Here is a 57671-nt window from a genome sequence, read left to right on the forward strand (position 1 = left end):
ACCTCGCCGGCGATGGCGACGGCGGCCTCGCGACAGCCCGCCGCGTCCGGCCATTTGCTGAAACCGTTCACCAGGTTCGCCAGCGCCTGCGGGTCAAAACGGGTGAGCTGGGAAGGCACCTCACCGGCGATGGCGACGGTGGCCTCGCGACAGCCCGCCGCGTCCGGCCATTTGCTGAAACCGTTCACCAGGTTCGCCAGCGCCTGCGGGTCAAAACGGGTGAGCTGGGAAGGCACCACCTCACCGGCGATGGCGACGGCGGCCTCGCGACAGCCCGCCGCGTCCGGCCATTTGCTGAAACCGTTCACCAGGTTCGCCAGCTGCTGGGGCTTAAAACGGGTGAGCTGGGAAGGCACCTCACCGGCGATGGCGACGGCGGCCTCGCGACAGCCCGCCGCGTCCGGCCATTTGCTGAAACCGTTCACCAGGTTCGACAGCTCCTGGGGCTTAAAACGGGTGAGCTGGGAAGGCACCTCACCGGCGATGGCGACGGCGGCCTCGCGACAGCCCGCCGCGTCCGGCCATTTGCTGAAACCGTTCACCAGGTTCGACAGTTCCTGGGGCTTAAAACGGGTGAGCTGGGAAGGCACCTCACCGGCGATGGCGACGGCGGCCTCGCGACAGCCCGCCGCGTCCGGCCATTTGCTGAAACCGTTCACCAGGTTCGACAGTTCCTGGGGCTTAAAATTGGAGAGCTGGGAAGGCACCTCACCGGCGATGGCGACGGCGGCCTCGCAACAGCCCGCCGCGTCCGGCCATTTGCTGAAACCGTTCACCAGGTTCGACAGTTCCTGGGGCTTAAAATTGGAGAGCTGGGAAGGCACCTCACCGGCGATGGCGACGGCGGCCTCGCGACAGCCCGCCGCGTCCGGCCATTTGCTGAAACCGTTCACCAGGTTCGCCAGCCCCTGCGGAGTATCAGAGAGCCTGCCGGGCCAGCGAGCAACCTCACCGGCGATCGCGACGGCGGCCTTGCGACAGTCCGCCGCGTCCGGCCACTTGCTGAAGCCGTTCACCAGTAAGGACAGGCCTTGATTAGTCTGCCTCCAAAGTTCGCGGCTTTCATTGCAACAAACTTCCGCGATTCTGATCGCCCCGCTGCGGCATTCCGGCACCCGGGAGTGCCGACCGAATGATACGGCGAAGAGCGCAAGGGCTCGGTCCTCGACTTCGTTCATAAGCGCGTCGTCGAGCCTCGATACTCGAGCTGCTAAGGCCTTGCAAGCTTCCATGCCCTCCCGACCACCAGCCTCCCCGCTCACCGCGTTGCATGTCTTGGCGTAGCTCCATGATTCACCAGCGCGGATATTTTCCTCCAAGCGCGCGACAAATCTGTATCGGAAATCAGCGGCGGCCTTTTGCAGGAACGTTGCCTTGTCTGGCATCCGCAACTGCCTGGCATAGTTCACCACTGCACCTGAGAATGCATAGACGTTGCGAGCCCGATCAATGTCCTTTAGCGCCGTATTAAGTGAGCTCGAAGAGCTATAGGGGCGCTCTAAGCTTGCACCATGGACGCTCTGCGCGGCGACATCGTCGACAGGCCGCCTTCCTGATCCAGCCGCTCGGTCGGACGCGGAATATCTATGTGGCGGGAGCGCCTCTGTTCGCGAGCTTCCGGCTGCTCGATCGCTCCGCCAGTGCTCGCCGCCAGAACGCGACAAGCTTTCTGCCCGACTTGGTGCGCCACGATAAGATCTATACGGGATCTCGGAGCTTCCACCATGCCCGCGCTGCGCAGCCTTATCGTCGATAGGGACGCGAGCAGAACAAGTCTCTAAATCTTGCGGCTCAGAGCCCATCCGCCCAAGGACGGAACTGTTCGTTTGACCGCCCTCACCAGAAACGCCATCTGTGTGAGACTTGGCCGCGCCTTCAGCGCTGTCGTCCGCAGATTGCCAAATGCGATTCCCAAGTCCGCTGATGCGAGTCATAACGCGCCTCCAATACAAGCGAGAATGCGCTGGTTGTGATCTTCGCACAATGGCGGCCTTGAGCGTGCCACTACACCCATCGTCAATTCGCCAGATGCTTGAGCACAAACGATAACAAATCCTTTTCGATCACACTCCCAATGCTCGAAGAGCGATCGGCCATCCGTTGTATTCGAATCTGCTGTGCTCCTCTCCTACGACCAGGACAAATAGATGTTCATTATGAAGCGATATTCCACGCCTATTGCTCTGAGCCCCTCGTTTCATCCAGGGATCCAGGGATGGGACAGGGATGGGAACAGTGGGTACCGTCAAGTTAACGAATTGGAGCGGCCAAGGGGATAGACGAGCGGCATGCCGACCGCCCGGGACCCTCTTTATCGCCGCCATGGCGGGCTGTTCCAGCATGGCGTAGATTGACCCGCATGGCTACGATGCAGGAAAGAAGATCAAGGGCAAGAAGCGCCACATCCTAGTCGATACCCAAGGCTTGCTGCTCCACGCCCTCGTGCACTCGGCCGACATCCAGGATCGTGACGGCGGGGTGCTGGTGATGGCCACACTGTTTGGCCTGCATCCATTCCTGCTGAAGCTCTATGCCGACGGCGGCTATCAAGGACCGATCTTTCAGTCCGCCGTTCGCAAAATTCTCCGGCAAATCGACGTGGAGATCGTCAAGCGCTCCGATATCGCAAAGGGCTTTGCGGTCTTGCCCAAGCGATGGATCGTCGAACGTACCATCGCTTGGTTCAACCGCTGCCGCCGCTTGGCCAAGGATTGGGAGTGCCTCAACCGAAACGCCTTGGCGTTCTTGCGCCTCGCTTCAATCCGCATCATGCTGAGAAAGCTTTGTCAAAAAAGATCATGATCCCGGACAGACTCTGAGATGCGCGCGGACGCGCTTTCGCGTCCAAGGGCTTGAAGCGTACGTAGCGTTAGGTTGTACCACCTGAAAGCAGGCAAACGACGTTCTCCAGTTCTCCAAACGACGTTCTCCAAAAGATTCATGATCGGAAGTAAGCGTGCAATGTCTCAACTTATCTAAGCGCGCTTTGCAAGAGCCTGGTTACTTGCGGCGACGTTGGGAGCGCTAGGCTCTCGTGATCCCGTCGGCGAAGGGAGGTTCTTGCCTTATCCTCAAGTGAAATCGCTTCTTGTTCTTGGACCTGGAGCCATTGGTTGCTCGCCTGAAGACTTAAAGAGGCGACAGAGTTTGGCAAGTTTTCCATGTTGGTAAAGGCGTATCGAATGCGACTGCCGATTGATCTTGGAACATTGAGATGCGTCACCGAAGGGCGTTTGTTCTTGTTTGAGCGCGAGCATCTGATGAAATCCTGCGATGCCAGTAGAGGTGCGTTCGAGGACGTCTGTGATCAAAGATCTAGCCGGCGCATTCGCGCCTGCATTGGAGGTACGGTGTGACCGGCATCGGCGGACTTGGGAAGCACATCTTGCAATCTGCAGACGACGGCGCTGAAGGTGCGGCTAGACCTCACACAGCAGGCGTTGCTGGTGAATGCGGCCAAACGTTCAGTTCTATTCTTGCGCGGATGGGCTCTGCGCCTCAAGATTTAGAGACTTCCTCTGCTCGCGCCCCAGTCGACGATATGGCTAAGCAGCGCGCGCACGGTGCGAGCTCCGAGATCCCGTACAGATCCTATCGCGACGCGCTAAGTCGCGAAGAAAGCTCGTCGCGTTCTGACGCCGAATTTGGCGATCGAGCAGCCGGAAGCTCGCGAAGAGAGATGCTCGGTCCGCATGAACAATTTGTGTCGGACCCGGGGCCTGGATCGGGAAGGCCGCGCATCGACGATCTCGCCGCGCAGAGCGGCCACGTCAGTTCTCAACAACCGTACAGACCTTTTCGTCGCGCGCCATATCGCGAAGAGAGTTTGTGGCGTACTGGCGACGAATTTCGGCGAGGCGATGAAGGGCCCAGAAGCCCGCAAACAGGTCCGTTCCGACCCAATAGGCAATCCGTATCACAACCGAGTGGAAGACCAGAAGGGCCGCGCGTCAACGAGGTTGGCGCATACAGTCTGCAGGGTGCAAGGTCGGGGCGACATACAGGTGTGGACTTTGACCAAGCAAGACTTCATGACGCGCTCGACACCATTGATCGCGCTTGTCGCGCTCGCGATATTTGCGAATTCTCAATGGCTGTCGTCGCTCATGCAAAACAGCTAAAGCTGCGGGGGCTGACAAACTTTCTGCAGAGGGCCGCGGTTCATTTTGAAAGTGAATTTGTCCCACATTGGGAGGATGCCGTTCGTAGCAGGAAATCCTGGGGCTACGCCACGACATGCAACGCGGTGAGTAGGGAAGCCGGAGGTCAGGCAGGCATACAAGCTTGCAAGGCTATCGCAGCTCAAGTGGCATCGTCGAATGATGCGCTCATGAGCAAAGTCGAACCCAGGGCGTTTGCGCTCTTTGCTGCGTCATTCGGCCGGCACAGAGGATCGACGGCATGCCAGAATGGAACGATCAGAATCGCCAAATTTTGTCGCGACGAGAGCCGGGTACTCAAGCAGCTAAACAGTCACAATCTGGCATTGTTGGTGAACGGCTTCAGCAAGTGGCCTGAGCAGGAGAACGCTCGCAAAGCCACAGCCGCGATCGCCGGTGAGATCTGTAACGCCCGGCATCTGTCCGAATTTGATGCGCAGGCGCTGGCGAGCCTGGTGAACGGTTTCAGCAAATGGCCGGACGCGGCGGGCTGTCGCGAGGCCGCCGTCGCGATCGCCGGTAAGGTGCCTTCCCAGCTCTCCAATTTTGAGCCCCAGCAGCTGGCGGGCCTGGTGAACGGTTTCAGCAAATGGCCGGACGCGGCGGGCTGTCGCGAGGCGGCCGTCGCCATCGCCGGTGAGGTGCCTTCCCAGCTCTCCAATTTTGAGCCCCAGGCGCTGGCGGGCCTGGTGAACGGTTTCAGCAAATGGCCGGACGCGGCGGGCTGTCGCGAGGCCGCCGTCGCCATCGCCGGTGAGGTGCCTTCCCAGCTCTCCAATTTTGAGCCCCAGGCGCTGGCGAACCTGGTGAACGGTTTCAGCAAATGGCCGGGCGCGGCGGGCTGTCGCGAGGCCGCCGTCGCCATCGCCGGTGAGGTGCCTTCCCAGCTCTCCAATTTTAAGCCCCAGGGGCTGGCGAACCTGGTGAACGGTTTCAGCAAATGGCCGGAAGATGCGGCATGCCACCAGGCGGTAATGGGGCATCGTCAACTTAATCGACGGCCGAGCCGAAGGAGGCCATTCTCAAAGGTTCGAGATTCGGCGATAGCGCTTGTCGTGGAGATCTCGCGCCAAGTCGCGAAGGCTCGCTCGCGCGAAGCACGACGGAAGTCGGCGGTGACGGCTCCGGGATAGGGGATGTGGAAAAGGTTCGCGACCTGATCATGAACTGCCAAAAACCGTTGAGCCTGACGGGACGATTTGAAACGCTTCATGATCCGCTCGCGTCGCCGCGTCGGCTGATGAGAATTCTCGGCCCGATTGTTGAGAGCTTTGTGCTGGCGATGTTCGACGTGCAAGCCCATCTTCGCCCTCGCAGCGCCGTACGAACGGAGCTTGTCCGTGATCATCACGCGCGGCGGCGTGCCGGCGGATTTCAAGAGCCTCTTCATGAGCCGCTGCGCAGCGCGCGAGTCTCTTCGGCGCTGGATCAAGACGTCGAGAACGAAGCCATTCTGGTCGACAGCGCGCCAGAGCCAATGCTGTTCGCCCGCGATCGAGATAACGACCTCGTCCAGATGCCATTTGTCGCCGCGAGCGGGAGCGCGCTGGCGGATCCGATCGGAGAACGCCTTGCCGAATTTCCGTCCCCACTGGCGCACGGTTTCATAGGTCACGCCAATGCCACGCGCCGCCAGCATTTCCTCGACCATGCGCAAGCTTAAGGGAAACCGGAAATACAACCAAACGGCATAGCTGATCACTTCCGGTGGGAAGCGATGGCGGCGATAAAGAGGGTCACGGGCGGTCGGCATGCCGCTCGTCTACCCCCTCGGCCGCTCCAATTCGTTAACTTGACGGTACCTCGCAACGTTCTGACGAGCGTGAACATCGAGATCGTCAAGCGCTCCGATCAGCCCCAGCGCTTCGTCGTCCTGCCCAAACGCTGGATCGTTGAACGAACCTTCGCCTGGCTCGGCCGCTGCCGAAGGCTCGCCAAGGATTGGGAATGTCTCAATCGCAAGGCGCTCGCCTTCCTCAAGCTCGCCTCCATTCGCCTCATGCTCCGAAAGCTATGCAATCCAAGTTGATTTTCCCGGACAGACTCTAACTGCGTAAATAGGAGGATTATGGCCCCAGCGCCATCATGCTCTCGTTCCAGCTAAACCTCGCGCGCGTCGCTGGCTCGTTCTGTACCGACAACAACCGAGACAGCAACAGATCGAAGGAGGCTTGTATCGGCCCTCGCGTCAGGTTGTACATTGCGGCGGAAGACAACGTCCGCGAAAGCCCATCGGCAAATGAAGCACCCGTTTCTCACTTTGGGATTCTTAAGTGTGTTTCTCGAAAGCGGTTTTGGCTCGGTGATTGATGCGCTCCATCGATCTCTCGTTCGTAAGGGCACGCAATTGAAGAGTCTGCGTGCTCGCCGTTTGCGGATCCGATCCATTCAATCAGCTCTGTCAAATAAGACCAGGACAAGCGGCCGAGCCGGCGCGTGCTATCGCGCTCGTGAGGGCAGCCTGCACAGTTTCCGCTACATTGGAGATGGATTATGAGGCCCATTGACGAGCGCGGCAAATCGCCCATTTCAGAATTTGGCGCCAACGAAGGTCGTGAAGTGGACCCCGGATTTTGGACCAGCGGCTTAGGTGGTGCGGATGCCGTTCCGTTTTGATAAACGGAGCGGACCATGAAGAAGACGAGACGGAAAATCGACGCGGCGCTGAAGGCAAAGATCGCCTTGGAGGCGCTGCGAGAACAATCAACGGTGACGGATCTGGCGCAGCGCTACCAGGTGCATGTGAACCAGATTTACGCCTGGAAGAAGCAGCTTCAGGATCAAGCGGTTCGGGCGTTCGACGCGGGCGCTGGTCGGGATGGCGAGGCGGCCCACGAACTGGAGGTCGAGAAGCTCCACGCCAAGATCGGACAATTGACGGTCGAGCGAGATTTCTTAGCCAGGAGGTCCGGAAGATGAGCGCGCCGGATCGCCGAGGATTGCTTCAGCGCGATCATGAGAGTCTGTCGATCCGCCGGCAATGCCAACTGCTGAGCGTTGCGCGATCGAGCGTATATCGGCCGCCGCGGCCGGCCAATGACAACGACCTTGAGCTGATGCGGCGGATCGACCAGCTGTTCACGGCCTGGCCGTTCCTGGGCTCGCGGCGGCTGACGGCAATGCTCAATGGCGAAGGCTGTCGCATCAATCGCAAGCGTGTGCAGCGGTTGATGCGCAAGATGGGCATCGCAGCGCTGGGACCAAAGCCCAGAACCACAAAGCCGGCGCCGGGACACAAGATCTTCCCGTATCTCCTGCGCCATCTGGCGATCGACCGGCCGAATCAAGTGTGGGCGGCCGATATCACCTATGTGCCGATCGGCCAGGGCTTTCTGTATCTGGTGGCGATCATCGATTGGGCGAGCCGTGCGGTGCTGGCCTGGCGCCTGTCGAACACGATGGACACATCGTTCTGCGTGTCTGCGCTCGAAGAGGCCTTGGCACGCTTCGGCCGGCCTGAGATCTTCAATACCGACCAGGGCAGCCAGTTCACCAGCGCCACCTTCACCGGCACGCTGGCCGCCACCGGCGTCAGGATCTCGATGGACGGTCGCGGGCGCTGGATGGACAACGTGTTCATCGAGCGGCTGTGGCGCTCGCTCAAATACGAGGACATCTATCTCAAGGGTTATTCGGATGGCCACGAGGCCAAAGCCGGAATCGCCCGATGGATCGAGTTTTACAATTTCCAGCGCCCTCATCAGGCGCTGGAAAACCGCGCGCCGATGGCGGTCTGGCGGGCCGGTGTCACCGGCGCATTCGGCGAAGAGGCTGTGGATATGACGCTTCTCGCAAGCGAGAAGCTTGGACAACGCTGCGCGTTGCCCACATCCCCACAGCCACAACAGCAGCAAGCAAGAGTAGCGTAAAGTTATTGGCAAGAACGAACGGCAGCAGTTCCACTTAAGAAACCGGACCCAGTGGTCCTCAGCATAGGGTCCACTTCAGTCGAGGCGCTGAGGGGTCTAGTACTGGGCGGGCTTCTGGTCCGGGTGAAGAGGGCCGATCGTTCAATTCTGTTGTGGAGCGGATACGTTCTGAGCCTCAGGATTCAGATGCTGCATATTCTCGCGTCCCGCCGCGCGGAAGTGCAGGCCGGTTTGCCGGTCCTCTCGCCGGCCCACATCGACGCCTCGCGGCTGCGCTGCAAGGCGCAATCGGTGAGAACCGTCGTCGTTTCCGCTCCTTGCCGGAATCCGGCGTGTCGCGATCTGAGGGGGAAGCGCGGCGCGACGATCCAGAGGCTGAAAGCTCACGAGGACGCTCGCTCCTGTCGCACCCAGCGAGCGGACCAGAAGGTGGGCACGTCCATGATGTGCCCACCCAGGCGGTCCAAGGCCGAGGCCTGCAGCGACCTTATAGACGAGACAGTGGGGGACCAAGTCGAGACGCAGGCCCCTTGCGTGGCGAGGAGTTCTGGCGCGCTGATCGAGCGGCCGAACGCTCGCAAACAGGCGGGCTGGCCCCGTATAGCCAATCCGGCTCTGGCTTGAGTGGCGGACCAGGAAGGGCGCACATCGACCATGCAACCATGCAGAACGTCCAAGGTGCAATGCCGGAAAGGCATCCTAGACGATCGGATGAACTAAACGCTGCGCTAAGAGAAATCGCTAGCGCTCGCGACATCGGAATATTCTCACGTGCGGTGGTGCGTTACAGCAATCAGCTGCGGAGGCAGGATCTTTCAGAGTTTCTGCAAACCGCGGCTGCCCGTTTCGACGCTCGATTTGTTGTGCAGTTGGAAGAGAATATCCGCTCGTCATGGGGGTACGCCACGACATGCAACGCGGTGAGCCGGGAAGCCGGAGGCGAGGCCGGCATACAAGCTAGCCGCGCCTTGGCGGTTCGGGTGTCGCGTCTTGACAAGACGCTTATGAAGCAAATGAATCCCAGCGCCCTTTCTCTCTTCGCATCATCGTTCGGTCGGCATCCCTCGGCGGCGGAATGCTGCGCGGCAATCGTCAGCATCGCCGAATTTTGTTGCGATGAAAGCTTTGCGTTTCAGGAACTGCAAAATCAAAATTTGGCGTTGCTGGTCAACGGCTTCAGTAAATGTCCAGACGAGGAGAGTTGTGGCCTAGCCACAGAAGCGATCGCCAAGGAGATCGTCGCACGCGCCGACCAACTTCCTGATTTTACTTCACAGGGACTGGCGAACCTTGTGAACGGTTTCAGCAGATGGCCGGACCAGCAGAAGACGCGTGAAGCGACGGTTGCCATTGCCGGCGCGGTGGTTGCCCGCGCCGGCAATCTCGACGGATTCTCGGATCAAGAATTGGCCAATCTGGTGAACGGTTTCGGCAAGTGGCCGGAAGAAGAAAAAGCACGCAAGGCGATCGTTGCCATCGCCGGCGAGCTCGGTTCCAAGGGCCGTCGCTTCAGCACTTTCAGCACGCCCGCGCTAGTCAGGGTCGCCAACGGTCTGTCGCGGAGTATCGAGGAGGGAGAGACCGCCGGGGAGGTCGCCGAACCGGCCTTGCTGAAGGACCGGCTGCATCGGCTGGCGCACCACCTCCAATATGCCGAGGATCGGCTGCAGCAGGCCGATGTCCATGCCATCGCGAGTATATTCAAGGCGTTGGGCAAGGCGCAGTTGTTGGACGATCTCGGTGCGCTGGCACAGCCGGGGCTGGACAGGCTCGAGGTGTTACGTGCCGCTCCCGAGTTTAAGCGCGACAACAACCTCGAGACTATGGGCAATCTTTGCGCCTCCCTGCTGCCACTGGCTCGCAGCCCGAAGCCAGTGTTGCGCTGGCACCGCAGGTCGGCGCTGAACCTGCTCAACGCCATCCAGCCGGTGGTGGAACACAAGATCGATGCCTATCTCAAGCCAGGCCAGGCCGAGCGCACCAGCGGCGCCAATGCAAGCCGCTTCCCGGCGCTTTCGATCTATCAGGTGCTCAAGAGCCGGGCGGTGCTGGAGACGCTCTACCGGCGACCCTATGTCGACGGCGACGAGCTCGCCTTGCAGGCCAGGCAGCAAGAGCTGCACGGCAAGACCAGGCAGATCCTGGACAGTGTCCGCGCCCTCATCTACGCCGACCTTTCCTACAAGAGCTGGAACGTGATCGCCGAGATCGAGGCGAAGGAGCCGCTCGAAGCGCTCGACGCCTTCATGGCGCAGAACGCATCGATGATCCAGGCCCAGCATGCAGCCGCCAGCTTCGATGTCCATCGGGTCCTTCAGGCCATGGACCACGAGCCGAGACCGGCGCAAGGCGATGCCGGACTGATGCGGCTGCCGGTGGTTGACATGCAAGGCCGGCCGCTGGGCGGCGAAGCCGAGTTGCGCTATTCCATTTTCCACCGCTTGACCTCGGGCGCGGTGAAGGTGGTGGTGGTTCAGCTAAAGGGAGCTCCGACTGGCGCCATGCTGACACGTACGCTCACCGTGGAGGGCGTGCCCTACCGCATGGACCTGTTCGGCGGCAGCAAACTGAGGCCGCCGGAAAAGAGCCTGAACCAGCTTGCCTCTCAGCTGCCCTTCGCGGCCGAAGAGGTCCCAAGCGGCAAGCTTTTGGCGATCCCCTATGCCGAGACGGCTCCGGGGACGGCCTTTGAGCAGCTGTCGCGGGCCTGGGCGCCGTTCAAGGAAGCCTATTACTATACCCAGCGCCGCGGATTTGCGTCGCCGCCGAGCATTCCCGACATTGGTCCGCATGATTATGCGCTGGAAGGATGCTTCAAGCTGTCCCTTCTGCCCGACCGTCCCGCAGGCACAGTGCATCCCTTCCGGTTCGAGGGGCGAGACGGCGGGATCGCCTTGCGGCCGCATGACGGCTGCGGCTTCATCAGGGCCTCATTGGCCGAGCGCATGCCGGCCATTGCCCGGGCTCGCCATGACGCTCCCAAGCGGATGCAGGCCTTTGCCGATAAAAGGCAATCGGCGCTACCGTCCTCGGCGCTGCAGCATTATCCGCGCAGCGTCGAGGTGGAACAGGAGACCCGCGAGAAGGCTCTGGCTTGGCTCGAAACCCATCAAAGCCTCACCGCCGAGGAGCTATTCCGGACGGTCACGGGCGGGCATATCGGGGGTTCGGGCGCTATCGCCGTGCCGTCCAGCGACCAATACCTGCATGTGCCGACGGGCAAGAGCAAGACCTTGACCCGTGACGCTGGCGTGCTTGTCGGACGCTCCCCCTTTGACAAGCCCAACCTGCGCCCGATCGCCGCCGACCGGGTCAGGTCGGCGCGCGATGGCGATCGGACCGCGGCGTTCCTGGATCAGTGCGTGGCCTTCCAATACAGCTTCAACGTCGCACACAGGTCGGGGGCTGGGCTTGCCGCCGACGATCCGACCTTCTTTGCCAAAGGCATCTTGATCGTTGTGCCCGACGAAATGTGGCCGGCGGACTTCGCCGAACGCGGGGTGGTGATGTCTGCCGAGGACGTAAAGTGCCATTCGCGCTGGCTGAAGGAAAAGGACCGGGTCAAGGCCGACACCGCGCTCGAGTGCGTCGGCATCCTGCAGGCGACGGAGGTGTTCGCGCCCGGCTCTTTGGTTGCGGTTCCGAGCGCCGAACAAAAAAAGCTCGACGGCGATTTTGACGGCGACGCCGTCATCATCATCGGCGACCGACCTCGCCTTTACGAGCATGTGAGCCAGTTCGACGCGCAGCTGCAGGCGCGCGGCATCGCCTCGATGAAGCCGCCGAAGTCGCACACGCCGGCCATTGAGAAAGGCGGCTACCAATTCAGCCGGTCCAAGCAAATCCTGTCGGCCTCCGGGCTGGTGCTGGAGACCTACAGCTGCCTGCAGCGCAACATGCTAGCGCAGCCGCTGGAGGCGCAACGCTGGTTTGCCGAGCGTGCCATCTTCGGCACCTACGAGGGCATTCATCCTGAGCTCAAGGCCGACATCCTCGCACTGTTGCAGGAAGATCGCCCGGATGGCGAGACCCTCCATGAGCTCATCGCCAGGGCGAGGGAAGACAGTAAGGCCGCCAGGCATCCGGTGGCCTGCGAACTGGCCGCCTTGCTAGTGGCCGAGCTCCAGGACTGGAACCTGCAGCTCAATAGCGAGCCGGCTCATGAGCAGTCGGACGTCAAGCAGCAGTTAGCGCGATCCGTGGCCTCAACCGGCGTGAAGCCTGCCGTCAGCGCCGACGCTGGCGCGCTCTTCCCGAAACTCAGCGAATCCTATCCGGCAGCCGCTGACGCCAGGAAGCGTATCGACTTCCTGCTCAACCAATACCAGCCCCGCATCGATCCGCGGCCCGACGGCTACAACCCGGACGATCTGCGTGAAAGCGCCATCAATCTGTTGAGCGTCGGCATCAAGGTCGGCACGGACGCCTACAAGTCCGATACCGGTACGCGGGTGTTCACGCAGAAAGCCAACCAATTGCAGCGGCTCTTGGAGCGGAGGCCGGGCTTCAAGCCGGCGCCCTATGTCAAGGGGCAGGCGGCAAAGCTCCACCAGGGCCGGTTCGACGTCGATGGCAGCCTGGCGGATCTGAAGGACAACCCCACGCTGGCAGCCTCGGTCATGGAGGCCTCGATCAGACTCGCCGTCGAAAAGCGCATCCTGCCCAACGCCTTAGCAATCTCGGCCGACGACGACCCCGCCAGCAGGATAACGCTGAGCAGCGAACAGGCCCTGGAGCGCGCCACGCAAGAAAGCGCGATTACAGAAACTGTGCATGCGGTTGCCGAGCTTTTGCAGCAGGACGGCATCCAGGTGAAAGTGCCGCATCTTGACCAACGGTCGCTCGGGCAGGTAGCCGACGAGTTGACCGGCCAGAGCGTGAGTGCGGCGCAGGCGGCCCAACGGGTCACCAATGCCGTGCGCCATGTCTTCGAGATCCCGGACGAGGCTTTTACGCGCACCTTCAGGAAGGCGGTACTGGCCTTCGAGGAGAGGGACTGCAGCGAGGTCGAGACCACCAACTGGTTCATCAGGATGGACACGCCGAGGTTACGCGGCGTTCACACGACGTTCAGAACCGCGCAGAACTATCGCTTCGAGGTCGAGTTCCATACGCCGGCCAGTTACCGGGCCGCGCAGAGCGAAGGCGAGCAGGTCCCCATTCCCCGTGGCGCCTGGGAGATATTGCACTGGGGCTCGTCAGGAGAAAGCAGGTCGAGAGCGGCAGGGACCTCCAGGTCGACCACCGTCGCAAGACAACAGATTGCCGTCGCTCGCTCGCCACAAGCCGGCGAGATCCTCGCGGCCCTCGGTACGCGGCCGGTCGTGCTCGTCGGCATGCCGGCGAGCGGCAAGTCGCGCATCGGCGCCCAGCTTGCCAAGGAGTTGGGGGTGGAGTTTGTCGACATCGATCAGCGTATCGTCGCCGAGCACGGCAATCTGATGGAGATGTTCGCCGACCCTGGCCGGGGCGAGGCGCACTTCAGGGACCTGGAATCCAAAGAGCTCGCCAAGCAGCTGGAGAGAGGGCCCATCGTCATCGCAACCGGCGGCGGCTGCTTTAGCAAGGAGTCCAATCAAGCCCTGATCCTTAATAAGGCGAGGTCGATCTGGCTCGACACCGACCTGAAAGAGCTCCGCCGGCGCCTGAAGGGGGACACCAGCCGGCCGCTGCTGCAAGGTGTCGACATCGAGCAGAAGGTTGACCAGCTGTACGAAGAGCGCAGTCCGTTCTACCAAAAGGCCGATATCAGGTTGCCCATCGTCCCGCCCTTTCAAAAAGAAAAGAAGGACGCCCGCATTTGCGAGAAGGAACTCTACACTTTGCTGTGCAGCGACAGAGAAGCCGCTCTGCCCGCTGCCGAGATAACACATGTCTCAGGTGCTTCCGGCGCCGTCGTGGAAACCATCCAGGCGCCGGCGGCACCATTGAGTGAAGGGGAACGGCCGCTGCCCCTCGACGCCCTCACCGCCGACCAGCAGCCTTTGCTGGCCGGCAGTAACGCACGAGCGGATTTAGCGTCTTCCACGAGAAGCAGAGAAAGCTCAAGTCGAGGACGATAAGCTTTAGGCGGCAACAATCAAGGGTTCTTTCGCAGGCTTGGTGCAGGGTGCGGGTTCGCGCCGAATGCTAATGAAAGTGGGAATCGCATGCGTAAAGTCGTGAGAAGCCTGATGGCCGAGTTGATCCGGCCTGGATGACACAGGAGGATTCGCCGCACAAAAACGAACTGCCGGTGCCGGGTCGCGAGCCGTTACATGTGGTTCAACATCTTCTTCGGTCAAAGGAGCAGCCATGGCTACCGTGAAAGTCGATATCAATAACTTCCAGTCGGAAGTTCTGGAATCCGCAGCACCCGTCGTCGTCGATTTCTGGGCCGAATGGTGCGATGCCTGCAAGATGATTGCTCCGAGCCTCGAGGAAATCTCCGTCGAGATGGAAGGCAAGATCAAGGTCGCCAAGCTCAACATCGATGAAAACCCGGAACTCGCCGCCCAATTGGGCGTGCGCTCCATTTCGACGCTCGCGATCTTCAAGGGCGGCGAAGTGGCCGATTTCTCGGTCGGCGCCAAACTGAAGACAGCTCTTTTGAACTGGATTTCGAACGCTGCCTGATCGATATCGCTCAATCTGTACCGCAATGAAAAAACCGTAGATTCGCCCCGTAAAGCGGTAGGGTCCGCTGCCCATCGCGATATCTGGAGCGATGCGTGAGTTCGCGACAGGTCATGCGATCCTTGCCGTCTGGTTTTCTCTTCATCGTTCCGGTCCGCCGGATCTCCCCTCGGGTTTGTCGCGCGGCATCGTCAACTTAATCGACCGCCGAGCCGAAGGAGGCGATTCTCAAAGGTTCGAGAGTCGACGATAGCGCTTTGTCATGGAGATCTCGTGCCAAGTCGCAAAGGCTCGCTCGCACGAAGCGCGACGGAAGTCGGCAGTGACGGCTCCGGGATAGGGGATGTGGAAAAGGTTTGCGACCTGATCGTGAACTGACAGAAACCGTTGAGCCTGATGGGACGATTTGAAACGCTTCATGATCCGCTCGCGTCGCCGTGTCGGCCGATGAGAATTCTCGGCCCGATTGTTGAGAGCTTTGTGCTGGCGATGTTCGACGTGCAAGCCCATCTTCGCCCTCGCAGCGCCGTACGAACCGAGCTTGTCCGTGATCATCACGCGCGGCGGCGTGCCGGCGGATTTCAAGAGCCTCTTCATGAGCCGCTGCGCAGCGCGCGAGTCTCTTCGGCGCTGGATCAAGACGTCGAGAACGAAGCCATTCTGGTCGACAGCGCGCCAGAGCCAATGCTGTTCGCCCGCGATCGAGATAACGACCTCGTCCAGATGCCATTTGTCGCCGCGAGCGGGAGCGCGCTGGCGGATCCGATCGGAGAACGCCTTGCCGAATTTCCTTCCCCACTGGCGCACGGTTTCATAGGTCACGCCGATGCCACGCGCCGCCAGCATTTCCTCGACCATGCGCAAGCTTAAGGGAAACCGGAAATGCAACCAAACGGCATAGCTGATCACTTCCGGTGGGAAGCGATGGCGGCGATAAAGAGGGTCCCGGGCGGTCGGCATGCCGCTCGTCTATCCCCTTGGCCGCTCCAATTCGTTAACTTGACGGTACCCACTGTTCCCATCCCTGTCCCATCCCTGGATCCCTGGATGAAACGAGGGGCTCAGAGCAATAGGCGTGGAATATCGCTTCATAATGAACATCTATTTGTCCTGGTCGTAGGAGAGGAGAGGAGCACAGCAGATTCGAATACAACGGATGGCCGATCGCTCTTCGAGCATTGGGAGTGTGATCGAAAGGGATTTGTTATCGTTTGTGCTCAAGCATCTGGCGAATTGACGATGGGTGTAGTGGCACGCTCAAGGCCGCCATTGTGCGAAGATCACAACCAGCGCATTCTCGCTTGTATTGGAGGCGCGTTATGACTCGCATCAGCGGACTTGGGAATCGCATTTGGCAATCTGCGGACGACAGCGCTGAAGGCGCGGCCAAGTCTCACACAGATGGCGTTTCTGGTGAGGGCGGTCAAACGAACAGTTCCGTCCTTGGGCGGATGGGCTCTGAGCCGCAAGATTTAGAGACTTGTTCTGCTCGCGTCCCTATCGACGATAAGGCTGCGCAGCGCGGGCATGGTGGAAGCTCCGAGATCCCGTATAGATCTTATCGTGGCGCACCAAGTCGGGCAGAAAGCTTGTCGCGTTCTGGCGGCGAGCACTGGCGGAGCGATCGAGTAGCCGGAAGCTCGCGAACAGAGGCGCTCCCGCCACAGAGATATTCCGCGTCCGACCGAGCGGCTGGATCAGGAAGGCGGCCTGTCGACGATGTCGCCGCGCAGAGCGTCCATGGTGCAAGCTCTGAACAATCGTACAGGCCTTATCGTGGCGCACGAAGTCGGGAAGAGAGCTTGTCGCGTTCTGGCGGCGAGCACTGGCGGAGCGATCGAGCAGCCGGAAGCTCGCGAACAGAGGCGTTCCCGCCACATAGATATTCCGCGTCCGACCGAGCGGCTGGATCAGGAAGGCGGCCTGTCGACGATGTCGCCGCGCAGAGCGTCCATGGCGCAGGCTCTGAACAATCGTACAGGCCTTATCGTGGCGCACGAAGTCGGGAAGAAAGCTTGTCGCGTTCTGGCGGCGAGCACTGGCGGAGCGATCGAGCAGCCGGAAGCTCGCGAACAGAGGCGTTCCCGCCACATAGATATTCCGCGTCCGACCGAGCGGCTGGATCAGGAAGGCGGCCTGTCGACGATGTCGCCGCGCAGAGCGTCCATGGTGCAAGCTTAGAGCGCCCCTATAGCTCTTCGAGCTCACTTAATACGGCGCTAAAGGACATTGATCGGGCTCGCAACGTCTATGCATTCTCAGGTGCAGTGGTGAACTATGCCAGGCAGTTGCGGATGCCAGACAAGGCAACGTTCCTGCAAAAGGCCGCCGCTGATTTCCGATACAGATTTGTCGCGCGCTTGGAGGAAAATATCCGCGCTGGTGAATCATGGAGCTACGCCAAGACATGCAACGCGGTGAGCGGGGAGGCTGGTGGTCGGGAGGGCATGGAAGCTTGCAAGGCCTTAGCAGCTCGAGTATCGAGGCTCGACGACGCGCTTATGAACGAAGTCGAGGACCGAGCCCTTGCGCTCTTCGCCGTATCATTCGGTCGGCACTCCCGGGTGCCGGAATGCCGCAGCGGGGCGATCAGAATCGCGGAAGTTTGTTGCAATGAAAGCCGCGAACTTTGGAGGCAGACTAATCAAGGCCTGTCCTTACTGGTGAACGGCTTCAGCAAGTGGCCGGACGCGGCGGACTGTCGCAAGGCCGCCGTCGCGATCGCCGGTGAGGTTGCTCGCTGGCCCGGCAGGCTCTCTGATACTCCGCAGGCGCTGGCGAACCTGGTGAACGGTTTCAGCAAATGGCCGGACGCGGCGGGCTGTCGCGAGGCCGCCGTCGCGATCGCCGGTGAGGTGCCTTCCCAGCTCTCCAATTTTAACCCCCAGGAACTGGCGAACATGGTGAACGGTTTCAGCAAATGGCCGGACGCGGCGGGCTGTCGCGAGGCCGCCGTCGCCATCGCCGGTGAGGTGCCTTCCCAACTCTCCAATTTTAAGCCCCAGGAACTGGCGAACATGGTGAACGGTTTCAGCAAATGGCCGGACGCGACGGGCTGTCGCGAGGCCGCCGCCGCGATCGCCGGTGAGGTGCCTTCCCAGCTCTCCAATTTTAACCCCCAGCAGCTGTCGAACCTGGTGAACGGTTTCAGCAAATGGCCGGACGCGGCGGGCTGTCGCGAGGCCGCCGCCGCGATCGCCGGTGAGGTGCCTTCCCAGCTCTCCAATTTTAAGCCCCAGGAACTGGCGAACCTGGTGAACGGTTTCAGCAAATGGCCGGACGCGGCGGGCTGTCGCGAGGCCGCCGTCGCCATCGCCGGTGAGGTGCCTTCCCAGCTCTCCAATTTTAACCCCCAGCACCTGGCGAACCTGGTGAACGGTTTCAGCAAATGGCCGGACGCGGCGGGCTGTCGCGAGGCCGCCGTCGCCATCGCCGGCGAGGTCCGTCGTCGCGCCGTCCGCACTGCCCGGCTTTCTGATTTTCCTCCGCAAGCGCTGGCGAACCTGGTGAACGGTTTCAGCAAATGGCCGGACGCGGCGGGCTGTCGCGAGGCCGCCGTCGCCATCGCCGGTGAGGTGCCTTCCCAGCTCTCCAATTCTAACCCCCAGCAGCTGGCGAACCTGGTGAACGGTTTCAGCAAATGGCCGGACGCGGCGGGCTGTCGCGAGGCCGCCGTCGCCATCGCCGGTGAGGTGCCTTCCCAGCTCTCCCGTTTTGAGCCCCAGCAGCTGGCGGGCCTGGTGAACGGTTTCAGCAAATGGCCGGACGCGGCGGGCTGTTGCGAGGCCGCCGTCGCCATCGCCGGTGAGGTGCCTTCCCGGCTCTCCCGTTTTGACCCGCAGGAGCTGGCGAACATGGTGAACGGTTTCAGCAAATGGCCGGACGCGGCGGGCTGTCGCGAGGCCGCCGTCGCCATCGCCGGTGAGGTGCCTTCCCAGCTCTCCCGTTTTGACCCGCAGGCGCTGGCGAGCCTGGTGAACGGTTTCAGCAAATGGCCGGAAGATGCGGCATGCCACCAGGCGGTAATGGACATCGCGCGCGGCCTCGGCGGACCGGGCCGACGCTTTGGTTCGTTCACGACGCTTGAGCTCGCCACGATCGCCAATGCTCTGGGACGCAGTGTCATAAGGGGCGAGGACGGTGGAGACGTTGCGGAGACGGCCCTGCTGAAGAATAGCCTACATCAGCTGGCTCATTACCTGCACTATGCCGATGATCGGCTGGAGCAGGCCGATGTTCTGAGCATTGCTACCATTTTCAAGGCGCTGGCGAAGGTCAGGCTGTTCGAGGACCTCGGTTTGCTCGCACCAACAGGGCTAGATCGCCTTACGGGATTGCATCGTGCCCCTGGTTTTGCCGCGGAGAATAACCTCGAAACCACGGGCAATCTTTGCGCCGCCCTGCTGCCGCTGGCGCGTAGCCCGCATCTGCGCTGGCACCGTAGGCAGGCTCTGAGCCTGCTGAACGACATCCAGCCCGTCGTGGAGCACAAGATCGAGGCGCATCTCAACGCAAGCGAGGCCGAACGGACCCGTGGGCCGTTCGCGAGCCGCTGCCCGGCGTTGTCGATCTATCAAGTGCTGAAAGCCCGTGCGGTCCTGGAGACGTTGTTCAAGCGGCCGTATGTCGAGGGCAAAAAGCCCGATTTGCTCGCACGGCAGGGCGAGCTGCAGCGCAAGACCAAGGAGATCCTGGACAGCACGCGCGACCTCATCGAAAGCGATCTTTCCAACATGAGCTGGAACCTGATCGCGCAGATCGAGTCGGACAATCCGCTCGATGTGCTGGACACGTTCATGGCGCAGGATGCGGCGAGGATCCAGGCGCGACATCCGGCATCCGTCTTCGACATGCATGAGGTGTTGCGATCGATGGACCATGAGCCCAGACCGCCGCAGGGTGATGCGGGACTGATGCAGTTGCCCGTAGTCGACATGCAGGGACGGCGCGTGGCGACGGAGCCCGAGACGCGCTATTCGATTTTTCATCGCCTGACCTCGGGGGCATTGCCGGTGGTCGCGGTGCAGCTGCCGGCAAAGCTGAGCACTTTCATGTTGGCGCGGACGCTCACCGTCGATGGTGTGCCGTACCGCCTGGACCTGTTTGGCGGCAGCAAGTTGAAACCACCAAAGCCGACCCTGTCGCAGATCGCCGCCCGGGCTCCAGGCGCGCAGCCAGCCGCGTCTTCCGGAGGCAAGCTGCTGGCCATTCCCTATGCCGAAACCGCTCCGGGGACGGCGTTCGAGCAACTGTCGCGCGCCTGGGCGCCGTTCAAAGAAGCCTATTGGTACACCCAACGCAGGGGGTTTGCGGCGCCACCGGCGATCAAAGATCTAGGGCCTCACGACTACGCGCTGGAGGGCGCCTTCAAGCTGTTGCTGCTGCCAGACCGCCCGGCCACCAAGGCGCATCCCTTTAAGCTGACTGGACCGGAAGGTCCGATTGCCTTGCGACCGCATGACGGCTGCGGCTTCATCAAGGCCTCGCTGGCCGAGCAGATGCCAGCTGTTCACCGGGTTGGTCACCAGGAAGGTCCCGATCGGCTGCGGGCCTTTGGTGAGGGAAGGAGATCGTCCGTCCCTCCCTCGGCGCTGCAACATTACCCTCGCAACGACCAAGTGGCGGAAGAAGCGAGCGAGAAGGCCAAGACCTGGCTTGAGAGCCGAGACGGACGAGAGCTGACGTCCGAAGAGTTGTTTCGCACCGTGACGACCGGACACACCGATGGTCCCGGCGCGGTCGCCGTTCCATCCGATGATGGCTGCCTCCATGTGCCAAAGCTCAAGAGCGACACGCTGCCGGGAACGGGGGGCGTGCTGATCGGGCGGGCGCCCTATGATAAGCCCAACCTGCGTCCGCTCGCTGCCGAACGAGTCAAGTCGGCAGCTGATGGGGATCCGACTGCGGCATTCCTCGATTGGTGCGTGGCCATGCAATACAGTTTCAGTGTCGCCCAGAAATCGCGGGAGGAACTGGCGGCCGACGATCCGAGCTTCTTTGCCAAGGGCATTCTGATCGTGGTGCCGGATGAGATGTGGCCGGCCAACTACGCCGACCGTGGGCTGGTGATGTCGGCCGAGGACGTCAAGTGCCATTCGAGCTGGACTAAACGCAAGGACCGCGCAACCGTGGACATGCCGGTCGACTGCGTGGGCATCCTGCAGGCGACCGAGCTGTTCGCTCCTGGGTCGTTGGTTGCCGTCCCGCCCGATGAACAGAAGAAGCTCGACGGCGACTTCGACGGGGATGCCGTCATTATCATCGGCGACCGGCCGCAGCTTTATCAGCATGTCTGGCAGTTCGATGAAAAGGAGCAAGCTCGCGGCGTTTGCTCGCTCAAGCCGCCAAAGTCGCATACGCCGGCGATTGAGGATGGTAACTATCAGTTCAGTCGTGCCAGCCAGATCCTCGCGGCCACGACGAATGTTTTGGAAATCTATAGCAGCCTGCAGCGAAGCTTTCTGGCGCAGTCCCATCAAGCACGACGCTGGTTTGCCGAGCGGGCCATCTTTGGTACTTACGAGGGCGTTCACCACAAGCTACGGCACGACATCCGTCAGCTACTGAACCAGGAACAGGTGAGTGGCCAGGATATAGAGGACAAGCTCGAGCGGGCGAGGCGCGAGACCGAGGTCGCAGACCATCCGGTCGCCCGCGAAACGGCCGAGTTGCTTGTTGCCGACCTTAAGGCATGGGCAGCGAGGGCGGATGAGCAGGTGCTGCCCGAAACAGCCGAAAGCGACACCAAACTGACGGTGAGCCCAGCGTTCGTCGAGCTTTTCCCGGAACTGGCGGAGGCCTATTCGGCCGCTCCTCAGCCCCGCGACCGCATCCAGGTCTTGCTTGACCACTACCCTGCGCGCATCGAGCCCCGACCGGATGGTTACAATCTGGACGATCTCGTCCAAAGCGCAAACAATCTTCTGAGTCTTGGCATCAAGGTCGGGACCGACGGGTATAAATCCGACACCGGAGTCCACCTTTTCATGAAGAAAAGCCAAGAGCTGCAGCGACTCCTGCAACAGGTGCCGGGCCTGACCTCCGTACCCTTCAGCAAGAGCCTGGCGGCGACGCTCAGCCAGGGCCGGTTCGACGTCGATGCGGCCTTGGAGGATCTGAAGGATAATCCCACGCTGGCGGCGTCAGTCATGGAGGCCTCAATCAAGCTTGCTGCGGAGAAGCACATTCTGCCCGAACCCACTGGCCGACTGCTTACGGCTGAGGATGCCGCCATGACGGTCATGCTGACCCGCGAGGAGGCTGCGGAGCGTGCTCAAATGGAGGCCGCCCGCGCGGAAGTCGAAGAGACAGAGATCACTGCAACGGCATTCGAGGTTGCCAAGACGCTTAGCCAGGTGGGCGTCCAGGTGAATATGCCCCATCTCGATCGCCGCTTGAGATCGGAAGCCTCCATGACGGCCCAACTCACCGGGATGAGCGTCACGTCTGACGACGACTCTCAGCTGATCAGCAGCGCTGTTCGCCACGTCTTCGAAGTCCCTGACGAGGATTTTGCAAGCGCCTTCAAGAAGGCCGTGCTGGGCTTCGGTGAGCGGGGCTTTGCCGAGATCAGCACAACCAACTGGTTCAGAATGCGCAATCCGACGTTTGTCGGCATCAAAACCGTACTCGCCACTCCGCGAGGTTACCGCTTCGAGGCGGAGTTCCACACACCAGACAGTTACAAGGCCAAGATCGCCAATCACGATACCTACAAGGAGTTGGAGAAGCTTCAGCAGCAATCGAGCGGAGATGCTCTGTATAACGCCGAAGAACTGGCGCGCCGTGCGCGAGAAGTCTGTAAGAAGGTGGCTATCCCCGATGGCGCCAAGAACATCCCCCACTGGGGAGTAGAACCGGCTCGTAGAAGGCAGGCTGGTGCAGCCTTTACGGCGCGAGCTGCCGAGCCAGGAAGGCGCGAGATTGGAGAGATTGTGACGGCTCTCGGCGATCGACCGATCGTGCTCGTCGGCATGCCAGGTGCTGGCAAATCCACCATCGGCCGGCGTCTTGCGAAGCGGCTGCGGCTGAACTTCATCGATTCCGATGCCGAGATCAGGAAAGAAGCCGGCACGTCGATAAGGCAACTCTGCCAGACCTATGGCGAACAGTATTTTAGGGATCTTGAGGCTAAGGTAATCGCGCATGCGCTCAAGCAAGGGTCCGCGGTGCTCGCGACTGGTTCCGATTCGTTGATCCACGATCAGACCCGTAACCTGATCCATGACAAGGCAGTCTCGATCTGGCTCAAGGCCGACGCCGACGTGATAATGCGGCGCAACATGGGCCGGTCCGGCCGACGGCTGCTGCAGACCCCCGACCCGAAGGCGACCGTCACACAACTGATTAGGGAGCGCGAGCCGGTCTATCAAACTGCTGATCTCACGATTGGCTCGGGCAGCGGGTCGCATCAAAATCAGGCGGATGAATGCGTGACCGCGCTGCACGCCTATCTCTGCGACGCAGGGCAGGGCGCTCGGCAGACCGGCTTGTTTCAGGAGCTTCCTGTTGCGCCAAGCTCTCAGAATGCGGGAGCTTCGGGTATGCTCGTGCAGGAGATGCGGGTCGCCGCCGCCTCATCATCTGCGGTGGCTCGATCGTCAGACATCCATGCCAGCCGTGGAGCTCTGATTGATTTGCCTCACCATTTACGGGTGTCGTCGATGAAAGCTTCGGATGCTCGCACGGACACCTTGGATCCGACAGCCTCGCTCCACCGTCGCAGCAGCTTAGCGCTCGACGCCCAGGAATGGCTGGGCGACGAGCATATCGCGGCGGATTACGCGCTCCTGGAGCAGGAATGGCAGAGGGAGAACCCGGGTCTAGCCGCGCAGATCCGGTTCGCACCGCCCGCGCCAGTTCAACTACTGCGCTTGGCCGAGAACCCGAACGACATACAAGAAACTCTGATGGGGATCGTCCAGGACCATAATGGTAACGATACAGCCAACTTTCTGTTGCTGCCGGTGAACGATGGCGGCGCTGATCGGGCAGGCACCCATTGGTCGCTGCTGCTCGTTGATCGCCGCGTGCCGGAAAGGATACGCGCCTATCACTACGACTCCAGCGGGAATAGGAACCGGGCCGTCGCAGAAGAGCTCGCAACACGGCTGGGCGCCCGCCTCAGCATAGCTGCCATGGCCCAGCAGCAGAACGACTATGATTGCGGCGTCTTCGTGCTCGACGCCACGCGGGCGCTGGTTGAACGTTTGGCGCAAGGACAGCGGCCAGAGGCGCTGCACCTCGACAACATCGTCGCCGATCGGCAGGCATTGCGGAACCGACTAAGCTTGACTTTGGCCGAATTATGCGGCGTGGGCGAGAGCGTCCTGCATGCGGTGCCAGATATGGCGGGGAATTTCTATGGCATCTCGGTGAGGCTGGGACATGAAGGAAATTTGATGAGCCCATATTTCGCGTCGGACCGCCGCGATCGCATCGCTGAAGGTGAGTACTGATTTCGGATACCAGGCGGTGGTTCTGGGCTCGAGCTTCCGCGCCTTCGCGAGGTCGTGCGTCCATAGCGTGACGAGGGAATACAGGCCGAGCAAGATCGGAGTGGTCCGCAGAATGGCCTTGTCCGACCACTGGCGCTGGGTCTCGACACCCGAGGTGAGCGCGAACTTCCTCGAAGGTGACTTCAAGCTGCCAGCGGCTGACGAACCAGGCGAGGATGTCGTGCGGCTTGGCGTTGAGGTCGGTGGCGAGGAATGCTTGCGGTTCGAGTTCACCGATCGGATCACGGACGAGGAGCCAACGGATGGGCAGCGGCTTGACGCCGCTTCGATACCAGAGGGCGGTACCGGTAGCGATCTCGACGACGCGATTGGTTCGGCCGTACCAGAGGCTGATGTGGGCAGCGCTGCCAGCGGACCTTGCGATCCTTGACGACTGCGGACAGCTTCTTCTGCGCCTTGCCTTTGATCGGCGGCCGACCGCGGCCCTTGCGCTTTGGCGGCGGGAAGTCGAACAGGTTGGCGTCCATCCGCAAGCGGGTGACGACGCAGACACGGCTGTGAATGGCGGCGAGGAATTCGACGGCCGCAAACGCACTGTCAGCGACGAGCACGATATAGCGTCCAGGAAGCCAGCGACTGATCTGCAGGACGGCTTGGCGGGCCCAGTCGAGCAGGGCCTTGGGCTGTCTCGGTCTGCCAGCATAGAAGCGTTTGGACGGGGCCAGCAGGGTCAGAAAGGGCAGCGCCATGATGCGGTCGGCCCACGGCACGCGCACCAACAGCATGGCGGACAGCCAGCGCAAACCGCTGGCCTTGACGAAATGCCCCTTGGAGGAGCGGACCGGATCACGATAGATGCCACGGGCGCTGATCTTGGCACCCCAGCGCCGCTCGATGGTGTCATCGAGCCCGATCACCACCGGGCCGTGCGCGGGCACCAAGCTGCTGACCAGCAAGACAAGGAGACGTCCTGTGGCCGCCCGCGACGACCATGCCGCACGGTTGAGGATGCGGTGAAAGGTGCAGAAGTCGGGCTCGCGATCTCGCCCCAGAATGCGCAGAGCCGCCGCGACGGTGCGCCGGCCAGGCGCCAGGATAGCGCCGGCCAGCAGCAACGGCACGTGCGACCAGGTTGGGCGCGTGAACAAGTCGGCAAAGCCGGCCAGCCGGGCAACAAAGCGAGGTGGGAGCGGATCAGAAGAACTGGGGAGAAGACGGGACGGTTGCATCCCATCCGTAGAATCGGCGCGGTGAATCGCGGCAATCTTGCCGGTGTGCGACAAATTGAATCAGCCGGTTCATGCATCTTGGCATGCCCATCGGTCGTCGAGCACATTGACCGTCATGTCCAAGCCCGACCCCGTCCTTGCCCAGATCGCGGCCCAGTTCACGCATCACAACGTGGAAAAGAGCGGCAGCGCCTATACGATTCTCGATCGCCGCAGCTCAAACCCGATTGCCCGACTGCGACCGATCCCAGATACCGACCGCTTCGAGCTCTTTTATTGGTCGAACGTCAAAGGTCGTTGGACGACCTTCGGCAACATGGGGCGCCTTACTCCCCTTACGCAAAAGGTAACTTGCGTCGCCTAGCGGTTGGTGACCTTTGGAGCGCGAGGGCGGCCCACTGCCGTCAGTTGATTCGGTTGGAGCTGGAATCGAGTGTCTGATGACAATCGTGTCATCGTCCACCAGGATCTCCTTGACCAGGAGTCGCACAATGCGCTGACGCTCCGCGACCTCCAGCGTTTTTGCCGTTTCGCGTAGTCGTGCAAGGAAGCTTGTCATGGTTTTTGCTAGACGCAGATATCCAGCGCGGTCGGCAAGTTGGGTCTCAAGCGCATTTAGCTCGGCGCTGATTGCCTGATCACGTTTGCGAAGCTCGGGCATGCGACGGCGGAGGTCGTCTAACGATATCAGTTCTTCCTGATACGCGGTCATCAAACGTTCCATGCTCTTTCGTACGCGTGCCAACTCCCGCTGCAAGTGCTCTTCACGGCGTTTGACGGGGCTGGCAGTGCGTGCCGCAGCCAATCGCCGTTCCAGTTCTTCTTGAATGAGGCGTGGATTCTCCAGCAGTTTGAGGATCTCACGCCATACCACCTCGTCAAGAAGATCTTGTCGTATCGGCTTACTATCACACACCGGCCCGCCAAGGCGGCGCCATGCGTCGGAGCCAAGACAACGATAGTAGTGGATCATACGCGCACTTGTCCGCGTCGAAGTGCGATAAAGACCGTAGCTGCATTTGCGGCACGACACCAAGCCTTGCACGACGCTGGGTGTGATCGTGCGGCGAGGCGCACGGTCTTTGTTCGCCTTAAGCCGCTCCGAAGCCAGTGCAAAGGTTTCCTCGGTGACAATCGGTGGTACCGGAATCTCGATCCAGTCCTCTCGTGGCCGCTCGTGGTGGGCGCTGTCACGTGAGGCAAATCCGCCCCGCAGACGGATTGGCCGCGTGATGCGTTGTCGTTTCGCCGTCTTCGTTTTGTTGAAGCATGCCGTTCCCTTGTACGCAGGATTGCGCAGCATCGCCCAAACCACCGAACGCTCCCAACGCGAGATACGCTTGCGCGTAGGAATGCCTTGTTCGTTCAACAGACGCGTGATGGCGCCGATGCTCAAACCCGCAACGGTGTAGTATTCATAGACCTTGCGCACCACGGCCGCCTCAGCGTCTATGATCGCGTAAGACGCGGGTGCGTGCTCAGTCTTACGGATATAGCGGTAGCCAAACGGAGCGCCGCAAAGAACGTTGACAACTCCCTGCAGTGCACGGTGCCTTTTGCCCCGGCGTGACCGCTCCAGAATTTGCGCCCGTTCATACTCGGCGATCATGCCTTGGAACTGCAACAACAGCTGATCTTCCGCTGTAGCTGTCTGGGGCGCTTTGATGAACACCGTCTGGACGTTATGTCGTGCAAATTCTTCAATGAGAAGCACCTGATATGCATACTTTCGGCTCAGTCGATCTGGTGAATAAACGAGGACTGCATCGATCTGCCCCTCCGACGCCAAATCGCGAGCCCTTTCCAGGCCCGGGCGAACGAGCGTAGCTCCGCTGTAACCCTCGTCTTCGATCACCCATTCATCGGGCACGCTGAAGCCCTGCTGTAGGGCGAAGCCGCGCAGAGCTTCCGTTTGGCTCGCAATGGTATGTTCTTCCTTCTGTTTGTCCGACGAGACCCTGGCGTAGATCGCTGCAGGCTTCACGGCCGTCTCCTCTCTTCTCGGAGTCCTGCCCTACGGGACGAACACAGTTCGCAACCAGCAGCCCATAGGCTTGTTGTAACTTGATGGGGAGCAGGCGATCGAAAGCAAATTCCAAACAAACGGCAGGACGCTCTGCAGAGCGCTTAGCCATGTCTTCCGCGCCGACGTGTTGCGGTCAAACGCTTCTCGATCGCCTCGGTGACAATCACGCTCAGCGGCAAACCGCTGCGCCTGGAATACGCACGCAATTGCGCGAGCACGTCGCGGGGAATTTTGAACGTTGCTGGCACCGACGGTTCTCCAACCGGCATCGCACGTCGGAGCGCACGCGCGCGTTGCAGATATCGATACGCTTGCCGCAGCGAGATGCCGCGTTCCTGCGCCAACATGGTCGCCGCTTCTGCCACGCTGCTTCCCCGCGACAACAGGCCGTGCGCCGCGTTCAAGTTCAGGGCCTTCTGCGTCTTCGTTGAACGTGCCATCTGACATAAACGTATTTCTTCTTGACATAACCATAGTTAACAACTCGTTTACTAGCCCCGCACGCATATTACCTTTTAAGACGCAGGTCGAGCACAGCTAGCCCTCTGCGCCAGCCACAAATCACCCGATCGAAGGTGAAGTTGCCTTTTGCGTAAGGGGAGTAATGAAACTCATGTTGACCAGCGCTCACGAGATCGTAGAGAACGATCCCATGTTCCGCGTCGCGCGCGGTCGATAGACCCACGCCAAAATTGGCCAAAGTCAAGCTAAGATGTAGAGGAAGTAAGTTCGCGGAAGCCGGGTACGGGTGGGGCAGTGAACTTCCAGGTGACGGTTCTCAAGGTGCTAGAGCGTTTTCCACATGATGTGGATCATTTGGTGTATCCGGCATGTCTAAAGTAATTGGCGCACATCTGCGGCGCAAACGACCTGACGAGCTTGCCGATGAGTTTGAGCAGGGTGTCGACCGTGCGGGCGGCGCCTTTGCGCAGCGCTGCCTTCAACCGGGAGAATGCCTGTTCGATTGGATTGAGGTCGGGCGAGTAGGCCGGCAGATAGCGCACGCGGGCGCCGAGAGCCTCGATCGCCTCGCGGACGCCGACGATCTTGTGAGTGCGCAAGTTGTCCATGAAGACGATGTCGCCCTTGCGCAAGGTCGGCGCCAGAACCTGCTCGACATAAGCCAGGAACGACGGCCCATCCATCGCACCGTCGATGACATAGGGCGCCGTGAGGCCGTCGATGCGCAGCGCGGCAACAAGCGTCAGTGCCTTCCAGTGACCGTGGGGTACGTCAGAGACGAGGCGCTTACCGCGAGGAGAACGCCCATAGTGCCGGACCATCTTCGTCGTGACCGCGGTCTCATCGATAAAGACGAGGCGCGGCGTACGCAGCTTGGGCTGCTCAGCTTTCAGCGCAGCGCGCTCGGCAGCAACGTCAGGCCGATCCTGCTCGGCGGCGTGCAATGTTTTTTTTGAAGGTGATGCCGTGACGGTCGAAGAAGCGCCAAATCGAACCGATGCCGGCCTTTTGCCTTCTCTGGGAGCGCAGACGCACACGGATCTCCTCGAGCGTCAGGTCCGGCTCCGTGGCGATCAACTCGGTCAGCCACTGCTTGTGCTGCTCCAACGGCGAGCGGCTGTGCCCGGCGCCGGGCTTGGCCTCGACATTTCCGGTCTTCCTCCAGCGATCCATCCATCGGATCGTCGTCGAAGCGCCGAGGTTGAGAATGCGCGCCGCCTCGCGGGCGCTTTCGCCGGACTCGATAAGCTCAACCGCACGCACCCTGAGGTCATTGGAGTATCCCTTCGCCATCGTATGACCCCGCATGTTGCCGCAGGTGACACCGAATCTGATTTGCAAGTCCGAGGGAATCCCCTGTGACGCTCTGATTCACATCAACTGGAAACCGCTCTAGTCAGCTATCCAGACGGGTTCGCCGTCATGGAGGACATCAAGCGCGATATGGCGATTCTGGCGACAAGCGGGCGGGACTGGGCTGAACGCACGAGGCGATTGGCAGCCCGCGTGCCCGACCTGGATATCTTCTCCCAAGGTCTCATCGCGCGGATGAACGGCGGTTGGCGTGTCACTGATAAGGGACGCGCGGTTCTCGAGATCATGGAGGCTCGGCCCGCACCCGCCCAAGCAACGGAGCTGCCTGATGTCCGCTCGGCCGAGGAGCCGACGCCAACGCGACGCTATCCGGCGAAGACAAGCGATTGCGTCGTAACAAGCGTAGCTTGCCGGCGAGTTTTGTCTTTCGGGAAATAGGAATTTATTCCATAATCTATGTTATGCGAAACAATTATTGATTAGCTTAATCAGTTGCTTAGCAAGTGTTTGTGCTGATCACAAGGGAGCGCGTCTGCGCGGCCTGCCAATCTGCCAACCATCATGCTCTCCTCGACGGCTGCCGCATTGGCGGTCAGGCAAGCGAATTCGGGGCACTGATGCCAAACCGCTTGAGCAAACTCCTGTCGGTTAATAACAGCGCATGGAGACGACTAGAAGTAGAAACCCAAGATGCTACCTCTCGACACAAGCCTATACCGATCATCACCGCCCGCACCCGCAAATGATCCTCACCTCAGTTGATGTAAGTGGTCGGTCAGCCATGATCCAGATCAAGACCGCGCTCGAGTTCCTTTCGCCGGTACATCTGGAATGTATCCTAGCTGCTGCTCGAGAGCGGCCAAGGCCTGGCGAGCTCCCTCCAGCGTCACAGTGGCCTCGTTAAAGAGCTGCCGCGCTTCATTCAGTTGAGTGACTGCTCTTGCACCGGCATCAAAGAGCTTTTTCCTGATTGACGGAGGTCGATCCTCGAGCACTGCGCGCTCCAGGTCTGGGAGCATGCTGATGAGCGCTCGATGTGCGCGAGCTTGTGCCTTTTCAGAGTTCGCGGCAGCGGCTAGCGCGTCACGATAACGCCGTACCGCCTCGATGGTCCTCTCTTCAAGATGGAAATGGTCGCTCAATAGCTCGTTCTCGCTACTTGCACGGTCGTAGCCACAGCGCGTCATGCTGGTTGGATGACAGATCGCTCTCAACCTCCCTTTGATCGTACAACCTGACGCCACGTGCGCTTCAAGCTTCTTGGGCAATTAGTGGCGGAGCGCTATTGACGACGGCGCGGGGCCCTCGACGGAGGAGGCAGGGCCGTCATCGAGTTGGTATTGGTAGCAGAAACCGCATCCGGTCGACGGCGACGTTGATGGAGACGCGCGGCGTCGAGACGATGCGCTCGCGCGCCGACGATCCCGCCTCCGATAGACGCGCGAGTGTGGCTCGCTACCCGGCTACCTTGAGGCCGGCCGTAACTAGGTAGGCAAAAGGATAGAACAGTGCGCGCGGCCCGTGCCCTTGACACGACCACCCGCCAATAGAAAATGATCGTTACCGAGAGCGCTTTGCATCCGCTGCTACGGGGATCGGGCGATGCAGTCCGCTATCGGCGCAAGTCGTACGCCCGCGATCCGTCTTTCATTGCGAGCTGGCTTGTCCTATGCGGAGGACGACTCACCAATGTGCGCCCCCGCTGGACCGTGGGGGTTCAGCCCAAGCCCCGGGGCGGGCATGATATTGCCGCGTAGCGGATTGTCTATAGTCGACGCCCCACTCCCCGGCTCCAGGTAGGCCGTGTAGATCTGGCGGTGGAGCGCTTAGATGCGGCAACCTCGCGAGGTCGCTCCTTCTGTTGCACCGATCAGGAAGGCGAAGCCCGGTCGCGGCGGTGCTCCCAGCCCAAGCCGACGAGATGTCCGAACTCCTCCAAGGATCGATCCACGAGACTCGAGGCAGCCTCTTCGGCAGACGACGATGACTCAGAGACGTCTGGCGGCGGTGCGGGGAGCTCCATAACTTCTTGACCTTCTTGCCGCAGCGTGGGCGGAACCCCACTGCTGCCTGCATTTGGCAACATCCCAATGGGCAGGGGCGCCTCGGGATCACTGGGGACACTACCGGCGCCACTGCCACGACTGGCGTTTTCGGCTTGCCAAGTCAGTTCGCGCAAATGCGTTCCCGCAGCCAGCGCTCCAATCGACGACAAGCCCAATTCATGGGGCACGACATTCGAGATCTCGCCAACAAGTTGCCGACCGACGGCACGTTGTGTCACCCGATCGATTGCATCAATAACAGTGAGTGTTAACGGCTGATCTGCCTCGGCAGAGGTCCCCTCCGCCAGACGACCAGACCAGATTTCCACGGGCCTATCGGGGTCTGCAATCCGGGCAGCTGCGGACGTAAAGGCAACGTCGAGAGCCTCGGCCACAGCGGAGACTGCTGGCCAGCGCAAATCGAAGCCCCTAGGCTGTTCGGGATCACTCAATACGCTCCGTTGCGCTGCCAAGTTAAAGCCGTATTCCACGGAGCTGGCCGTCAATCCTTGCGCGTTCAGGAGAGCATCGTGGGAGACTAGCTGGAAGACATGAGCCACGAAGTTTGCGACCTCACGGGTGTAGCAGTAAGCTATGTTGGCGTTGGACCGAACCACAGCTTCGTAGGCATTGAGTTTGTCGTTCGATGAGCTTCGAAGATGCGAAACAGCGCTTATGCCGGTATGCGCGGCGGCGGCGAACGTTAAAACAGCCGCGACCAAGCTAGGCAGGAGACGCGTCAGCTGGCTTGCGGGGACGTTGGGAGTTCCCGCCATCGCGAGGGCCGCTGATTGCGCCAACCGCTCACCGCGAAATCCTCTGCAATAGGCCTCCGGATTGCCTCTTGCCCGCCAGGTGTGCACGCCCGCTCTTGCGCCCGCGATCAGTCCCATAACCACATTGACCGCGGCATGTGCCGCCATCGACCTATCGCTGACCTCCTGCGGATTTTGCGGCTCACCGGAAAATGCGCGCACCGCAACCTCAGCGAGGCGACCAACAAAGGTCTCGAACGCACCCTGTGCTCCGTTCACGCCCAACAGCCCGAGCGTGAACTTCCACCATCGGGCGCGGCCAGCAGGGAGAGCGTCTTGATGCTCCGTCCCTCCGTTGGCATCTGGTGGCGGCGATACGCTGTCTCGGAGCGGCGGCTCTGCGTGCCCAGCAACTTCCTGTTCGGCGCATGAGTCTCCAGAGTGCAATGTCTCCGCACCGACAATTCCACGGGCCATCGACAGTTGTTCAGACGTCCTTTCGTGCGCTCGTCGTTGGTCATCAGTCAGCGTAGGCGGTCCGCTGGCGTTGTCTCGATCCCACACTCGCATGGGGGTTGGATCGCTTTTGCTCCGACGCAGAGTCATAGCCACCGCTGTGCGGTCCGCAACATTTGAAATGTCCATCGTTCTCTGCCCGTCCCGCTAGGCGCTTGGCCTGCAGCGCCGTTGTACGATCCGAACTCGCATACGGATCGGATGGCTTGGGTGCCGACGCCGAGCCTCAGCCGCCGCCGCGCAATCCGCCACATTTGAAATGCCTGTCACCGCGCAGCGTTCTGCCCGTCCCGCCAGACTTTTGCCTGCAGTGCCAGCGCATCAAGCAACGGCGCGAACGTTGGTGGATCGATCTTCGCAAACTCGAACTTCTGACCCAAGACAAGGTGTTGACTCGATGGATTGACAAAGAACAGCGGTGCACCCACCAGAAAGTTCTCGAGATTTCGGGATAATGCAAGTCCAACCAAGTCATGCTCGGCGATCGCCGAAATCTCGCCGGCGTCGAGCAGCACGGCGGCCGTGTCGTGCTGATCTCCGCATGGATGAACAAATGTGCAGATGATGTCGTGCACAATCAGCGTTCGATCCCGGGCGAAGTCATAAACATCGTCCAGACTCATTGCGGTGGAGTAGTGGCCGAGCCACTGAGAGAACGTGCGTGTCATAACGATAATCCACGGCAGTCACCTTGACTTTACCCATTGCATGTCTCAGGCTTGTGACGCTCCGATGGCATCGCCATTCACCGCTCCGTCGACAATCGGTGGAACAACGAGGCCAACGGCGTGGGCCCGTGATGAAGACCGATGATTTCAATGCCAGCCGCTGACCGCGTAGCGCGTGTTCGCGGCGACGGGTCATGTTGATCCTTGTCGCGAAGGACTGCTGGCGCGGTGGGCGCGACCGTACCGCTCACCATCGCAACTTGGATGTAGCGATGTGCTGGCGACAGCCGACGGCCATGATCCGCAATTCGATCCAATCCAGACCGGCCGGCGCGTTGCGTCGGTGTTCGATCCGCTCGGACACATCTGGGACTTCATCGAGCGCCGCCGGGGTTGCGATGGAAGAGCCGCTAGGTTGTTGATTCATCTTGCTTTGTAAGATGTTTGCGCGACGTTTTCGGTGACTTCCACCCAAATCGCTGCGATTTCGCTGCGACGTTCGCTAAATGATGTAAGCTTGAGGGCCGCTCGCCGGCATTTCGGTTTACGTTTTGACCAAATTGTCAAGAGACGAGTATGCCTGCCCGCACTCAAAGCGCCGGTACCTCGCACGCTGATTTCATGCGAGCCGCGAATGACGAGCTAACCAAATTCGAGCACCGCGAGCGTGAGTTTCGAAGGAAAGACCGCGACGAACGGGCCAAACGATTGCAGTTGCCGGTGGAAAAGTACGACGCCGAAGATTGGCACGTAAGGAAACCAGCAAGCCCAATTCATCGAAAGTGAGACCGCCGCGGCTCGATATGAGTTTCGCTTATGACGACGTACCATTTGGTGCCAAGATACGGCCAGTCGTCGCCGTGGCAACACCGCCCAGTTCCAAGTTATCCGGCGGACAAACCGGCGCCGGTGAATCCACATCCGCGAAGGCTGTTGCGGCACTCGAGCAGTCACGACAGGAATCGACCGGAAACCACGCGCATCAGCAGCCTCGCAGAGGCTGCAGGCGGTTTGATACATCTGAATTCAGGCGCCGCTACGCGTGCGCATTTTGCGACATAGAGAGCGAAATGACTTATCGATCGAAAACCGTTTCGCTCACAATCCATCGTCCATGGTCGCGGTTTCTTCCCCGGACAGCACTATTCTGAGCTGGTCCCGGTTGTCTGAACAGAATCTCCGCGTCGATAAGTGGAGCGTCTGCCGGGGTTAGGCCGCCGCGCGGAGCGGCGGAAGATCGAAGTAGGCTTGATCCGGAGTGCGGTCGTCAAGGCTCGAATGAGGCCGACGACCATTGTAAAAGTCTAGATACTGACCAATCGAACGTCGCGTGTCAGCAACGGTTTCGTAGGCTTGCAGATAGACCTCCTCGTATTTGACGCTGCGCCATAGCCGTTCGACGAACACGTTGTCCCGCCAGGCTCCCTTGCCGTCCATGCTGATCGCAATGCCATTGTCGGCGAGCACGCCGATAAAGGCCTGTCCGGTGAACTGCGAGCCCTGATCCGTGTTGAAGACATCCGGCTTGCCCGGGGCGGCAGCAGATCACGAGATCGTCGGCATAGTTGACGACGTAGGCATCGAGTTGTTCCTGGTGTCCGTGGTCGCGCCAAGCCAGCAGAAAGCGTCGGAAGTAAATGTTCGCCAGCAACGGACTCAGAGGAGAGCGTTGCGGGGTCCCTTTCTTAAACTTTCGTGCATCTGCCGTCTGTATCGTCCGTCTTCCGCTCCGTTCGACCACTGGAGCCGTCAACCAGCTTTTGATGGTCGAGAGAAGTCGTCCGTCGGCGATCCGCCGTGTCAGGCATCGCATCAGCGGCCCGTGTGGAATCGACGTGAAAGACTACTCGACAGACTACCCACCACCGCGCTCATCATCTCGACGACTATCCCGATCAGGTAACCATCGTTCGGTCGCGCCATCCCTTTGAGGGATCTGCGCTTGATGTGCTTGGCTGGTGTCATCGACGCGGCGAACTTCATCTGACGCTTGTACTGCCCCGATGGTACCCGTGCCCTTGTACCGGCCGCGTGGACAGATCTGCCTATCGCACAACATTTACCGCGTGCAAGCCCGCAATGCGCTCAAGCGGCATTCCTGGCTTCCCCCGCCGAGCTGCTGCACGCCCGGACGATCGTTGACGCTTTGCTGCGGCAATTGGATGCCGCGCATACTGTCCTGCCACCGGAATCGGAGGACAGCCATGCAGCAGCTAAGCTTTCTCGACCCGCCACCTCAGCGCGGGGCCGTACCCGTATGGGAGGCCCTCGATAAAGAGCAGCGCGCACATCTCGTGCTGCGACTCGCCCGACTAATCGCCCGAGCAATCGCCACTGCCGGAGATCACAACGATGAACGAACTGAGCAAGATCACCGCTGAGCACCTACGCCGATGCGCAATCGTCTACGTGCGTCAGTCCAGTACGACGCAGGTCGAGCATAATCGCGAGTCCACTGCCCGTCAGTACGAGTTAGCCGAACGCGCCGCGCGGCTTGGTTGGCGTCGCGATCAGGTGAAGGTCATCGATGAGGACCTCGGTATTTCCGGTTCCGGCCTTTCCGAGCGCACCGGCTTCGCGCGCATGACCGCGGAGGTCGGCCTCGGCCAGGTGGGCATCGTGCTCGGCCTGGAAGTCTCGCGACTAGCGCGCAATAATGCTGATTGGTACCGTCTGCTCGATCTGTGTGGCCTGACCCACACGCTCATCGGTGATGGAGATGGGATTTACGATCGATCATGTTGATACCTTCATTTGTTTGGTCTCGGGTCGAAAACGAGGTGATCTCGAGCTCCTGTCTTAAGCTCTCGCAACGCAACAATGCTGGCTTCCGTATCAGGAAAGAGGAATCGCTTGTCGCAAGGATCGCGCTGGATATCAATGGTGCCGCTGCGGATACGTCGCTTGATCCAAGAACTCGAAACTCCCAAACGCTTTGCCATTGCGGTCACCGGCAGCCAACCAGCAATGTGACGAGCACGCGTTGCGACGCCGTCCTGCAGTACGCGATGGCGCTGCCGCACGATCTGAACGGTTCGTACTGGAACATAATTTCGGCGCGGTGAGCGGTGCCCCTCCTGGGTCAAGGTGTTGGCGATTTCGGCATCATCGAAGCCCTGGCGGGCCAGCTCAAGGATCCGTGCTTGCATCTCAGTCCCTCGAGTTAGAGCATGCAGTGCATGGACCCTCGGCTCGACTTCCAATTCGGATATCTCGCCACCACACCAGACGATCCGAACCGCGATTCGATCGCGCGTGATGCGGTGGAGAACAACCTTGTCAATCAGCGTTCGTAATAACTGCTTCTTATCTGCCCGGCTCACATCAGGCCGCCGCCAGAGCTCAGGCAAGTGTGGACCAAGCGCAAGAAACTCATTCTGCTCCTCTGGGGTCAACATGGCTGATTTGCTCTTCGTGGCTCGGCGGGTGGTCAGCGCCTCTTCAGCCTGCCGGAGTTCGCGTAACGCGTTTTCCCATCGCCGCTCCAACTCAGCGGCGATGAGGCGATTGTCAGGATCGACCCGATTATACTGTCGTTCGGCCAGGAGTGCCTGATAGCGCAGTCGCTCAACCTGCTGCTCTTCGGCGCGATCAAGCGCTTCGTCAGTCTGCTGCCGCGCATTGAGCGCACGCCTCCAGGCCTCCACCTCAGCGGGAGCGATCGCTGCAAAGAATGCAGCCGCCACCTGTGCGTCGATTGGATCGGCGGGAAGATGCTGGCATAGCGTCTTGCCTTGGTGGTTCAACAGGGAATTGCAGACGTAGCGGGACCCGCCCTTGTATTGTATCGACATCTTGTGGCCGCACCGGCCGCACCAGGTGATGCCTTGCAAGATAGCGGCCCCCTCTCGGGGCACGCCACGCGTCTGATTGCGTTGGTATTCGGCATGGTTATCGCGCAACATGGCCTGGATCCGCTCAAAGCCATCCCAATCGATGTATGCAGGATAGCGGTCCTTTACTACTACCTTCCACTCTGCCATTGGGCAGCGGGCCGTCTTCAGTTTACCACTCGTATAGGTCGTGCGGCAGGACTTGGTGCGGCCATAGACGAAAGCGCCAGCATAGGCCGGATTCCTCAAAATTCCGGAAATCATGCTGGCCGATGGTGTCCGCCACGCAATATCGCCGAACCGGTCCCGCCGCGGTATAGAGAGCGCACGATCTCGGAATGACCGGATTACCTTGCCTACGGAGCCTCCCTCCAGAAATGTCGTGAAAACCAGTGATATCCGCTGCTGCACCTCCCTGCTCGGATCCTTCGATGCCACACCATTGGCGTCACGTTCCAAACCCGCCGGTAACAGTAACGTCAACTCGCCGCGCTCGGCCTTGGCGCGCAGCCCCGCCGTCAGACGGCCGCGCAGTGTGTGCAACTCCACTTCGGAGATTGTGCCCTTTAAGCCGAGTAACAGGCGCCCATTGGTTGAGCCAGGATCGTAGACGCCGTCGCGATCCGCAATGAGGCATTGCCGGTAGCCGCACAGATCGAGTAGCGGGTACCAATCAGAGCAGTTGCGCGCGAGACGCGTCACCTCATAGGAGAGAATGATTCCGATTTCACCCAACGTGACGCGGGCGATAACGTCCTTGAAGCCCTCGCGATGCGCTGCTGTCGATCCACTCAATCCAAGGTCGGCATCAACGACATCAATATTGGTATCATCCCAACCGAGATCGGTGGCTCGCTGTCGCAGTGCATACTGCAGTCGCAGGCTCTCCTGGTTGGTTATCACCTGATGAGGCGTCGACTGCCGAATGTAAATTACGGCTCTGCGACAAAGGTGGCTCCCCGTCACAAGATCCGACCTCATGGCTCTTCTCCCAGCGAACCACGCGAGCTTGCCAATTTTGATTCGGAGCCGTGCCTTAAAGAATCATTTGTCGGCTGATTCGCCAAGCTCGTCAGCACCACGTCTCTTGAAAGCCGGAGCAAGTCTCGAATGCTTTCGAGCGAAAGCTTGCTTGACGGGACAGACAGCCGCTCGCCATAGAGGTTGGTTGCTGCAGCTCGAATTCTCAGCAAAATGCCGTCGCGATAATGAACGAGAACGCAGCCGCGGAGCGAGCTTCCGGCCGATACCAAATCAAAGCGCCGTCCGTATAGTGGATGGGTTGGGTCGGTTACGGTAATCTGCTCTAATTGATCAGATGGCTCCCGAATAGGGGCATCATGCTGTGTGGTCGTAGACACCTTCCTCATCGACAATGAGTGTGCCAACTAAGCCGCAGAACTCCAACAATGTATGCCAGTCTCGACCGTTTCGGGCGAGCCGAGAGGCTTCGATCGAGAACACGGCGCCGACGCGCCCTTCACAGATTAGCGCCAGTAACCGCTCAAATCCACGTCGCGCGACGCCACCACCAGATTTTCCGAGATCGTCATCAATAACCTCGACGTCGCTCCAGCCAAGTTCACGGGCGCGAGCCTCAAGGCCATATTGTCTGCGTTTGCTCTCCAAGTTGTGCGCGACCTGGTCTACCGATGACTGCCGAACGTAAACTACGGCGCTGCGTGCCAAATGATCAGCGGAGATCTTCGTCATGACGCCCCTCCTGATCTGACTGGACTGAAGGTACGGGGACTTCTGCGACGGCTTCCTTTAGGAGGACCGATAGCAGCTTTACGGTTTTGGCTTCGACCACCAGAGGCAGACGTTCCGCCTGCGCCGTCGCGAACAGATCCAGTTGCCGCTTTCGCATTATCTTGGACATGAGCTCTTCCCTCACCGGGAGGCGATTCTCCCCGAGGCAAGGCTACGAGGACGTCAAGGAGCGCGCGAAGCTCAAGAAGTCGGTTCACGGGCAGAAGCGGATCAGCTACAATTTTAGCCGACGCTGCTTCAGGCTCTGTCATCCAGGCCGGCAGAAATTGGGAATGGGCGCTCTCGCGGCGAACCGTGAAGTGGCGACAGCCGTCGTGAATTTGTTCACTGAGCACGACCAGTTCGCGGCCAGCGTCAGGATGGAATGGATATGTTACCCGAACTTCCTTGCCCAAAATCCCTGCATTATGCGGCTCCTTCGGATGAGGGCGCGGAGAACTGGGCCTGAGTCGCTTGGCTGATCGAGACCGCCCTATGCCGAGCTCGGCAGATGCGCCATTTGTCACCGCGAGCGGGAGCGCGCTGGCGGATCCGATCGGAGAACGCCTTGCCGAATTTCCGTCCCCACTGGCGCACGGTTTCATAGGTCACGCCAATGCCACGCGCCGCCAGCATTTCCTCGACCATCCGCAAGCTTAAGGGAAACCGGAAATACAAGCAAACGGCATAGCTGATCACTTCCGGTGGGAAGCGATGGCGGCGATAATAGAGGGTCCCGGGCGGTCGGCATGCCGCTCGTCTACCCCCTCGGCCGCTCCAACTCGTTAACTTGATCTCCACGACAAGCGCTATCGCCGAATCTCGAACCTTTGAGAATCGCCTCCTTCGGCTCGGCGGTCGATTAAGTTGACGATGCCCTTCTTACTCCAGAGGCCGTTGAGGCCGACCTGCAAATCGTTCCCCCCTACGACGCCAGTGCCGCCAAGGCTTGAGCCCGATCCGCAGGCTGAGCAAGACCCTCGGCGAGGGCAGCCAGACGCTGCTGGAGCTCGCGCGGAAGCTCAGCCACGGCCGCTCCGAGGCTTCGCAAGGCTAAGACGCGGCTTGCGGGATCGGCGAGTCCCTCGGCGATGGCGACGAGGCGCTCCTGGAGCTCGCGCGAAAGCCCTGCCACGCCCAGTCCGAGGCCCTCCAGAGCTTGGACGCGATGCGCGGGACCGGCGAGTCCCTCGGCGATGGCGACGAGGCGCTCCTGGAACTCGCGCGAAAGCCCTGCCACGCCCAGTCCGAGGCCCTTCAGAGCTTGGACGCGATGCGCGGGATCGGCGAGTCCCTCGGCGATGGCGACGAGGCGCTCCTGGAACTCGCGCGAAAGCCCTGCCACGCCCAGTCCGAGGCCCTCCAGAGCTTGGACGCGATGCGCGGGACCGGCGAGTCCCTCGGCGATGGCGACGAGGCGCTCCTGGAGCTCGCGCGAAAGCCCTGCCACGCCCAGTCCGAGGCCCTCCAGAGCTTGGACGCGATGCGCGGGACCGGCGAGTCCCTCGGCGATGGCGACGAGGCGCTCCTGGAGCTCGCGTGAAAGCCCCTCCACGCCCACTCCCAGGCTTCGCAGAGCCGAGGCGCGATCGTCGGGATTGGCGAATTTCTCGACGAGGGTGACCAGACGCTCCTGGAACTCAGGCGCAAGCGCTGCCACGCCCAGTCCGAGGCTCTGCGGGGCCCACATGCCTTGCCAGAACGGGGCGAGCCCCTCGGCGAGGACGACGAGGCGCTGCTGAAGTTCGGGTATAAGCCCTGCCGTGCCCATTGCTAAGTATCCCAAGGCCAAAGCGAGAAGCGGTGAGCTGTTAAGCTCCTCGGCGAGGACGACGAGCCGCCGCTGGAGCGCGGGTTCAAGCCGTCCTATGTGCGCTCCGAGGCCCTCCAGAGCTTGGACGCGATGCGCGGGATGGGCGAGTTTCTCGGCGAGGGAGACGAGGCGCCCCTGGAGCTCGCGCGACAGCCCTATCACACCCACTCCGAGGTTTCGCACAGCGTGCGCGCGATCCTCTGGCTTGTTGAGCCGCTCGACGAGGGTGACCAGGCGCTTCTGCAGCGCGGGCGTCAGCCCTGCCACGCCCGTTCCGAGGCTTCCCAGGACCCAAACGCGATCCTCTGGCTTGTTAAGCCGCTCGACGAGGGTGACCAGGCATTTCTGCAGCGCGGGCGTCAGCCCTGCCACGCCCGTTCCGAGGCTTCCTAGGACGAGGACGCGATGCTCGGAATTGGCGAGCCTCCCGGTGAGGTGGACGAGGTGCTTTTGCTGCCCCCTGGTCAGGCAATTGAAGTTGGGCGCGAGTGATTGGATCACGGCGGGATCTGTCAGCGCGGCAAAGCGATCCGCAACCTCTGAATGCGGGGCCGTCAGCCTGTGCCAGACGGACTGAACCCGAATAGCTTTCTGGCGCCTTGCGTGAAGCGCCGGATCATATTGCTGCGCGGCATCCCGCAGCCCGCAATTTGTCTGTGACATCTTCAGCAGATCAATCGGGCTGAGCGACTCCGCAATTTTACCGATTAAGTCCGCCGGCAGCAGATGAAGGTTCTGAGGCGAAACGCTATCCCTCTGGATCCATCTTCTACAGAACGACAAGCTGGATGAGATCATCGTACTGAACTGGTCAGCAATCTTACTGAGTAACTCAGGCCCTCGTGGATGACGGCCATCGCCGGTGCTCTGGCTGTTGCGAGAGGAGGTTGCCCCTTGCGGCTCAGAGCGCGTTTGCTCCACGACACAGCAGGATAATGGGCCAGCTCCTTCAAGGCCAACAGCCGACCTGGGAGGAGATTCCTCCACGCTATCAGCGTCGTCGGTGATATATCCCGGGATCGGCGTCTTGCAACAGTTGCTAATGCCCCACACTATCTATCTCCTACAGAGCGAAAAACGGGATAGACCATCGTATTGTCGCGCAACGGTGGCGCCAGTTACCGCAAACCGTTGTAGGCCGGCGCGCAACATGACGTTGAACGACGCCGACACTTCTAGTTTGATTAGGATCGAGTTTCAGCTGGGCCGATCGCAGCCGGACGGGACAAAATGATCCTCAAAGGCCGCGAAAATGGACACGAACCATTGCAAGCAGCCTCTAGATAGGAACGCTCCGTTCGAGTCGAGATGCGAAGAGATTGGTTCGGGTCGTACTGTTTTTATGCTGCATTGTCTCGCCTCGATTAAACGAAGATCAATCGCCTCGGCTTAAGCCGAGACAGTATGGCTCGTCTCCGTGGATCTTGGTAGCAAGACATCGAAGCGGAGGCGACCGCCGCGTTGGGCAGCCCATCTTCCTCTCCCACATATGACAGATAGAGATTCCCTGTGACGAGAACAAATAATTGCTCATTATGAAGCAATACTTCGTGCCTATGGCTGCCACTCCTCAATGGCGACAGGTAGCGGTACGCGACAATGCGGCGGCGAACATTCCGGTTGTGAATATTCGCCGCCACCAAAGCGGCGTAGCGCTCGCGTGCGACTCAACCGTAGGCAAGTCGTTCGCTTGGTCACCAGTTCGGGGCGGCCTGCGCGCACCAGCTCATTCATCTCGTCTTCAACTGGGAGTCCCCTAGATTAGCGAGACATCTGGATAAGGCTTCTTGTACCCATTGGTGGCGCATTGGTTTGGTGCACTTCAACACTTCTCGATTGGACCAATGCCCCTGAACTCTCTCCATCTGCGAGGCGCTCCAAACCCTCAAAGCCCGGGGTGTGAGGCTTGCACTAACCAGTTCCCTCCAGGACTTGCGCACGCTGATCCATCGGCTTTTACGCGCGGGCAACGTATCAAGCATTTTCTGCGCAATCGGTGCGAGGCGCGCGGCATCGGAATCGGGGGCATTCTTGGCATCTTCAACAACGCTAAGGCGACCTTTTCGGACCAGGCCCACCCCGATTCAGTGAACCTGCACTCCGCGAAATACTCAAAACAGCTCCGGAACGTCAATGCGCGGCCAATGATCGTCTGGTTTGATAATTTCATCTCGCTCAGCCACTGCCGAAGATATTCCCACCACGCTCGGCTGCCAAAGTCGAGAAGATCATGACCTTTGAACACCAGAAGCGCCGCCATGCCAGAATCTCAGTTCGCGCCTCTTCATCCTGTCGTTCGAACCAATCCCAGATTGCCTGCAATGGTGTGAGCCGGCTGGCTCGCCATCGATATCTGTGTTGGGCCGGCGCGATGGAACTGGACCACGTTATCCAACGGGGGCATGCACGGCCACGGCTTCCCCTCCGCGTCCCAGAAGACCCAGCGCTCGGCGATCTTTCTTGCCTCTTCAGGAGACTGGGTTTGCCAAAGCTCCTTGAGTGCCTTGTTAACGTAGTGGGAGACGTCAGCTCTAAGGCCGCATGTGCGGGCTATCGTTGCAAGGCGCCCGGCATCAATGAGCCGCGCCGCGAAGTCGTTCTCTGCGTTCATTTTCCGAAGCCTTCGCGCCTTCTCGTCGTCCGTGTTCCCTTCATGTTCATTCGGCTCGATGTGATCGAACCAGGAGCCCGGGGGAAATGCCGCGATACGCGTGGTGACCTAACGCCCGTCGGTGTCGGCCGAGCGGACGCCGTCCCGCGCCTCAAGTCACGCGCCGCTAACTCCGCTGGCCAACCAAAGCTTCAACTTGCGATGGTAACCATACCCAAGAGAGGGCGGCCTGGGCTATGCCCGAAGAACTGCATGGAGAGTTCGGCGAAGAAGGCGTTAGTGCAAATGCGCTTCTGAAGCGTCTTGATGAAATTGAGCAGTTCAAACATTATCACTATCACCACGAAACGTTTGCGCGTGCGCTTGCAGTTGCGGGGATCAAGATTGCAAATCGCGATGGTGCGGGCACGCTGTCTGCGGTTTGACCGGTTTCCGGCGATTCTGCGTAAGCACGGAGTTTTCCGGATTAGGTCGATCAAGGGTTCCTTAAGTCGGGCGCGTGAAGAATCAACAATTCATCCCGCAGCCGGCCATTGAAGCTCTCGATAAAGGCATTCTGCATGGGCGTGCCCGGCGCAATGTAGGTGTCCATCCGTTGAGGGCCGCCTTGGTTGACGGACGCTAGAGCATTTTCCGACCGGAATGAATCGTTAGGGATTCCCAAGACGACGCGAGTCAGATTCAAACTGCATGCTGGCGAAGGAGGTCAGCATGCATGGCCAAGGCGCTTTCCGTTGATCTTCGTCAAAGGTGGTCAGTGCGATTGACGGCGGCTTGTCCTGTCGACAGGCGCGCCGAGCGCTTTGGTGTCAGCGCGGCCAGCGCGATCCGCTGGCGCGGTCGCCTCAAAGAAGTTGGTATAGCGCGACGATCTGGTTGGGAAGACGTTTTTGGCCCGCACACTGAGGCTGCGGTGAGGGTATTCCAAGCGTCCCACGTTGATTTCGATGGCAATCCGTTGAAGGTCGACGGAATTGTCGTCCCTAAGACGTGGATCGCGCTCTGGAGTTGATCGCCCATTGAACTTCGACACGGGAGCGTCACAACGACCGGCGCCCGGTTGAGCGCGCTTCGACATAATGATCCAAAAACGGCGCCAGCTGACGACCGTAATGAGAGCGAGTACACCGATTCATGTAGTCGCGTTAGGCTCTCGCGGTGTATACGACATGAGATGTGAGTTGGGAGCAGCCAGCCTAGACGGCGTTCGGGACTCACCGGCGGATCGGTGGTGGGCTGCCTGACGGCTTCGCTCGATGACCAGGTTTCACGAAATGGGCATTTCTCTTGCTTCTCTGCGTTCCCAAGTTTGGCGGATCGTTGGCGGACAGGCTGAGGCCCCATATGCTCGGTGCATTTCAGCACGCGGACCATTCGCTTGCTGTACTTCGCTCCCAGGTTTGGCAATGCATCAGCGGACAGGCACCGAGTGCTATGACTGCGGTCCAAGGAGGAAAAAAGAAGAGAGCTCTTCAACGCTTGCTACAGACGGGATGTTCGAACGAACAGCCCAATCGCGGAGTACGCCGTCGGCACACAACGCTGCACCAATGACGTGGCCCATCTCAATTGCCAGCTGAGCGCATCTGATAGCTACTTTCCGGCGCAAAATTCGTGGTTCTGAAGGGCGGGGTCAACCGCGCAGATAGAGAAGCCCCGCGGGGGCGGCGGGGCGAAGAGGCCAAGACTGGCGCGGGAAGAGGACTACCTTTGGAGTGACTGTTCTTCCATCACGCGGCCGATGCTCATGAGATTGTCAGCGACAACGCCGAGCCCGACCCACCGCTTCATCCCGGTGCTGCCTTTGTAGTGGCAGCGATCGAGCCCGTGCCGCCGTTTGGCCACGCTGATGCGTCCCTCGCATCCGGTCCGCCATTTCTGACCGTTGCGGAACCACCGCTTCTTCTGCTCGCGCTTGCGGGCGACGCTCTTGGTGGAGCGATTTGGGATGCAGACGCGTTTGACGCCGCTCGCCTTCGCCGCGGCTTCATTTCTGGCAGAGTAGAACCCGGCGTCTGCCGCGACCAGACGCGGCGTGCGACCGAGCTTGGCTTGGTGGATTTCGATGGCCGGGATCAACAGGTCCGTATCGCTCGGCCGCCGGTCGTAGACTTCGTAGTCGATCACGATCTGGTTTTCGGCTTCCTGCAGCTTGACCATCTTGCCGAACTCATTGGGCTTGCCGGCCTTACCCTTGCGAATGATCTCCGTCGACGGCTCGAACACGCTGAAGAGCTTGTCCTCTGCCCGCGTATTGCCGCGGAAGATGCGTTCCCGGGTCTGCCGCATCACCTGCCGCACCAGCGGCATCATCGCCTCCAGCTCCTGCCGCAAGCCTTGCAGCGCCAGCCGTTTCAAGATGCCCCTGGCCCGCTTCACGCCGGTAGCGATCTCGCTGGAGAAGCGCTTCGCCTGACCCACCACTCGGCTCGTCGAGTTCAATAGCTTACGGTAGCCTTCCTTGAGCCTCTCGTGATTGAGCTGCCCCTTGGCGCGCGCAATCCGCGAGATATCGAGCAGCCGCAGCTTTACGCTTCGGCTCCGATCGCGCAGCTTCGTTCCGACTGCGCCCGTGATCGTGGTGATCTTCTTCATGGTGCGGATCAGCACTCGCACCCCGTCTCCCAACAACGTGCTATCGGTCGGATGGTGGATGTTGGTCTCCACCACCGTCGTATCCACGCGCATTCTGCGTCCCTGCGTCACCCCTTGTTGCTGCGCAATTTGCACGATCCGGTCGTGGATCTGCTTGATCGTGTCCGGATCCACAGCCAGGCCCCAACGTCCCATCGTCTTGGCGTCCGGCGTCTTGTCGCCGCCCACACGGGTGAAGTCGCGGTAAACCAGGTTGGCGCGCACCTCGCGCTCCAGCACATGATAGCTCCAGTTGCGAACGTGCTTGAGGATCAACAACCGCAACACCACTTCGGCCGGTGCGCCCGGCCGACCACGACTGCGGCTCCTGGGATGTCGTCTCGCGAGCGCCTCGTACACCGCACCTACGATCTGCTCATCCGCGAGAACCCGATCAGCATGGGTCATCCAGCTTTCGCGAAGATCGCTTACTTCCCCGGCGATCAAGCCGTCGCCGAAGCTCAGTTGCGCTCTGCGCATCTCAATCACGTTTCTTCCTCCTGCCGCGCGGCATCGCCGCATCAGGGCGCAACAGTTGGTGATTGAGCTCGCAGATCGCCTCGATCTCGTCCTTCAGCTTCTGGTAATTGTCCAACCAGCGGCGCACTTCGGCAACGCGCTCGCGCCGCACGCTGAACTGGCGCACGCGTCCGCCCGCATAGCTCACCGTCAGCACGTACACCTGATGCCCTTCGCCTCGTGCGCACTTCGGGCAGCCGCTCTTGTGACGAATGGTGCGCTCCAGTAGCGAGCCGCGCAGCAGCTCGCCGGTGACCGGCAGCTGGTCGACCAGCTTCTCACGCGTTTGAAGGGCTCGATTGCGAATCATTCATAAGAATGAATCAGCGTCGCCATCTCAAGTCAACGCCAGTCCGTCCGACCTTGCAGGTTTCATCACACCAAGCGATTCTCGCGGCTTCACAAGGCCGCCGAATTTTGCGCCGGAAAGTAGCTAGCGTACCACTGCCGACAACGACGGTAGAGGAGATCGATCGCGCTTCAGGTAACCTGCCCTGATCGCCTGGTTGACAGGCGCTCCCGCGCGCCGGAGATGCCCGATATGTCATCTTCACCGCTCCTGCAGTCCATCCATCAAGCTGGGCGTTCCCACCATGGGCGTCGCGCCACGTAGCGACTCAAATCAGCCGCCCTGGTTCAATTTGCTCGGGATAACCGCGCCCGCAGTCGCTTGCACAATATGGGGGGTATTGGCGGTGCCCAAACTCTTGCGCGCAGCCCAGATCTTCCCAATGTCGCGGACAGGCCCCACGCCTCCAGATATCGTCTCCGGCAGAATCGCAGCTGCGACCTTAGCCTGGTCTGAGTTTCCGGTGAGCGAGATCATCGGACGACTTCTCCTCAGTCAATGCGCCTTTATAGGGCGATTAAGCATGTATCGTGCCAAAGGAGAAATCGTTCTCTGTCAATATGCTAGTCTAGTTTCCGTCGCGAAACGGCTGAACTTAGGGGGTCCGATTGAAGTTATGCCGATAGATTGGGCATAAAGTGACGGAGAGTGGTGGAATCGGCAAGCTCGTAACGGGCGATTTTTTCGGTGCGGTTCGGAGTTGCGCGCCGTTTGTCAGCTTGGGATGTGCTGAGCCGCGGCCACTTTGGGTGACCGGGGCGGGCCGTCGTGTCGATCAAGCAGCTTTTCGCTTGCGTGACGGTCGCGCCAGCAGTGCTGCGATCCTCATGAGATTGTTGGCGAGCACGGCGGCGCCGACCCACAGCTCGAAACGGTCGCGTCCTTCGGCGAGGCAGCGCTTCATGCCGCGGCCTCGAAACAGCACGGAGATGCGTCCCTCGATGCCGGCGCGAAAGCGCTGACCATCCTTGAAGACCGTACTCTTCTCATATGCCTCCCGTCGTGCCGTCCGCTCGCCGCCACGCTGAGGAATGCACACCACCTTGACGCCGGCGTGCTTGCACGAGGCGAGGTTCTGCTCGCTGAAGAAGCCACGATCCGAGCCATACAGCTGCGGGGCGCGGCCAAAGGCCTGCCTGTGGCGCTGGAGGGAAGATGCCACGTGAACCTCGTCGGGTGGATTGCCCCTCAGCACCTCGTATTGCGTGATCAGGCCCTGAGCGCTTTCGGCGAGGAAGACCTTGTGGCCAAACTCGACCGGCGTGCGCACCTTGCCGCGCTTGATCAGGTCGGTATGAGGCTCGAAGATGGAATAGATCTTCTTGTCGGTAGCGAGCTGCTCACCAAGGAGCACACGACGACGTGACTGATCGATGACACGATCTCCCAGGTGGCAGAAGTGCTCGATCTGCCCGCGCAGTTCCTCGATGGCCATGTCGGCATCCTTGCCGCGGATCGTGCGGGTTCTCTCGAGCCCCGCGCGTGCGTTGCCTACGACCTCCTCGGCGATGTCGATGAGCACCCGGTATGTGCGGGCCTGCTGCTCGTGACGTTGCCTCGTCGTCATGCGCTGGATCTCGTACATCCGGCGCCGCGCCGCCCGCGTGCGATCGCAAAAGCCCTTGATTCTTCGCAATTCCAGCGCTTTGGCCAGACGGCGGACCAGGCGTGTGACAACGCGGACCACATCCCATAGCAACGTGTTGTCGGTTGGATGATGAATGTCGGTCTGCACGACCGTGGTGTCGACCCGCAACTTCGCGCCGTCCTCCAATCCGAGCTCGACCGCTGCCCGAACCACCAAATCGTTGACCGCTCTCAGCGTTTGTGGGGTCAGACGGATGAAGCCACGCTGAAAGGCGTCATGCTTCGGCACCGGCGCGCAGTAGAAGTCGGTGAACTGACGAAGCGTCAATCCATCTGCGATGCGTTCACGCAACTCGCGATAGTCCCAGTTCTTGAGCCGCATCAGAACCAGCGAGCGCAGAACCTGCGTCGCCGTTAATCCGTGACGACCGCTATCGGGTTGCTTCAGGCCACGCACCAAGTCCCGCCGGACGCGCTCGATGACGTCCCGCTGGTCGTCGAGAAAGCCGGATATCGCCTCCAGCAGCGGTTCCAGGCGAATGCCCTGATCGCGTTGCTGCATCAGCTCCCAATCGGCAAAGCTGATCTGTCGCGCCGTCGCTCTCACATCGCTCGGCTCTTCTTGCTTTTGGATGCTTCGGCGCGTTCTCGCTTCAGCGCTTTGATGTATCGCGGTGCCGCCTGGTGCAGCAGATCCTGCAGAGCGCGCCCGTTGTCCAGACTGCGCTGAACCTCCGGCACAAGCTCTTCCGGCACGTAGACGGCAACGCGACGTCCGTTCGCGCGACCGTAGAGCACATAACTTTGATGCTGTTCGCCAGACCGGCACGCCGGGCAATTCTCGCGGATACATCGGCTCCGACGCAGGCTCAGCGAACCCAGAAGCGCAGGCCAGAGACTCGTCGATTCGCTTCGCAGCCATCGCGCAACATCCAAAGGCGATTCCGAATCAACATGCTTCATATCAAGAATGTGATACTATGCACATGTACGGCGCAAGAAAAAACGTGCGCGAAAATCGCGCGATAACCCATATTTTTAAAGGGCGAAATGCGTTTCGCGACAGAAACTAGTCTAGTGGAGCGAATTCGTCTCGACGGAGGCATTTGTCTATCGGTGCTTGCCTTGGCCAGGTTTGACTTGCTACCGAACTTTCACCGTCACCATCTCCACTGCCCTCGTTGCTGCGTCCTCTTGGCGAATATGAAGCAGCGGTCAGAGGGAGCTTCTGTGGGCGCGCACAAAGAAGGCTACCGAAGCACCGATCGATCGGCTCGATGCCATGCTGGCGCGATTGCCACTCTCCGGCGTCCACGATTAGCTCGACAACCGATCAAGCGGCGCGGTGGTCATCTTGGCTCCGCCGAAAACAGCGAAGCCAATGCCTACTTCAATTAGGCACCGAAAGCGCTATCAGCACCGACCGCGATTTAGCGAACTACCGTAAGCGCTATTCTTGACGCACCTGTGCAATTGAGTGTCCTGATGGGATGAGGTGTCCACCATGAACAAGGTGGACATCATCGATGATCACTCCAGAGGAACCTTTTAAGCTTGAGACGCTCGGTGTGTTGGGGAATGGCCGGCGTCGCTATGACCCGGCCAGCAAACAACAGCTGGTCGAAGCCTGTCTGCGGCCTGGCGTGTCGCTGGCGGGGCTGGCGTTGTGCAACACGGCGTGAACGCGAACCTGCTGCGCAAGTGGGTGGCCAAGCGACAACTTCAGAACGGGAATGGCCAGCCGGAGGCGCGGGCGGCGATTGCGCCGGCGTTTATTCCGGTTAGCGCGCCGTCGACGTCGCCAACTCGATCTGCTGGCGCGATCGCGGTTTGCGCGACGGAGCGATCCTGTGCCGGGCGGCTGACGGCATCGATGCCCAACGGAGTGACGCTTTCGCTGGAAGGCGGCGACGCTCAGTTGCTGTCGGCGGTAATTGAAGCGCTAGGGCGTTGCGATGTTCCGACTGGCGTCTGATCTTCGGGTCTACCTTCACCGCGAGCCGATTGACTTCCGGGCGGGCATCAACAGCCTGGGGATCGTGGTCGAGCAGTCGATGGGGCTGGATCCGTTCCAGCGCGCGGTGTTCGGGTTCTGCAATCGCCGGCGCGACCGGATCAAGCTGCTGATTTATGATCGGTCGGGATTTTGGATGCTGCTGAAGCGGCTGGAGGCGGACAGATTCCACTGGCCCGGAAGCCAGGAGGCGGTGCTGACGCTGACGACGGAGGAGCTGCACTGGCTGCTTGACGGCATCAACATCGCGGCGGTGCGTCGCCATCCGGTGCGGCAATATCAGAGCGTGGGCTGACAGTGTTCGATGCGGCGGCGTCATCGGATGACGCCGCCAACTACATGGAACCCGGTTGACGCGGCGGCACGACTTCGATTCAAGACTACGATGAGTCGCAAGCCCGCAACGCACGAGCTGGAAGCCCTGATCGCGGCGAGCGCGGCCGAGATCGCTGCGCTGAGGGCCGACAACGAGAAACTCGCGCAACGCGTCCTGCATCTTGAGGAGCAGTTGCGTCTGGAGCGCCTGCACCGCTATGCACCGAAGAGCGAAAAGCTCACGGAGCGCATCTTCAACGAAGCCGAGCAGGCCGCCGCTGAAAGCCGGGACGACGCCGATGTCGAGGCGGTCGCCGTGCCGGACACGGGATTGCCGGAGGCTTTAATGCCGGCGCCGAAGAAACGCGGCCGCAAGCCGCTGCCTGAAGATCTGCCGCGCCAGCGCGTCGAACATGATCTGGGTGAGGATCAGAAGGACTGTCCGTGCTGCGGCCATATGATGCATCGGATGGGCGAGACCGTCACCGAGCAGTTGCACATCGAGGTGAAGGCGTCGGTCCTGCAACATGTGCGGTTCAAATATGCCTGCCGCCACTGCGAGCGCACCGCGCTGAACACCCCAATTGTGACCGCGCCGATGCCGGCGCAGCCGTTGCCGGGCAGCGTCGCCACACCATCGACGCTGGCGCTCGTGCTCGCCAGCAAATACGTCGACGGCACGCCGCTGTATCGTGTGGCGGACGCGCTGGGGCGCGCCAACGTCAGCATCAGCCGCGGGACGCTGGGCAACTGGGTGATCCGGTCGAGCGAGTTGCAGCTGCAGCGGGTCTATGACGCGCTACAGCAAGAGCTCAGGGCGCAGCCCCTGGTCCACGGTGACGAAACCTGGGTCCAGGTTCTGAAAGAGGAGGGCCGGGACGCACAGGCCAAATCCTTCATGTGGGCCTATCGCAGCGGCCAGGACTGCGCGCAGCCGGTCGTGCTGTTCGACTACCAGCCCGGTCGCGGCCAGGAACATCCGCAGGCCTTCCTGGCCGGCTATAGCGGCTTGTTGATGAGCTACGGCTACGACGCCTGGTGCACGCTGACAGGCGCGACGCATCTCGGCTGTATGGCGCATGGGCGCAGGAAATTTACCGACGCGCTCAAGGCCAGGAAAAAGCCTGGCGGTCCGCCATTGCAGGCGGTCAAGTTCTTCGAGGCGTTGTATGAGGTCGAGAGGGTGGCGCGCCAGACCCCGCCCGAGGGCGAAACGCGCGTCGAATATACCTTGCGGCTGCGCCAGCAGCATAGCCTGCCGGTATTGGCCGCCTTCAGAACGTGGCTCGACGACCAGGCGCCGAAGGTCCTCCCCGAAAGCTTAACCGGCAAGGCGATCGCCTATGCGCGCAACCAATGGGACTATCTGACCCGCTACACCAGTGACGGTCTCGCCCCGATCGATAACAATGTTCTCGAGCGCGACATCAGGCCGTTTGTCACCGGAAGAAAAAGTTGGCTGTTCAGCGACACCGTTGCCGGCGCCAGGGCAAGCGCCGTGATCTACAGTTTGGTGCTGACATGCCGGGCTTGCGGCGTCGATCCCTATGCATGGCTACGTCACGCGCTCACTGAATTGCCCCAGCGTGCGCCCGATGCCGATATCGAAGATCTGTTGCCGTTCAACTGCACCGCTCAAAAACACCTGCCAGCTGAGAACAGCGGCTGACGGTCGAACGCTCAGGATCAATCAAGCCGTTCCGATGATCCCGCTGGGGCGCGGCGTCACACGACACCGCGACCACCCCCCGCGCGCCGTGCGGAAAAATAAGCGCTTACAAATATCCGCTCGACAAGCATCTCTATGCCCAGCGCCATCTCGTGGAATGCTGCTTCTCAAAGCTCAAGCAATTCCGCCGTGTCGCAACCCGCTTCGAAAAGACCGCTCGAAATTATCGGGCGGTCGTCACCCTCGCAGCCATCATTCTCTGGCTGCGGTAAGTGTCCACACCACCTAGCATTACAGTTGCAATTTTTTGCTGAGATGGGCTTTGCGCGCGTTGGCCTGATGAGCCCTACGCCAGGACGACCATGCGAGGATGTGGGCGTGGGGGATGCGCCGCTGGGTTAGCTTCATGGCGATGCGCCGGATTTCTTGGATTGACCAGCGGATCAAGAACGATGCTTCGGTCGAGGCCGCTGTCGCGTTTTTTGAGCAATGGCCCGGTGTTGGCCCGATGACGGATGACGGCCATCATGGCGAAGGCAAGCATGACGAGTGAGACATGGCGATGCCAGCCATGCCAGGAGCGGGTTTCGTTGTGATCAAGGCCGAGCTCGTTCTTAGCGGTTTCGAAGCTGTCCTCGATAGCCCAGCGATGACCTTCCACCGACACCAGCTTCTGCATAGACGTGCCCTTGGGGCACCATGTGGAGAAGAAGGCCAAGCTGCCGTCGGCAATGTTGCGGCGGATCAGAAGACCCCGCGTCCATTCCCCGGCAAGGTCGTCGTTGTATTCTCCAGCGTCGAGATCGGCCAGCTCAAGATAGGCCCAGTCGTGCCAGCGCGGACCTTTGGTCCCTTCGCCGGACGACAGGCGATGCCAGGCCGTCTTGGGAAGGCTCTGCGCGATCGCGGAGGCAGTGCCGGCGACAGGCTGCGGCTTGCCCCAAGAACGGAACACATGATTGGAAGCAACACCCAGAACATAGCCCTTGCCCGCCTTGCGCAGCAGGGTTTCGATCTCTCCGGTGCCATACACGCTGTCCGCCGCCACGAACGAGAACGGCACCTTTGCGGCGATCGCGCGAGCGATCATTCGACGCGCGATCTTGGGCTTCGTCGCAAACCCCACATCGCTCGGGACATGCGCTGCCTTCAGGCGAGCGGATACGTCCGTCCATTCCCTTGGCAGGTAGAGCGCCCGGTCGATGAAGGCATAGCCATGCCGCGACACATAGGAGGCGAACACTCCGATCTGGCAATTGGTGATCTTGCCCGCCGAGCCAGTGTACTGGCGTGCGACCCCGCACGAGGCCTTGCCCTGCTTCAAAAAGCCGGTCTCATCGATGACCAGGACCGCGTCCTCATCGCCAAGCGCTTCCAGTGCGTACTCACGCACAATGTCGCGTAGTGCGTCGGCATCCCACCGCCCCCGGCCCAGGATCGCCTGCTGGCGCCACGGGCCTGGATCGCCGGCCGCTTCCGCCCGCATCCAACCCGTCTTGCGCGGCTCGTTGCCCAACAGTCCGTCGAGAAACTGCCACGCCGAGGCCGCGACCCGCTCCTGCGTAAACAGCGGACGGATGCGTTGCTTGGCATCTCGCAACGATGAAGCCCACAGCGCCAGCGTATTCTCAACCGACGCGCCACCAATCATCAGATCCCGAATCATGGTCACCCATGGATTCAGAACCCTCAAGACAATGCAACTGTAATGCTAGGCCTCGGTCGATCGGGCTCCAAACGCCTGCGCTGCCTAGCTTTGCACTTCTGGATCTGAAATGCGGGTTAGCATCCTCACGGGCGGTCCCGCCCGCTTGAAGATCGGCTCCCAAAACGCATAAGCGTTCTCGACGAAACTCGCGGTTACGGTGAACTTCGTGAGCGCCGCCCGATATGCGGCCTGTCGCCGGCAGCCCTGTCCCTCGACAAGGTGCCAGATGAATTGAGCGACCTGGCGCGTGTACGTGCTCGGACGACCTTGGTGGTTGGGTACGATCTCAAGCCGCATGGTCCCGGTGTCACGCGTTTCCGGTTCGGTGATATTGGCAAGCCACATGAAGATTGATGGATCAATGCTCGCGGGATAGCCGTCGCGCTTGAGCTGCTGATTGATGATAGAGAACGCGCTGGCTGCTTCTCTGAAGCACTCGCTCAGGATGAAGTTCGCCTGATTCTCCAGCTTGCCGCTCCGAAGATCGTCGAGCAATCTGACCGCCTCGTCAGTGAGCCGCCGCATATATCGCGGTTGCAACTGCCCCGCGCTGTCGGCTGGTTCTTTCTGCATAATCAGTTCGGTTGCATCCGCGCGAAACCCCGTTGCGGCTTCTTTGAGAACGCTCAAAAAATTGCATTCAGGTCTGGAACCGTCGATGCTTTTCGACGCCGCTTCGCCTTCCACCAGTGTCTCTACGAGGCCCTTTGCATGGTCCAACGCAGCATTCAGGCTGGCTTTGATGTTTTCAGAAGCTCTGTTTTGAGGGTCCTCGGCAACCCTCACCATCATCTCGGTGGTAGTGTCGGAATCTAGGAGTTCGTCCTTGCGCGGCGCCACCACATTTCGAGATTCAAGCCCCGCAACGGGACTCGGAGCCGTCGCTTGCCTTGTAAAGATTGTTTGATCAGACGCATTCGCGCCTGTGTGCTTCGATCGCGGATTGGAAGCGGCAATCCCGCGGGACAACACAAACAGGCCATCGTCAACGGCTCGGCTCGCCGCCGCGGTAAGCTCCACGAGCGAGCGTCGCGCGCAGCGCGTCTGCCTAGTACGCGGCTTTTTCGTTTCTTGCGTGTGGCTCATGATCTGACGACCCCTCGACGAGCTTCTTCAAGATCCAGTGCCACAGCTCACGAACGTCCTCCGAGGCTCTTCCATCTTGTGCAAACTCCGTCACGCCCAATCCTGCCCCAAGCGCGTCCTGATGGTCATTGCGCTGTCCGATATAGGGAAGCGCGAGCACCCCGAGCGAATTGAGCGACGTTGCGGCTTCACTCACGCGGCAGCCCCGCGGTGGCGTCTGAGCGAGGACGAAAGCAAATCGGCGGTTGAGCCTACGAATAGCAATCAGCGTCGGTATCGCAGCTTCGATGTCGGCCGGACTCGGACGCACCGGGATCAGGCAAAGGTCGGCCCCCGCGATGGCGCGCATGGCCAGTGCATTGTTCGTGGCGGCGGTATCGATAACCGTAAGCCAGATCCCCTCGGCTTCAAGGCTGACGAGCGCCCCTTCTATTTCGGCCGTATTGGCGACCCGAACGACCCGGGGATCGGGATGGCCGCGCCGCACTTTCCATTTTGAAATCGTGCCTTGTGGATCCGCCTCGACAATTGCGACGCGCTCCCCGTTCCCCAACGCTGCGACTGCAATTCCAACCGCCAGCGTGCTCTTGCCGCTTCCGCCTTTTTGGGTCACCAGAGCAAGGACATACATCTTCTACGCGTCCCGGACAGCAACGACATGAAACGCACGAGTCGTCAACATCGAGCTTACCACTCCCGATCGTGGGTCGCATCAAGAAGCGAGCGTGGAAATCGCAACCAAATCGAGGCCCAGCCACTAACGATATACCGCGCAATACGTCAGCCGGTCCATTAGGGGCCGCGAGAATCACCACGACGTGGCTTCGTAAAATAGCCCATTATTCGGCGGTGTCACGTGGGCCGCCTCGCCATCCCGACCAGCGCCCGCGTCGAACGCCCGAACTACTTGATCGTTCACATAACACCTGGTAGGTCTACGCCAGACCCGTCACCGTTGATTGTTCTCGCGGCGCCTCCAAGACGATCTTAGCCTTCAGTGCTGCATCGATTTTTTGTCTCGTCTTTTCATGGTCCGCTCCGTTTATAGGAACGGAACGGCATCAGCACCGCCTAAGCCGCCGCTCCAAAATCCGGGGTCCATTTCACAGGTGAGCCCCTTCTACCTACAAGGATGGGTAGTTGCGCGTTGCGCTGAGCACGCTTACCTATCGCAGTCATGCTAGCACTACTTTGGCACTTTAGTCTTCGCGATATTTGCAAGGAGCAGGTCACAGTGAGGACATCGTCGGGGTGGAGGTCGTGTGAAGAGGTCGAGGATCGCTTGCCTGATGGCCGGCATGCTTGGTTGTGGTGGCGGTCCTGAGATTCTTTTTTTTCCGTCCCGCTGCTTTGAGGCGGCGGGATTGGAGGAAGGCGTAAGCGATCATCGTCATCAACGCATGTCGATGTAATCCCGTCCAGGATCTACCTTCGAAGTGGTCGAGCCCCAGCTCCTCCTTGAGCTGCTGGTGAGCCTGTTCACAGACCCACCTGGCCTTGATCGTGGCAGCAAGCGTCTTGATGGTGGCATCGGCCGGCAGGTTCGACACATAGTATTTTTGCTCCCCGGTCGACCGGCGCTCGCCGACGAGCCAGACCTCGTCGCCAGGCATGCACTGCATACGGTTATTGATCATCCGGCGCTTATGGCCATCCGCAACGCGGACACGGCGGGCCGTGAAGAGACATGTGAGCCGACCTTTGGTGCCCCGCCGCCAGCTGACCCTTTGCCATTTGCCTTCGGCCAACAACGCTTCAGCAGAGACCGGTGGCTGATCAGGGATGTGGTATTTGCGAGGCTTTCCGGTCTTCGCGATGGGGAAGATCAGGGCAACGTCGGCGGGATAGACGTTCTGGCGCCGCGACAGACCCACCGCCCACAGCAGACCGCGCTCGCTCAAAGCCTGACGGAAAGGCCCGCTGGAGCCGTACCCTGAATCGGCAAGCACACAGCCGAAACGCGCACCAGAGGCGATGACGCGGTCGATCTCCTTGATCGCAATCTCCGGCTTTGTCAGAGCAGTCTGTCTATCCTTCGGCACACCGGCCCGCGCCATGCGCTTAGGATCATCTGTCCAGCTCTCGGGCAGGAACAGCCTCAGGCCCACCATCACCGGCACCTCCCCCGACGCCAATGTTAGCGAGACTAGCGATTGACAGTTGGCAGTCTTTCCGAGCGACGAGGCATATTGTGGCGCGACGCCAATTGAGTGACGTCCCTTCTTGGGCAACGCCGTATCATCGATGACAAGAAAACCCGCATCATCGCCAACCAATCTGTCTGCCTCCTTCAGCAGGGCAGCCTCGAGTGGAGCACTGTCCCAAACTCCGGCAGCGACAAAATGATGGAGCTGATCGTAACCCACCCCGCTGGCGCGTGCCGCCATCGGTTGAACGCTCTTGCGGTCTCCTGGACCAATCAAACCCGCGACGTAGAGAGGGCACATCCGGGCCCGCGTCTTGTGCCTTAGCGCCGCGACAAACGGCGCAAGCCAGCGATCGAGATCGGCTTGCCAGTCCATGTCCATAGATCGGCCCTCCATAAGCCGACCCCTCATGAATCACGCAAACCCTCTCTTGGGAATCCCAAAAAACTCGTCGCCGCTAAAAATGTGCCTAAGTAGTGCTAGTGTTCTGACTCATTCATTTGCATCCCGCTTTTGC

At 60.6% G+C, this 57671-nt stretch carries 31 protein-coding genes and 14 pseudogenes; 16 read left to right on the forward strand and 29 right to left on the reverse strand.

The window, feature by feature from the left end; genetic code table 11:
* Positions 1 to 1016, reverse strand: a pseudogene (locus ACVJGD_RS00005) (hypothetical protein); the annotation flags it as partial.
* A gap of 1333 nt (positions 1017 to 2349) precedes the next feature.
* On the opposite strand from ACVJGD_RS00005, the pseudogene ACVJGD_RS00010 reads away from it, so the two are divergent.
* Positions 2350 to 2802 (forward strand): annotated as a pseudogene (locus ACVJGD_RS00010) (IS5 family transposase); the annotation flags it as partial.
* Between the two features lie 842 nt (positions 2803 to 3644).
* The gene (locus ACVJGD_RS00015; protein ID WP_456632509.1) at positions 3645 to 4121 is read left to right on the forward strand and encodes a hypothetical protein; all 477 of its coding nucleotides are present in this window, start codon (positions 3645 to 3647) and stop codon (positions 4119 to 4121) included.
* Between the two features lie 1029 nt (positions 4122 to 5150).
* Here ACVJGD_RS00015 and ACVJGD_RS00020 read toward each other — a convergent pair.
* Positions 5151 to 5913, reverse strand: a pseudogene (locus tag ACVJGD_RS00020) (IS6 family transposase).
* A gap of 72 nt (positions 5914 to 5985) precedes the next feature.
* Here ACVJGD_RS00020 and ACVJGD_RS00025 point away from each other — a divergent pair.
* The 4 genes and pseudogenes from ACVJGD_RS00025 to trxA form a co-directional block, all read left to right on the forward strand.
* Positions 5986 to 6189 (forward strand): annotated as a pseudogene (locus ACVJGD_RS00025) (transposase); the annotation flags it as partial.
* Positions 6190 to 6791: 602 nt separating this feature from the next.
* Positions 6792 to 7885 (forward strand): annotated as a pseudogene (locus tag ACVJGD_RS00030) (IS3 family transposase); the annotation flags it as partial.
* Between the two features lie 920 nt (positions 7886 to 8805).
* Positions 8806 to 14091 (forward strand): shikimate kinase, encoded by a 5286-nt coding sequence (locus ACVJGD_RS00035; protein WP_456632510.1) that lies wholly within the window; start codon positions 8806 to 8808, stop codon positions 14089 to 14091.
* Between the two features lie 232 nt (positions 14092 to 14323).
* Positions 14324 to 14644, forward strand: coding sequence for a thioredoxin (gene trxA / locus ACVJGD_RS00040; RefSeq protein WP_456632511.1), 321 nt, complete (start codon positions 14324 to 14326; stop codon positions 14642 to 14644).
* Positions 14645 to 14840: 196 nt separating this feature from the next.
* Here the strand turns inward: trxA and ACVJGD_RS00045 are convergent.
* Positions 14841 to 15604, reverse strand: a pseudogene (locus ACVJGD_RS00045) (IS6 family transposase).
* Between the two features lie 537 nt (positions 15605 to 16141).
* Complete coding sequence (locus ACVJGD_RS00050) at positions 16142 to 16735, reverse strand: hypothetical protein (RefSeq protein ID WP_456632781.1); 594 nt, start codon at positions 16733 to 16735, stop codon at positions 16142 to 16144.
* Between ACVJGD_RS00050 and ACVJGD_RS00055 the strand changes: the two genes are divergently transcribed.
* Positions 16660 to 24102, forward strand: coding sequence for a shikimate kinase (locus tag ACVJGD_RS00055; RefSeq protein WP_456632512.1), 7443 nt, complete (start codon positions 16660 to 16662; stop codon positions 24100 to 24102). The genes ACVJGD_RS00050 and ACVJGD_RS00055 overlap by 76 nt on opposite strands.
* Positions 24103 to 24383: 281 nt before the next feature.
* On the opposite strand, the gene ACVJGD_RS00060 is transcribed toward ACVJGD_RS00055, so the two are convergent.
* From ACVJGD_RS00060 to ACVJGD_RS00075, 4 genes are all read right to left on the reverse strand, one after another.
* Positions 24384 to 25385 (reverse strand): IS701 family transposase, encoded by a 1002-nt coding sequence (locus ACVJGD_RS00060; RefSeq protein WP_456632513.1) that lies wholly within the window; start codon positions 25383 to 25385, stop codon positions 24384 to 24386.
* 163 nt (positions 25386 to 25548) lie between these two features.
* A complete protein-coding gene (locus tag ACVJGD_RS00065; RefSeq protein WP_456632514.1) occupies positions 25549 to 27315 on the reverse strand; it encodes a recombinase family protein in 1767 nt (588 codons plus the stop codon).
* A 143-nt stretch (positions 27316 to 27458) separates the two neighbouring features.
* A complete protein-coding gene (locus ACVJGD_RS00070) occupies positions 27459 to 27797 on the reverse strand; it encodes a ribbon-helix-helix protein, CopG family (RefSeq protein ID WP_456632515.1) in 339 nt (112 codons plus the stop codon).
* A 372-nt stretch (positions 27798 to 28169) separates the two neighbouring features.
* Positions 28170 to 29112 (reverse strand): IS630 family transposase gene (locus ACVJGD_RS00075; RefSeq protein ID WP_456632516.1). Its coding sequence is split into 2 segments (ribosomal slippage): positions 28170 to 28772 and positions 28774 to 29112, totalling 942 coding nucleotides; the frame shifts between segments, so codons are not numbered across the junction.
* A 129-nt stretch (positions 29113 to 29241) separates the two neighbouring features.
* Between ACVJGD_RS00075 and ACVJGD_RS00080 the strand changes: the two genes are divergently transcribed.
* The gene (locus ACVJGD_RS00080; RefSeq protein ID WP_456632517.1) at positions 29242 to 29571 is read left to right on the forward strand and encodes a hypothetical protein; all 330 of its coding nucleotides are present in this window, start codon (positions 29242 to 29244) and stop codon (positions 29569 to 29571) included.
* A 1432-nt stretch (positions 29572 to 31003) separates the two neighbouring features.
* Here the strand turns inward: ACVJGD_RS00080 and ACVJGD_RS00085 are convergent.
* Positions 31004 to 32212 carry a hypothetical protein gene (locus tag ACVJGD_RS00085; protein ID WP_456632518.1) on the reverse strand — a complete coding sequence of 403 codons (1209 nt, stop codon included), beginning with the start codon at positions 32210 to 32212 and terminating at the stop codon, positions 31004 to 31006.
* Positions 32213 to 32715: 503 nt separating this feature from the next.
* Positions 32716 to 33117, reverse strand: coding sequence for a hypothetical protein (locus tag ACVJGD_RS00090; protein WP_456632519.1), 402 nt, complete (start codon positions 33115 to 33117; stop codon positions 32716 to 32718).
* A 576-nt stretch (positions 33118 to 33693) separates the two neighbouring features.
* On the opposite strand from ACVJGD_RS00090, the gene ACVJGD_RS00095 reads away from it, so the two are divergent.
* Complete coding sequence (locus ACVJGD_RS00095; protein ID WP_456632520.1) at positions 33694 to 33903, forward strand: hypothetical protein; 210 nt, start codon at positions 33694 to 33696, stop codon at positions 33901 to 33903.
* Between the two features lie 423 nt (positions 33904 to 34326).
* On the opposite strand, the pseudogene ACVJGD_RS00100 reads toward ACVJGD_RS00095, so the two are convergent.
* The 3 genes and pseudogenes from ACVJGD_RS00100 to ACVJGD_RS00110 form a co-directional block, all read right to left on the reverse strand.
* A pseudogene (locus tag ACVJGD_RS00100) lies at positions 34327 to 34647 on the reverse strand (transposase); the annotation flags it as partial.
* Between the two features lie 61 nt (positions 34648 to 34708).
* A pseudogene (locus tag ACVJGD_RS00105) lies at positions 34709 to 34930 on the reverse strand (group II intron reverse transcriptase/maturase); the annotation flags it as partial.
* A complete protein-coding gene (locus tag ACVJGD_RS00110; RefSeq protein ID WP_456632521.1) occupies positions 34930 to 35100 on the reverse strand; it encodes a hypothetical protein in 171 nt (56 codons plus the stop codon). The pseudogene ACVJGD_RS00105 and the gene ACVJGD_RS00110, both read right to left, overlap by 1 nt.
* 369 nt (positions 35101 to 35469) lie before the next feature.
* On the opposite strand from ACVJGD_RS00110, the gene ACVJGD_RS00115 reads away from it, so the two are divergent.
* Positions 35470 to 35862, forward strand: coding sequence for a recombinase family protein (locus ACVJGD_RS00115; RefSeq protein WP_456632522.1), 393 nt, complete (start codon positions 35470 to 35472; stop codon positions 35860 to 35862).
* Between the two features lie 5 nt (positions 35863 to 35867).
* Here ACVJGD_RS00115 and ACVJGD_RS00120 read toward each other — a convergent pair whose 3' ends face one another.
* The 6 genes and pseudogenes from ACVJGD_RS00120 to ACVJGD_RS00145 form a co-directional block, all read right to left on the reverse strand.
* Positions 35868 to 37931, reverse strand: a complete 2064-nt coding sequence (locus tag ACVJGD_RS00120) for a recombinase family protein (protein WP_456632523.1) — start codon at positions 37929 to 37931, stop codon at positions 35868 to 35870.
* 369 nt (positions 37932 to 38300) lie between these two features.
* Positions 38301 to 38663, reverse strand: a pseudogene (locus tag ACVJGD_RS00125) (recombinase family protein); the annotation flags it as partial.
* Entirely contained in the window at positions 38644 to 38832 is a 189-nt protein-coding gene (locus ACVJGD_RS00130) for a hypothetical protein (RefSeq protein WP_456632524.1), read from the reverse strand. The pseudogene ACVJGD_RS00125 and the gene ACVJGD_RS00130, both read right to left, overlap by 20 nt.
* Positions 38833 to 39212: 380 nt before the next feature.
* Positions 39213 to 39453 (reverse strand): annotated as a pseudogene (locus ACVJGD_RS00135) (IS6 family transposase); the annotation flags it as partial.
* 174 nt (positions 39454 to 39627) lie between these two features.
* Positions 39628 to 41313 (reverse strand): hypothetical protein, encoded by a 1686-nt coding sequence (locus ACVJGD_RS00140; protein WP_456632525.1) that lies wholly within the window; start codon positions 41311 to 41313, stop codon positions 39628 to 39630.
* Between the two features lie 1486 nt (positions 41314 to 42799).
* Positions 42800 to 43126, reverse strand: coding sequence for a hypothetical protein (locus ACVJGD_RS00145; protein ID WP_456632526.1), 327 nt, complete (start codon positions 43124 to 43126; stop codon positions 42800 to 42802).
* 236 nt (positions 43127 to 43362) lie between these two features.
* Between ACVJGD_RS00145 and ACVJGD_RS00150 the strand changes: the two genes are divergently transcribed.
* Positions 43363 to 43551 (forward strand): hypothetical protein, encoded by a 189-nt coding sequence (locus ACVJGD_RS00150; protein WP_456632527.1) that lies wholly within the window; start codon positions 43363 to 43365, stop codon positions 43549 to 43551.
* 83 nt (positions 43552 to 43634) lie between these two features.
* On the opposite strand, the pseudogene ACVJGD_RS00155 reads toward ACVJGD_RS00150, so the two are convergent.
* A pseudogene (locus ACVJGD_RS00155) lies at positions 43635 to 43709 on the reverse strand (integrase core domain-containing protein); the annotation flags it as partial.
* A 132-nt stretch (positions 43710 to 43841) separates the two neighbouring features.
* Between ACVJGD_RS00155 and ACVJGD_RS00160 the strand changes: the two are divergent.
* Positions 43842 to 43968, forward strand: a pseudogene (locus ACVJGD_RS00160) (IS630 family transposase); the annotation flags it as partial.
* A gap of 862 nt (positions 43969 to 44830) precedes the next feature.
* Here the strand turns inward: ACVJGD_RS00160 and ACVJGD_RS00165 are convergent.
* From ACVJGD_RS00165 to ACVJGD_RS00185, 5 genes are all read right to left on the reverse strand, one after another.
* Positions 44831 to 46240 (reverse strand): ISNCY family transposase, encoded by a 1410-nt coding sequence (locus ACVJGD_RS00165; RefSeq protein ID WP_456632766.1) that lies wholly within the window; start codon positions 46238 to 46240, stop codon positions 44831 to 44833.
* A 1-nt stretch (position 46241) separates the two neighbouring features.
* Positions 46242 to 46589: a DUF6788 family protein gene (locus tag ACVJGD_RS00170; RefSeq protein ID WP_456632528.1), complete on the reverse strand. Its 348-nt coding sequence runs from the start codon at positions 46587 to 46589 to the stop codon at positions 46242 to 46244.
* A gap of 312 nt (positions 46590 to 46901) precedes the next feature.
* Positions 46902 to 47105, reverse strand: a complete 204-nt coding sequence (locus ACVJGD_RS00175; RefSeq protein WP_456632529.1) for a hypothetical protein — start codon at positions 47103 to 47105, stop codon at positions 46902 to 46904.
* 298 nt (positions 47106 to 47403) lie between these two features.
* Positions 47404 to 48822, reverse strand: a complete 1419-nt coding sequence (locus ACVJGD_RS00180) for an ISNCY family transposase (RefSeq protein ID WP_456632530.1) — start codon at positions 48820 to 48822, stop codon at positions 47404 to 47406.
* Positions 48819 to 49178 (reverse strand): DUF6788 family protein, encoded by a 360-nt coding sequence (locus ACVJGD_RS00185; protein ID WP_456632531.1) that lies wholly within the window; start codon positions 49176 to 49178, stop codon positions 48819 to 48821. The genes ACVJGD_RS00180 and ACVJGD_RS00185 overlap by 4 nt, the downstream gene beginning before the upstream one ends.
* A gap of 563 nt (positions 49179 to 49741) precedes the next feature.
* On the opposite strand from ACVJGD_RS00185, the pseudogene tnpA reads away from it, so the two are divergent.
* From tnpA to ACVJGD_RS00205, 4 genes and pseudogenes are all read left to right on the forward strand, one after another.
* Positions 49742 to 50190, forward strand: a pseudogene (tnpA, locus tag ACVJGD_RS00190) (IS66-like element accessory protein TnpA).
* Positions 50171 to 50524 carry an IS66 family insertion sequence element accessory protein TnpB gene (gene tnpB, locus ACVJGD_RS00195; RefSeq protein WP_229172545.1) on the forward strand — a complete coding sequence of 118 codons (354 nt, stop codon included), beginning with the start codon at positions 50171 to 50173 and terminating at the stop codon, positions 50522 to 50524. Before tnpA ends, tnpB begins: the two are co-directional and overlap by 20 nt.
* A 90-nt stretch (positions 50525 to 50614) precedes the next feature.
* A complete protein-coding gene (gene tnpC / locus ACVJGD_RS00200; RefSeq protein ID WP_456632532.1) occupies positions 50615 to 52213 on the forward strand; it encodes an IS66 family transposase in 1599 nt (532 codons plus the stop codon).
* Positions 52214 to 52314: 101 nt separating this feature from the next.
* Positions 52315 to 52485 (forward strand): annotated as a pseudogene (locus tag ACVJGD_RS00205) (transposase); the annotation flags it as partial.
* A 74-nt stretch (positions 52486 to 52559) separates the two neighbouring features.
* Here the strand turns inward: ACVJGD_RS00205 and ACVJGD_RS00210 are convergent.
* From ACVJGD_RS00210 to ACVJGD_RS00225, 4 genes are all read right to left on the reverse strand, one after another.
* Positions 52560 to 53861, reverse strand: coding sequence for an IS701 family transposase (locus tag ACVJGD_RS00210; protein ID WP_456632767.1), 1302 nt, complete (start codon positions 53859 to 53861; stop codon positions 52560 to 52562).
* Between the two features lie 102 nt (positions 53862 to 53963).
* Positions 53964 to 55007 (reverse strand): hypothetical protein, encoded by a 1044-nt coding sequence (locus tag ACVJGD_RS00215; protein ID WP_456632533.1) that lies wholly within the window; start codon positions 55005 to 55007, stop codon positions 53964 to 53966.
* On the reverse strand, positions 54970 to 55638 hold the full coding sequence (locus tag ACVJGD_RS00220; protein ID WP_456632534.1) for an AAA family ATPase: 669 nt from the start codon (positions 55636 to 55638) through the stop codon (positions 54970 to 54972). Before ACVJGD_RS00220 ends, ACVJGD_RS00215 begins: the two co-directional genes overlap by 38 nt.
* 598 nt (positions 55639 to 56236) lie before the next feature.
* Entirely contained in the window at positions 56237 to 57550 is a 1314-nt protein-coding gene (locus ACVJGD_RS00225; protein ID WP_456632535.1) for an IS701 family transposase, read from the reverse strand.
* Positions 57551 to 57671 lie beyond the last annotated feature (121 nt).

Source organism: Bradyrhizobium sp. USDA 10063, assembly GCF_054063735.1.

What these genes read in the sequence shown, in the direction of transcription:
- ACVJGD_RS00185 (WP_456632531.1), bottom strand. Translation starts at nt 49,178, where the DNA reads ATGAAGCATGTTGATTCGGAATCGCCTTTGGATGTTGCGCGATGGCTG.
- tnpB (WP_229172545.1), top strand. Translation starts at nt 50,171, where the DNA reads ATGTTCCGACTGGCGTCTGATCTTCGGGTCTACCTTCACCGCGAGCCG.
- tnpC (WP_456632532.1), top strand. Translation starts at nt 50,615, where the DNA reads ATGAGTCGCAAGCCCGCAACGCACGAGCTGGAAGCCCTGATCGCGGCG.
- ACVJGD_RS00175 (WP_456632529.1), bottom strand. Translation starts at nt 47,105, where the DNA reads ATGATCTCGCTCACCGGAAACTCAGACCAGGCTAAGGTCGCAGCTGCG.
- ACVJGD_RS00080 (WP_456632517.1), top strand. Translation starts at nt 29,242, where the DNA reads ATGGAGGACATCAAGCGCGATATGGCGATTCTGGCGACAAGCGGGCGG.
- ACVJGD_RS00110 (WP_456632521.1), bottom strand. Translation starts at nt 35,100, where the DNA reads ATGAAGTTCGCCGCGTCGATGACACCAGCCAAGCACATCAAGCGCAGA.
- ACVJGD_RS00130 (WP_456632524.1), bottom strand. Translation starts at nt 38,832, where the DNA reads ATGTCCAAGATAATGCGAAAGCGGCAACTGGATCTGTTCGCGACGGCG.
- ACVJGD_RS00145 (WP_456632526.1), bottom strand. Translation starts at nt 43,126, where the DNA reads ATGAACGCAGAGAACGACTTCGCGGCGCGGCTCATTGATGCCGGGCGC.
- ACVJGD_RS00165 (WP_456632766.1), bottom strand. Translation starts at nt 46,240, where the DNA reads ATGCGCAGAGCGCAACTGAGCTTCGGCGACGGCTTGATCGCCGGGGAA.
- ACVJGD_RS00095 (WP_456632520.1), top strand. Translation starts at nt 33,694, where the DNA reads ATGCCTGCCCGCACTCAAAGCGCCGGTACCTCGCACGCTGATTTCATG.
- ACVJGD_RS00120 (WP_456632523.1), bottom strand. Translation starts at nt 37,931, where the DNA reads ATGAGGTCGGATCTTGTGACGGGGAGCCACCTTTGTCGCAGAGCCGTA.
- trxA (WP_456632511.1), top strand. Translation starts at nt 14,324, where the DNA reads ATGGCTACCGTGAAAGTCGATATCAATAACTTCCAGTCGGAAGTTCTG.
- ACVJGD_RS00090 (WP_456632519.1), bottom strand. Translation starts at nt 33,117, where the DNA reads ATGACACGCACGTTCTCTCAGTGGCTCGGCCACTACTCCACCGCAATG.
- ACVJGD_RS00220 (WP_456632534.1), bottom strand. Translation starts at nt 55,638, where the DNA reads ATGTATGTCCTTGCTCTGGTGACCCAAAAAGGCGGAAGCGGCAAGAGC.
- ACVJGD_RS00150 (WP_456632527.1), top strand. Translation starts at nt 43,363, where the DNA reads ATGCCCGAAGAACTGCATGGAGAGTTCGGCGAAGAAGGCGTTAGTGCA.
- ACVJGD_RS00170 (WP_456632528.1), bottom strand. Translation starts at nt 46,589, where the DNA reads ATGATTCGCAATCGAGCCCTTCAAACGCGTGAGAAGCTGGTCGACCAG.
- ACVJGD_RS00070 (WP_456632515.1), bottom strand. Translation starts at nt 27,797, where the DNA reads ATGGCACGTTCAACGAAGACGCAGAAGGCCCTGAACTTGAACGCGGCG.
- ACVJGD_RS00215 (WP_456632533.1), bottom strand. Translation starts at nt 55,007, where the DNA reads ATGAGCCACACGCAAGAAACGAAAAAGCCGCGTACTAGGCAGACGCGC.
- ACVJGD_RS00115 (WP_456632522.1), top strand. Translation starts at nt 35,470, where the DNA reads ATGAACGAACTGAGCAAGATCACCGCTGAGCACCTACGCCGATGCGCA.
- ACVJGD_RS00140 (WP_456632525.1), bottom strand. Translation starts at nt 41,313, where the DNA reads ATGATCTCATCCAGCTTGTCGTTCTGTAGAAGATGGATCCAGAGGGAT.
- ACVJGD_RS00225 (WP_456632535.1), bottom strand. Translation starts at nt 57,550, where the DNA reads ATGGAGGGCCGATCTATGGACATGGACTGGCAAGCCGATCTCGATCGC.